The 56,627-nt window shown below is 42.1% G+C and carries 61 protein-coding genes, 2 tRNA genes, 1 rRNA gene, 3 pseudogenes and 1 riboswitch (2 of these 68 cut by a window edge); of the genes and pseudogenes, 38 read left to right on the top strand and 29 right to left on the bottom strand.

The genetic code is table 11. The features are described from left to right. On the top strand, positions 1 to 885 hold the 3' portion of the coding sequence (locus QA442_RS19645; RefSeq protein ID WP_095432063.1) for an aminotransferase-like domain-containing protein. It extends 564 nt beyond the left edge of the window; the window shows 885 of its 1,449 coding nt (coding positions 565–1,449); its start codon lies off the left edge, out of view; its stop codon occupies positions 883 to 885. Positions 886 to 1,002: 117 nt separating this feature from the next. Here QA442_RS19645 and QA442_RS19640 read toward each other — a convergent pair whose 3' ends face one another. Then, on the bottom strand, positions 1,003 to 1,626 hold the full coding sequence (locus QA442_RS19640) for a flavin reductase family protein (RefSeq protein ID WP_095432062.1): 624 nt from the start codon (positions 1,624 to 1,626) through the stop codon (positions 1,003 to 1,005). Positions 1,627 to 1,714: 88 nt separating this feature from the next. Here QA442_RS19640 and QA442_RS19635 point away from each other — a divergent pair, with 88 nt between their 5' ends. Then, positions 1,715 to 2,395, top strand: a complete 681-nt coding sequence (locus tag QA442_RS19635) for an ArsR/SmtB family transcription factor (protein WP_095432061.1) — start codon at positions 1,715 to 1,717, stop codon at positions 2,393 to 2,395. Between the two features lie 82 nt (positions 2,396 to 2,477). Here QA442_RS19635 and QA442_RS19630 read toward each other — a convergent pair whose 3' ends face one another. From QA442_RS19630 to QA442_RS19620, 3 genes are all read right to left on the bottom strand, one after another. Then, complete coding sequence (locus QA442_RS19630; RefSeq protein WP_069840375.1) at positions 2,478 to 2,921, bottom strand: carboxymuconolactone decarboxylase family protein; 444 nt, start codon at positions 2,919 to 2,921, stop codon at positions 2,478 to 2,480. 87 nt (positions 2,922 to 3,008) lie between these two features. After that, positions 3,009 to 3,185, bottom strand: a complete 177-nt coding sequence (locus tag QA442_RS19625) for a hypothetical protein (protein ID WP_080478167.1) — start codon at positions 3,183 to 3,185, stop codon at positions 3,009 to 3,011. Continuing rightward, positions 3,182 to 3,331, bottom strand: a complete 150-nt coding sequence (locus QA442_RS19620) for a hypothetical protein (protein ID WP_095432060.1) — start codon at positions 3,329 to 3,331, stop codon at positions 3,182 to 3,184. Before QA442_RS19620 ends, QA442_RS19625 begins: the two co-directional genes overlap by 4 nt. A gap of 189 nt (positions 3,332 to 3,520) precedes the next feature. Between QA442_RS19620 and ydfH the strand changes: the two genes are divergently transcribed. From ydfH to QA442_RS19605, 3 genes are all read left to right on the top strand, one after another. Continuing rightward, positions 3,521 to 4,744, top strand: a complete 1,224-nt coding sequence (gene ydfH / locus QA442_RS19615; protein ID WP_095432059.1) for a two-component system sensor histidine kinase YdfH — start codon at positions 3,521 to 3,523, stop codon at positions 4,742 to 4,744. Further along, positions 4,737 to 5,378 (top strand): two-component system response regulator YdfI, encoded by a 642-nt coding sequence (ydfI, locus tag QA442_RS19610; RefSeq protein ID WP_095432058.1) that lies wholly within the window; start codon positions 4,737 to 4,739, stop codon positions 5,376 to 5,378. The genes ydfH and ydfI overlap by 8 nt, the downstream gene beginning before the upstream one ends. A gap of 115 nt (positions 5,379 to 5,493) precedes the next feature. Continuing rightward, positions 5,494 to 7,665 (top strand): MMPL family transporter, encoded by a 2,172-nt coding sequence (locus QA442_RS19605; protein WP_095432057.1) that lies wholly within the window; start codon positions 5,494 to 5,496, stop codon positions 7,663 to 7,665. A gap of 473 nt (positions 7,666 to 8,138) precedes the next feature. On the opposite strand, the gene QA442_RS19600 is transcribed toward QA442_RS19605, so the two are convergent. The 3 genes and pseudogenes from QA442_RS19600 to QA442_RS19590 form a co-directional block, all read right to left on the bottom strand. Next, positions 8,139 to 9,029: a carboxylesterase gene (locus tag QA442_RS19600; RefSeq protein WP_095432056.1), complete on the bottom strand. Its 891-nt coding sequence runs from the start codon at positions 9,027 to 9,029 to the stop codon at positions 8,139 to 8,141. Between the two features lie 195 nt (positions 9,030 to 9,224). After that, positions 9,225 to 9,435 (bottom strand): annotated as a pseudogene (locus tag QA442_RS19595) (DUF554 family protein); the annotation flags it as partial. 271 nt (positions 9,436 to 9,706) lie between these two features. After that, the gene (locus QA442_RS19590) at positions 9,707 to 11,095 is read right to left on the bottom strand and encodes an aminotransferase-like domain-containing protein (RefSeq protein ID WP_095432055.1); all 1,389 of its coding nucleotides are present in this window, start codon (positions 11,093 to 11,095) and stop codon (positions 9,707 to 9,709) included. A 113-nt stretch (positions 11,096 to 11,208) separates the two neighbouring features. On the opposite strand from QA442_RS19590, the gene azlC reads away from it, so the two are divergent. The 4 genes from azlC (at position 11,209) to QA442_RS22265 (ending at position 14,305) form a co-directional block, all read left to right on the top strand. Beyond that, positions 11,209 to 11,970: an azaleucine resistance protein AzlC gene (gene azlC / locus QA442_RS19585; protein ID WP_095432054.1), complete on the top strand. Its 762-nt coding sequence runs from the start codon at positions 11,209 to 11,211 to the stop codon at positions 11,968 to 11,970. Continuing rightward, positions 11,967 to 12,299 carry a branched-chain amino acid transporter permease gene (locus QA442_RS19580; RefSeq protein WP_095432053.1) on the top strand — a complete coding sequence of 111 codons (333 nt, stop codon included), beginning with the start codon at positions 11,967 to 11,969 and terminating at the stop codon, positions 12,297 to 12,299. Before azlC ends, QA442_RS19580 begins: the two co-directional genes overlap by 4 nt. A 161-nt stretch (positions 12,300 to 12,460) precedes the next feature. Then, entirely contained in the window at positions 12,461 to 13,783 is a 1,323-nt protein-coding gene (gene brnQ, locus QA442_RS19575; RefSeq protein WP_095432052.1) for a branched-chain amino acid transport system II carrier protein, read from the top strand. Positions 13,784 to 13,930: 147 nt separating this feature from the next. Continuing rightward, entirely contained in the window at positions 13,931 to 14,305 is a 375-nt protein-coding gene (locus QA442_RS22265; protein WP_095432051.1) for a Rok-like winged helix domain-containing protein, read from the top strand. Between the two features lie 260 nt (positions 14,306 to 14,565). On the opposite strand, the gene QA442_RS19570 is transcribed toward QA442_RS22265, so the two are convergent. The 3 genes from QA442_RS19570 to mneP all read right to left on the bottom strand — a co-directional run bounded on the left by QA442_RS19570 (position 14,566) and on the right by mneP (position 17,172). Next, complete coding sequence (locus QA442_RS19570) at positions 14,566 to 15,255, bottom strand: DUF554 domain-containing protein (RefSeq protein ID WP_095432050.1); 690 nt, start codon at positions 15,253 to 15,255, stop codon at positions 14,566 to 14,568. A gap of 90 nt (positions 15,256 to 15,345) precedes the next feature. Further along, the gene (locus tag QA442_RS19565) at positions 15,346 to 16,164 is read right to left on the bottom strand and encodes a MerR family transcriptional regulator (RefSeq protein WP_095432049.1); all 819 of its coding nucleotides are present in this window, start codon (positions 16,162 to 16,164) and stop codon (positions 15,346 to 15,348) included. Between the two features lie 114 nt (positions 16,165 to 16,278). Further along, positions 16,279 to 17,172, bottom strand: coding sequence for a manganese transporter MneP (gene mneP, locus QA442_RS19560; RefSeq protein WP_095432048.1), 894 nt, complete (start codon positions 17,170 to 17,172; stop codon positions 16,279 to 16,281). Between the two features lie 453 nt (positions 17,173 to 17,625). Between mneP and QA442_RS19555 the strand changes: the two genes are divergently transcribed. From QA442_RS19555 to QA442_RS19535, 5 genes are all read left to right on the top strand, one after another. Next, positions 17,626 to 18,246, top strand: coding sequence for a nitroreductase family protein (locus QA442_RS19555; protein ID WP_095432047.1), 621 nt, complete (start codon positions 17,626 to 17,628; stop codon positions 18,244 to 18,246). Between the two features lie 15 nt (positions 18,247 to 18,261). After that, a complete protein-coding gene (locus QA442_RS19550) occupies positions 18,262 to 19,200 on the top strand; it encodes a ring-cleaving dioxygenase (protein WP_095432046.1) in 939 nt (312 codons plus the stop codon). 106 nt (positions 19,201 to 19,306) lie between these two features. Further along, positions 19,307 to 19,696 carry a DoxX family protein gene (locus QA442_RS19545; protein WP_014662965.1) on the top strand — a complete coding sequence of 130 codons (390 nt, stop codon included), beginning with the start codon at positions 19,307 to 19,309 and terminating at the stop codon, positions 19,694 to 19,696. A gap of 180 nt (positions 19,697 to 19,876) precedes the next feature. After that, positions 19,877 to 20,215, top strand: coding sequence for a thioredoxin family protein (locus QA442_RS19540; protein WP_095432045.1), 339 nt, complete (start codon positions 19,877 to 19,879; stop codon positions 20,213 to 20,215). Continuing rightward, on the top strand, positions 20,202 to 20,375 hold the full coding sequence (locus QA442_RS19535) for a hypothetical protein (RefSeq protein ID WP_279473376.1): 174 nt from the start codon (positions 20,202 to 20,204) through the stop codon (positions 20,373 to 20,375). Before QA442_RS19540 ends, QA442_RS19535 begins: the two co-directional genes overlap by 14 nt. Before the next feature lie 37 nt (positions 20,376 to 20,412). On the opposite strand, the gene QA442_RS19530 is transcribed toward QA442_RS19535, so the two are convergent. From QA442_RS19530 to QA442_RS19515, 4 genes are all read right to left on the bottom strand, one after another. Then, positions 20,413 to 20,649, bottom strand: a complete 237-nt coding sequence (locus tag QA442_RS19530; RefSeq protein ID WP_014662967.1) for a spore germination protein — start codon at positions 20,647 to 20,649, stop codon at positions 20,413 to 20,415. A 231-nt stretch (positions 20,650 to 20,880) separates the two neighbouring features. Further along, positions 20,881 to 21,174, bottom strand: coding sequence for a hypothetical protein (locus QA442_RS19525; RefSeq protein WP_176465950.1), 294 nt, complete (start codon positions 21,172 to 21,174; stop codon positions 20,881 to 20,883). Positions 21,175 to 21,207: 33 nt separating this feature from the next. Further along, positions 21,208 to 21,438, bottom strand: a complete 231-nt coding sequence (locus QA442_RS19520) for a spore germination protein (RefSeq protein ID WP_014662969.1) — start codon at positions 21,436 to 21,438, stop codon at positions 21,208 to 21,210. Between the two features lie 123 nt (positions 21,439 to 21,561). Then, entirely contained in the window at positions 21,562 to 22,143 is a 582-nt protein-coding gene (locus tag QA442_RS19515) for a DUF421 domain-containing protein (protein ID WP_176465949.1), read from the bottom strand. A gap of 207 nt (positions 22,144 to 22,350) precedes the next feature. Between QA442_RS19515 and QA442_RS19510 the strand changes: the two genes are divergently transcribed. Continuing rightward, positions 22,351 to 23,058: a DUF421 domain-containing protein gene (locus QA442_RS19510; protein ID WP_095432044.1), complete on the top strand. Its 708-nt coding sequence runs from the start codon at positions 22,351 to 22,353 to the stop codon at positions 23,056 to 23,058. 14 nt (positions 23,059 to 23,072) lie between these two features. On the opposite strand, the gene cotP is transcribed toward QA442_RS19510, so the two are convergent. The 3 genes from cotP to QA442_RS19495 are packed head-to-tail and all read right to left on the bottom strand — an operon-like array spanning position 23,073 to position 24,045. After that, the gene (cotP, locus tag QA442_RS19505; RefSeq protein ID WP_071582117.1) at positions 23,073 to 23,504 is read right to left on the bottom strand and encodes a spore coat protein CotP; all 432 of its coding nucleotides are present in this window, start codon (positions 23,502 to 23,504) and stop codon (positions 23,073 to 23,075) included. A gap of 12 nt (positions 23,505 to 23,516) precedes the next feature. Continuing rightward, positions 23,517 to 23,759 carry a spore germination protein gene (locus QA442_RS19500; RefSeq protein ID WP_014475957.1) on the bottom strand — a complete coding sequence of 81 codons (243 nt, stop codon included), beginning with the start codon at positions 23,757 to 23,759 and terminating at the stop codon, positions 23,517 to 23,519. A gap of 13 nt (positions 23,760 to 23,772) precedes the next feature. Continuing rightward, positions 23,773 to 24,045 carry a spore germination protein gene (locus tag QA442_RS19495; protein ID WP_021481644.1) on the bottom strand — a complete coding sequence of 91 codons (273 nt, stop codon included), beginning with the start codon at positions 24,043 to 24,045 and terminating at the stop codon, positions 23,773 to 23,775. 351 nt (positions 24,046 to 24,396) lie between these two features. Here QA442_RS19495 and QA442_RS19490 point away from each other — a divergent pair, with 351 nt between their 5' ends. The 3 genes from QA442_RS19490 to QA442_RS19480 all read left to right on the top strand — a co-directional run bounded on the left by QA442_RS19490 (position 24,397) and on the right by QA442_RS19480 (position 25,944). Further along, the gene (locus QA442_RS19490; protein ID WP_095432043.1) at positions 24,397 to 24,987 is read left to right on the top strand and encodes a TetR/AcrR family transcriptional regulator; all 591 of its coding nucleotides are present in this window, start codon (positions 24,397 to 24,399) and stop codon (positions 24,985 to 24,987) included. A gap of 6 nt (positions 24,988 to 24,993) precedes the next feature. After that, positions 24,994 to 25,329: a DoxX family protein gene (locus tag QA442_RS19485; RefSeq protein ID WP_071582119.1), complete on the top strand. Its 336-nt coding sequence runs from the start codon at positions 24,994 to 24,996 to the stop codon at positions 25,327 to 25,329. A 141-nt stretch (positions 25,330 to 25,470) separates the two neighbouring features. Beyond that, positions 25,471 to 25,944 (top strand): GNAT family N-acetyltransferase, encoded by a 474-nt coding sequence (locus QA442_RS19480; protein ID WP_071582120.1) that lies wholly within the window; start codon positions 25,471 to 25,473, stop codon positions 25,942 to 25,944. Between the two features lie 136 nt (positions 25,945 to 26,080). Here QA442_RS19480 and vmlR read toward each other — a convergent pair whose 3' ends face one another. The 3 genes from vmlR to dinB form a co-directional block, all read right to left on the bottom strand. After that, positions 26,081 to 27,724 carry an ABC-F type ribosomal protection protein VmlR gene (vmlR, locus tag QA442_RS19475; protein WP_095432042.1) on the bottom strand — a complete coding sequence of 548 codons (1,644 nt, stop codon included), beginning with the start codon at positions 27,722 to 27,724 and terminating at the stop codon, positions 26,081 to 26,083. A gap of 321 nt (positions 27,725 to 28,045) precedes the next feature. Then, positions 28,046 to 29,422, bottom strand: a complete 1,377-nt coding sequence (locus QA442_RS19470) for an amino acid permease (RefSeq protein ID WP_014475969.1) — start codon at positions 29,420 to 29,422, stop codon at positions 28,046 to 28,048. A gap of 171 nt (positions 29,423 to 29,593) precedes the next feature. Continuing rightward, positions 29,594 to 30,112: a damage-inducible protein DinB gene (dinB, locus tag QA442_RS19465; protein ID WP_095432041.1), complete on the bottom strand. Its 519-nt coding sequence runs from the start codon at positions 30,110 to 30,112 to the stop codon at positions 29,594 to 29,596. 163 nt (positions 30,113 to 30,275) lie between these two features. Between dinB and QA442_RS19460 the strand changes: the two genes are divergently transcribed. Next, positions 30,276 to 30,734, top strand: coding sequence for a MarR family transcriptional regulator (locus tag QA442_RS19460; RefSeq protein WP_040084379.1), 459 nt, complete (start codon positions 30,276 to 30,278; stop codon positions 30,732 to 30,734). Next, positions 30,731 to 33,388, top strand: coding sequence for an MMPL family transporter (locus QA442_RS19455; RefSeq protein WP_095432040.1), 2,658 nt, complete (start codon positions 30,731 to 30,733; stop codon positions 33,386 to 33,388). The genes QA442_RS19460 and QA442_RS19455 overlap by 4 nt, the downstream gene beginning before the upstream one ends. A gap of 160 nt (positions 33,389 to 33,548) precedes the next feature. Here QA442_RS19455 and QA442_RS19450 read toward each other — a convergent pair whose 3' ends face one another. Both QA442_RS19450 and QA442_RS19445 read right to left on the bottom strand, forming a co-directional pair. Next, positions 33,549 to 34,178, bottom strand: a complete 630-nt coding sequence (locus tag QA442_RS19450) for a nitroreductase family protein (protein WP_014662981.1) — start codon at positions 34,176 to 34,178, stop codon at positions 33,549 to 33,551. A 15-nt stretch (positions 34,179 to 34,193) separates the two neighbouring features. Continuing rightward, positions 34,194 to 34,687: pseudogene (locus tag QA442_RS19445) on the bottom strand (MarR family transcriptional regulator). A gap of 311 nt (positions 34,688 to 34,998) precedes the next feature. On the opposite strand from QA442_RS19445, the gene QA442_RS19440 reads away from it, so the two are divergent. After that, complete coding sequence (locus QA442_RS19440; RefSeq protein ID WP_069149050.1) at positions 34,999 to 36,207, top strand: MFS transporter; 1,209 nt, start codon at positions 34,999 to 35,001, stop codon at positions 36,205 to 36,207. A gap of 35 nt (positions 36,208 to 36,242) precedes the next feature. On the opposite strand, the gene QA442_RS19435 is transcribed toward QA442_RS19440, so the two are convergent. After that, positions 36,243 to 36,980: a sulfite exporter TauE/SafE family protein gene (locus QA442_RS19435; protein ID WP_069840397.1), complete on the bottom strand. Its 738-nt coding sequence runs from the start codon at positions 36,978 to 36,980 to the stop codon at positions 36,243 to 36,245. 247 nt (positions 36,981 to 37,227) lie between these two features. Between QA442_RS19435 and QA442_RS19430 the strand changes: the two genes are divergently transcribed. The 3 genes from QA442_RS19430 (at position 37,228) to QA442_RS19420 (ending at position 40,639) form a co-directional block, all read left to right on the top strand. Further along, positions 37,228 to 37,902, top strand: coding sequence for a GntR family transcriptional regulator (locus QA442_RS19430; RefSeq protein WP_003234129.1), 675 nt, complete (start codon positions 37,228 to 37,230; stop codon positions 37,900 to 37,902). A 125-nt stretch (positions 37,903 to 38,027) separates the two neighbouring features. Next, positions 38,028 to 39,290 carry a glycoside hydrolase family 18 protein gene (locus QA442_RS19425; RefSeq protein WP_095432039.1) on the top strand — a complete coding sequence of 421 codons (1,263 nt, stop codon included), beginning with the start codon at positions 38,028 to 38,030 and terminating at the stop codon, positions 39,288 to 39,290. 161 nt (positions 39,291 to 39,451) lie between these two features. Continuing rightward, positions 39,452 to 40,639: a macrolide family glycosyltransferase gene (locus QA442_RS19420; protein ID WP_095432038.1), complete on the top strand. Its 1,188-nt coding sequence runs from the start codon at positions 39,452 to 39,454 to the stop codon at positions 40,637 to 40,639. A 39-nt stretch (positions 40,640 to 40,678) separates the two neighbouring features. Here QA442_RS19420 and QA442_RS19415 read toward each other — a convergent pair whose 3' ends face one another. After that, complete coding sequence (locus QA442_RS19415; RefSeq protein ID WP_095432037.1) at positions 40,679 to 41,383, bottom strand: membrane lipoprotein lipid attachment site-containing protein; 705 nt, start codon at positions 41,381 to 41,383, stop codon at positions 40,679 to 40,681. Positions 41,384 to 41,448: 65 nt separating this feature from the next. Continuing rightward, positions 41,449 to 42,837 (bottom strand): alkaline phosphatase family protein, encoded by a 1,389-nt coding sequence (phoB, locus tag QA442_RS19410; RefSeq protein ID WP_095432036.1) that lies wholly within the window; start codon positions 42,835 to 42,837, stop codon positions 41,449 to 41,451. 327 nt (positions 42,838 to 43,164) lie between these two features. On the opposite strand from phoB, the gene fra reads away from it, so the two are divergent. After that, a complete protein-coding gene (gene fra, locus QA442_RS19405) occupies positions 43,165 to 43,536 on the top strand; it encodes an iron chaperone frataxin (RefSeq protein WP_095432035.1) in 372 nt (123 codons plus the stop codon). Positions 43,537 to 43,629: 93 nt separating this feature from the next. Here the strand turns inward: fra and QA442_RS19400 are convergent, their stop codons facing one another. Further along, complete coding sequence (locus QA442_RS19400; RefSeq protein WP_095432034.1) at positions 43,630 to 44,115, bottom strand: YdhH/YoaO family protein; 486 nt, start codon at positions 44,113 to 44,115, stop codon at positions 43,630 to 43,632. A 17-nt stretch (positions 44,116 to 44,132) separates the two neighbouring features. After that, the gene (locus tag QA442_RS19395; RefSeq protein WP_069149059.1) at positions 44,133 to 44,612 is read right to left on the bottom strand and encodes a GNAT family N-acetyltransferase; all 480 of its coding nucleotides are present in this window, start codon (positions 44,610 to 44,612) and stop codon (positions 44,133 to 44,135) included. Between the two features lie 81 nt (positions 44,613 to 44,693). On the opposite strand from QA442_RS19395, the gene QA442_RS19390 reads away from it, so the two are divergent. Then, positions 44,694 to 45,671, top strand: coding sequence for an HD domain-containing protein (locus QA442_RS19390; protein WP_071581907.1), 978 nt, complete (start codon positions 44,694 to 44,696; stop codon positions 45,669 to 45,671). Positions 45,672 to 45,815: 144 nt separating this feature from the next. Next, positions 45,816 to 46,427, top strand: coding sequence for a YdhK family protein (locus QA442_RS19385; protein ID WP_080488084.1), 612 nt, complete (start codon positions 45,816 to 45,818; stop codon positions 46,425 to 46,427). A gap of 14 nt (positions 46,428 to 46,441) precedes the next feature. On the opposite strand, the gene pbuE is transcribed toward QA442_RS19385, so the two are convergent. Then, positions 46,442 to 47,608, bottom strand: a complete 1,167-nt coding sequence (gene pbuE, locus QA442_RS19380; RefSeq protein WP_014662995.1) for a purine transporter PbuE — start codon at positions 47,606 to 47,608, stop codon at positions 46,442 to 46,444. A gap of 55 nt (positions 47,609 to 47,663) precedes the next feature. Further along, a riboswitch (purine riboswitch) is annotated at positions 47,664 to 47,763 on the bottom strand. A gap of 175 nt (positions 47,764 to 47,938) precedes the next feature. Here pbuE and QA442_RS19375 point away from each other — a divergent pair. From QA442_RS19375 to gmuG, 8 genes are all read left to right on the top strand, one after another. Beyond that, positions 47,939 to 48,250 (top strand): PTS sugar transporter subunit IIB, encoded by a 312-nt coding sequence (locus tag QA442_RS19375; RefSeq protein WP_014475989.1) that lies wholly within the window; start codon positions 47,939 to 47,941, stop codon positions 48,248 to 48,250. Further along, entirely contained in the window at positions 48,250 to 48,582 is a 333-nt protein-coding gene (locus QA442_RS19370; RefSeq protein ID WP_095432932.1) for a PTS sugar transporter subunit IIA, read from the top strand. The genes QA442_RS19375 and QA442_RS19370 overlap by 1 nt, the downstream gene beginning before the upstream one ends. Before the next feature lie 18 nt (positions 48,583 to 48,600). After that, a complete protein-coding gene (gene celB, locus QA442_RS19365) occupies positions 48,601 to 49,929 on the top strand; it encodes a PTS cellobiose transporter subunit IIC (RefSeq protein WP_015715334.1) in 1,329 nt (442 codons plus the stop codon). Between the two features lie 17 nt (positions 49,930 to 49,946). Next, positions 49,947 to 51,344, top strand: coding sequence for a 6-phospho-beta-glucosidase GmuD (gmuD, locus tag QA442_RS19360; RefSeq protein ID WP_095432933.1), 1,398 nt, complete (start codon positions 49,947 to 49,949; stop codon positions 51,342 to 51,344). A gap of 147 nt (positions 51,345 to 51,491) precedes the next feature. Next, positions 51,492 to 52,205: a transcriptional regulator GmuR gene (gmuR, locus tag QA442_RS19355; protein ID WP_014662999.1), complete on the top strand. Its 714-nt coding sequence runs from the start codon at positions 51,492 to 51,494 to the stop codon at positions 52,203 to 52,205. A gap of 28 nt (positions 52,206 to 52,233) precedes the next feature. After that, the gene (locus QA442_RS19350) at positions 52,234 to 53,133 is read left to right on the top strand and encodes an ROK family protein (protein ID WP_095432934.1); all 900 of its coding nucleotides are present in this window, start codon (positions 52,234 to 52,236) and stop codon (positions 53,131 to 53,133) included. Beyond that, positions 53,130 to 54,077, top strand: coding sequence for a mannose-6-phosphate isomerase, class I (manA, locus tag QA442_RS19345; RefSeq protein WP_095432935.1), 948 nt, complete (start codon positions 53,130 to 53,132; stop codon positions 54,075 to 54,077). Before QA442_RS19350 ends, manA begins: the two co-directional genes overlap by 4 nt. A gap of 18 nt (positions 54,078 to 54,095) precedes the next feature. Next, the gene (gene gmuG / locus QA442_RS19340; protein ID WP_095432936.1) at positions 54,096 to 55,184 is read left to right on the top strand and encodes a mannan endo-1,4-beta-mannosidase; all 1,089 of its coding nucleotides are present in this window, start codon (positions 54,096 to 54,098) and stop codon (positions 55,182 to 55,184) included. A gap of 90 nt (positions 55,185 to 55,274) precedes the next feature. On the opposite strand, the pseudogene QA442_RS19335 reads toward gmuG, so the two are convergent. Then, a pseudogene (locus tag QA442_RS19335) lies at positions 55,275 to 55,662 on the bottom strand (manganese catalase family protein); the annotation flags it as partial. 288 nt (positions 55,663 to 55,950) lie between these two features. Here QA442_RS19335 and QA442_RS19330 point away from each other — a divergent pair. From QA442_RS19330 to QA442_RS19320, 3 genes are all read left to right on the top strand, one after another. Continuing rightward, a tRNA-Arg gene (locus tag QA442_RS19330) sits at positions 55,951 to 56,027 on the top strand. A 14-nt stretch (positions 56,028 to 56,041) separates the two neighbouring features. Next, positions 56,042 to 56,115 (top strand) — tRNA-Gly (locus QA442_RS19325). Positions 56,116 to 56,211: 96 nt separating this feature from the next. Then, positions 56,212 to 56,627, top strand: a 16S ribosomal RNA gene (locus tag QA442_RS19320); it runs 1,134 nt beyond the window's last position.

The following is a 56,627-nucleotide window of genomic DNA, read 5'->3' as shown; positions in this document are numbered from 1 at the left end:
GGAGCGCTGCAAGCCTTGCAGCTAATATCAATGGGGCTGTTACAAAGAGGATCAACCGTATATCTTGATCAGCCCTCCTACCTTTATTCATTACACGTATTTCAATCAGCTGGTATGAAGCTGACTGGACTTCCTATGGATAATGAAGGACTTTTGCCTGAAAATGTTCATTTAACAAGAGGAGAGCGTGGAAGGGCTATCTTATATACAAATCCATGTTTTCACAATCCGACTGGTATTCTTATGTCTAAAAAGCGGCGGGAAGAAATCCTAGCAGTAAGTGAGAATACACAGCTTCCTATTATTGAAGATGACATTTATCGTGAGTTATGGATCGATGAAATCCCGCCATATCCTATTAAAACAATTGATAAAAATGGACATGTACTGTATATAGGAAGTTTATCGAAAACTTTAAGCCCAGGTTTGAGGATTGGATGGATCGTCGGACCGGAACCGGTGATTGAACGTTTATCTGACATTAAAATGCAAACAGATTACGGATCCAGTTCGCTATCCCAAAGAGTAGCGGCGGAGTGGTTTACTTCCGGCCAATACCAGCAGCATGTAGAAAAGGTTAGGCAGCAATTAAAGGTGAGAAGAAAATTGGCCTTGAGTGCTATAGAAACTCATTTGAAAGATGTGGCGACATGGAATATCCCAAAAGGAGGGTTTTTTGTCTGGATAAAAATATTGCCTTCCATATCAATGAAATTACTTTATACTAAAGCCTTATCAAAAGGGATTCTGCTCAATCTCGGCAGTATCTATGCTCAGGAAAAAGGGAATTATATTCGCTTATCATATGCTTATGCATCTCTTGAAGACCTTCAAAAGGGGATTTATGAGTTGGGTTTAATGATAAAAGAATTGGCAAGCAGGTAACTTTTATATCCTTAAATGGATGTTTCACTAAAAAAGAGATCAAGCCTAATGATCGCTTGATCTGATAATAACAAGGGTTACTAGAATAGACCAAATCATGGTTCGGTCTCAAAATAATCATGTCTCTGAACGAAAGGTCTTTCCGACTTCTCTTCCTAAGCCAAAATAATGTCTGAAATTATAGATAAGCGGGCTCCATTTGGAAGGGTTGATATGGTTTTCGTCCAGTATAATATTTTCATCGGCATGAAAGTGCAGTGCCTGCGTCTCTACAATGGCAAATGACTGATCATATTTTGGAATCCGAATATGCTTCACTTCGGCTTCGATGTGGATGGGGCATTCTTTAATTCGTGTTGGTGATACTGTTTTAGATTGTAAAGGCGTTAACCCTGCTGCCTCGTATTTTTCTTTTTTATATGTAAATCCGAGCTGCTTCTTTAAAGGCGGTATACTTTTTTTTCCGCTATAAGATGAAATTCTTTCAACGTTTTCCCATAAATCCGGGCCAGGCAAGTTTATGACACACTCTTTGTGTCTTTCCAAATTGTCGATGGCTTTTCCGCCCAGTCCTACTCCAAGGATTATATAATGTCCAAGAGCCCAAGAAGAAGACATAGGACTGATATTGGTGGTTCCATCCTCATTCAACGTGGTTAGAAGAAATGTCGAGGTTCCATAATACATAATCTTTGGCTTGATTTCTTTAAAACGAAGATTGTCTCGCTTTTTAATGTCCAACGCTATTCCTCCTTGTCATGCTTACATTTATATTGTAAAGGATTAACATTTCAACTATCATCGAAATATGAATGTAAGGAGGAAAATCATGAATCCTAATATTGCAAAAATCTCTTCGTTGCTATCAGATCCCTCGCGTTCTTCCATTCTTCTCAGTCTGATGGATGGAAGGATACACCCTGCGGGAGAGCTTGCATATCTCGCTAACATTAAACCTCAAACCGCAAGTTTTCACCTGAATAAATTGCTTGACGCGAAGCTGATTAGCGTAGAAAAGCATGGAAGACATCGTTATTACAGATTGTCTAACTCAGATGCTGCCAACTTGATCGAACAATTGCTTCATATTGCGCCTGAAGGTAAAGTCAAATCTTTAAAAGAGTCAAAAGAGAAAAAGGACTTGCATTTCGCCCGTACCTGTTATGATCATTTGGCAGGTTATGTGGGCGTGCAAATGGCACATTCATTAGTTGAGCAGGGGATGTTAAAAAAAGTTGATTTAAACTTTGAGGTGACTTCAGAGGGTGCTTTGTTCTTTTCGAAGTTAGGCATCAATGAAGAGCAACAACGGAATAAGAGGAGAGCCTTTGCCCGCTGCTGTTTGGATTGGAGTGAACGGCAGCATCATATTGCAGGAGCATTAGGAAACGCCCTATTGATGCGCATGTTAGAAGAAGAATGGATCGTTCGTATGCCTAAAACGAGAGCGATCAGGATTACACCAAGCGGGAAAATCGCGTTTGAAAAGCACCTAAACGTGAAGCTTTAGGATTTTGAAACGGAAACACATGATGATGCGGCACGATATCCAGGAGAAGGAGTAAGATTCGTTCTAATCTTACTCCTTCTTCTTATTTTGAAGCAGCTCGATTCCCCATTGCAATAGAGATGCGGTTCCAGCTGTTTATTTGATTAATGATGAGAACAAGGTCAACATATTGTTTTTCATCATAATGTTCCCGCACCCGATGATATAGCTCATCAGGAACCCTTTTAGATGGAATGAGCGTGATGTGTTCAGACAGTTCGAGAGCAACTTTCTCTTCAGGGGAGTAAAAATCACATTCATTCCAAGCATGTAAACAGTAAATTCGCTGTTCAGTTTCTCCCATTTTACGGGCATCGGAAGTATGCATATCTATACAGAAGGCACAGCCGTTTAGTTGAGAAACTCTGATTTTGATTAGTTCTCTCGTGGTTCGGTTAATTGAAGATTGTTTCGTGTATTTCTCCATATCCATCATGATTTTCATACCTTCAGGTGCAATCTCATAGTAGGACACTCTTTGACTCATCAGGCAAAACTCCTTTCCGTCGTATATCTAAATTGTATCTCGATATTGATATCTTTACCAATGTGCGAATTGTATGGCGTTATTTCACTATTTTTTGGCAAAAAGCTGCTTAGAATAAAAATAAGGGTAACCCAAAATGATGAGTGGAGCTGCTAAGGCAAGCAGGGTCCACGAGCCTGAGTGGCTGTCTCTAATGATTCCAATGAATACACAAGTACCGATGAGAAAATATAATAAAGCACCTAAAAACCAATACATGTTCATTCCTCTTTTTCCATGCATCTGATTTTTGGCTGCGTATTTTTATCTGTCATATGGCTTAATCGATCAGGATATTGATTTTTAAATACCTTCTCAGTCCGGATTCCTTTTCTTTTTAATGATAAAATTGTAAGATCAATTGATTTCAATGATGATCATTCCTTCAATGAATAGTATGTTCCTTTTGATTTTAAAGATAAATTTGAAAAGATAAAACGTACATAAAGGCAGAACGTTCATGTACGTTTGGGCAATGATCTTTTGTTTGAACCTCTAATGTTGGGTTCGATTCTCATGAATTTTGATTTGGTGAAACAGGTAAAGGAAGTGGATAAGGTTTGCTGATAAGGAATCGTTTCAAAGATAAATATTACTCACATGATAGGCGTGCATTAAACATGCTTGCGCTTAGAGTGCCTGGCCTGGCTTTTATTCTTATGATCTATATAGCCTCTATCGTGCTGCAATTTGTTTCTGGGAGCTGGTCTATTTTATTGTTTTATGCGTTTACCATATTGATCGGAATTTTTGCTTTGCTTCATTGGCACTCATATCGCTGGGTTAAGAAAAGAGTGATTCTGTATTTCGTGGTACAAGGTTTGATCACCTTTGCACTTGCTAATCTCATGACTGGCTTCTTTATACTTGTCATTATCGGCCTTTATGCATTTTTAATTGGGCAAATCATAGGAATGGCAGACAGAAGAAGGACTTTTCCCATTCTTTATCTATTGCTGCTGCTGGGCATAAATTCGGCGTATCACCTTAATAAAGGTGAAGTGCTGCATTTTATTGTTATTGCTGCGCCGATCATGATTGTCATCATCACTTATGCCGCAACATTTTTTGCCCAAGTTGATGAAAAAATTAAAGCTCAATTGACTCTTGAAAGGCTGGAGCTGGCTCATCAGCAGGTCGAACAGCTGACGCTGCAGAACGAAAGGCAGCGGATGGCCCGAGACTTACACGATACGCTTGCTCAAGGGCTGGTCAGTTTAAATATGCAGCTGGACGCGATTCATGTACATCTCTCCAAAGGCAACACAGAGAGAGCGAAGGAAATCATACAACAATCGATGAAAAGAGTGAAAAGCACATTAGCTGATGCACGTTCAGCAATTGATGATCTCCGCAGCAAATCAGAAGAAATCGGGGTTTTAAAAGAAAGAATTAACTCACTGATGGATCATTTTATAGAGTCGACAGGCATGGCTTGTTTATTAGATTACAGATTGCATCAGGTGCTGGATGTGCGTACAGCTGAAAACTGTTATTACATCATTGGAGAATGCATGACGAATGCGGCAAAGCATGCTGAAGCAAAAACAATCTGGATTTCCATTTGGGATGACGATAAGGGGAGGCTCCATTTAACAGTTAAGGATAACGGCAAAGGATTTGATGTTGAAAAAGGAAAGAAAAAGAGAGGGCATTATGGGCTTCTTGGCATACAAGAACGTGTCAGAGCCATGAATGGCCAATTCAATATAAAGAGTACAAAATTGAAAGGAACACAAATTGAGATCACTGTACCAATTCAGGGAGAGATGCAAGATGAATAAGGTTTTAATCGTTGATGACCACCTTGTCGTGAGGGAAGGTCTGAAGCTTTTAATTGAAACGAACGATCAATACACCATTATAGGAGAGGCGGAAAATGGCAGAGCAGCAGTCCGTCTAGCAGATGAATTGCAACCGGATATCATTCTTATGGATTTGTATATGCCGGAGATGAGCGGGTTAGAAGCCATTAAAAAAATAAAAGAAATACACGATATTCCCATCATTATTTTGACTACATATAATGAAGATCACCTAATGATTGAAGGGATTGAATTAGGAGCGAAAGGATATCTGTTAAAGGATACGAGTTCAGAAACCCTTTTTCACACAATGGATGCAGCGATAAGAGGAAATGTGCTATTGCAGCCTGATATCCTTAAACGCTTGCAAGAAATCCAATTTGAGCGGATGAAGAAGCAGAGCAGTGATACGCAGCTGACAGAAAAAGAAGTCATTGTTCTCAAAGCAATTGCTAAAGGGCTTAAAAGCAAAGCGATTGCCTTTGATTTGGGCGTCTCTGAGCGAACAGTAAAGGCCAGATTAACGTCCATTTACAATAAATTAGGCGCGAATTCAAGAACTGAAGCAGTAACGATTGCCATGCAAAAAGGTATTCTGACATTAGACAAATAAACTGCATATTTGAAAATTGCCCAAACGTACATGCCCGAATGTACGTTTTTTTTATTTCGTGGTCAACTACAATGAGAAAGAATGTGATTAAGCAATGTGTTGAAAGGAGATTATCATGTCAAAAATGTTATATACATTAGGAGGATGGGTTACTCGGCATCGCGTAAAAGTAATATGTGCATGGGTCGTTGTGTTACTTGCTTCGATTGGCCTTGCAATCACCTTAAAACCAAGTTTTTCTGAGGATATGTCCATACCTGACACACCTTCGGAAAAAGCGATGGATGTGATTGAAAAAGAATTTCCCCACGGTCCTGCTAAAGGGAGCATACGGGTGATTTTCGGTGCTGATGATGGGGAGAAACTGACTTCAAAGCCAGCGAAAAAAGCTATAGAAAAAACGTTCAAGGAAATCAGTAAAGATGATTCTGTTGACTCGATTGCAAGTCCTTTTGTGACAGGAACAATCGCGAAAGATGGCACAGTTGCCTATGCTGATATCAAGTATAAATCATCAGCAGATGATATAAAGGATTACTCTATCAAACACTTAAAAGACAGTTTGAAAATGGCTGATGATGAGGGATTGCAAACTGAGCTAAGCGGAGATGTACCGGGAGCCGAGATGGAGATAGGCGGTGTCTCTGAAATTGTCGGCATTATCTTGGCCTTTGTCGTTTTAGCTATTACATTCGGTTCTTTATTAATAGCAGGATTGCCGATTTTAAATGCGCTGCTTGGTTTAGGGGTAAGCATTGGACTGGTTTTGATTGGGACACAAGTATTCGATATTGCTTCCGTCAGTCTTTCATTAGCCGGAATGATTGGTCTTGCTGTTGGGATTGATTATGCTTTATTTATTTTTACGAAACACCGCCAGTTTTTAGGTGAAGGCATACAAAAGAATGACTCGATTGCAAGAGCCACCGGAACAGCTGGGAGTGCAGTCGTTTTTGCCGGACTTACTGTGATCGTCGCACTTTGCGGATTGACGGTTGTTAACATTCCTTTTATGTCTGCAATGGGGCTGACAGCAGGGCTTAGTGTACTGATGGCTGTTCTCGCTTCTATCACGCTGGTGCCTGCCGTCTTATCAATAGCAGGGAAACGGATGATTCCGAAAGCAAACAAGAAAAAAGGAAAACAAAGCTCTGCCACAAATGCATGGGGGCGTTTTGTCACAAAACATCCTATTCTGCTAAGTGTTTGCAGCATTCTCATTTTGATCGTCATTAGTATTCCATCTATGCAATTGGAACTGGGCTTGCCTGATGCGGGGATGAAAGCGAAGGATAATCCGGATCGGCGGGCATATGACTTGCTTGCCGAAGGTTTTGGAGCAGGATTTAATGGCCAATTAACCATCGTAGCGGATGCCGCAAGTGTCACAGGAAATAAAGCGGAAGCCTTCGCAGATGCAGTGAAAGAAATAAAGGGCTTAGACCATGTAGCAAGTGTCACCCCTGCAATGCCTAATAAAGAAGGGAACTTTGCCATCATTACGGTTGTTCCGGAAACAGGTCCAAATGATGTGGCAACGAAAGATTTGGTACACGATGTACGCAGTTTGTCAGATAAAAACGGAGTAGATTTGCTTGTTACTGGATCAACTGCAGTGAATATTGACATTTCAGATCGCCTGAATGATGCGATACCGGTGTTTGCTGTACTCATTGTCGGCTTTGCATTTGTATTGCTGACCATTGTTTTCCGTTCGCTGCTTGTGCCGCTTGTTGCTGTTGCAGGTTTCATTTTAACGATGACAGCCACTCTTGGGATCTGTGTATTTATCTTACAAGACGGCAATCTCATCGACTTTTTCAAAATACCTGAAAAAGGGCTGATACTCGCCTTCCTGCCGATTTTATCGATTGGGATTCTGTTCGGTTTAGCTATGGATTATCAAGTATTTCTTGTCAGCAGAATGCGTGAAGAATATGTAAAAACAAAGAATCCAGTACAAGCCATTCAGGCTGGATTAAAACACAGCGGTCCTGTTGTCACCGCGGCTGGTTTAATCATGATTTTCGTTTTCGCAGGATTTATCTTTGCCGGAGAAGCTACTGTGAAAGCCAACGGATTGGCCCTTTCCTTTGGTGTGCTCTTTGACGCATTTATTGTGCGAATGACACTGATTCCAAGTGTGATGAAACTGATGGGGAATGCAGCCTGGTATTTGCCGAAATGGCTGGACAAGATCATCCCAAATGTGGACATAGAAGGGCATCAGCTCACAAAGGAAATACAGCCAGAAATAGCTCATGAACAAAAGAAACAAATCATGTAATAGAAAAAGCAGATCTTTTATGATCTGCTTTTTTGCTTACTATTCCCGATCAAGCTGTAAACGATTTTATAGCCGAACATTGTGGTGGTATTTGGAAAGTGAAGGAGACACTTATGGCGCCATCACTCATTTTCGATATGTGGCAGAAGCTGCGTCATACTAGCAGGCATCCCAGGAGAAGTGATAAAGCACATCAAATGATTTTTTTGACTTTGCATTCACTCCTTGATGCCAAGGATCTTGAGAATCCTTTTTAAAAATAAAAGAAATTTAAAACTGATCTGTAAAAAATGCAAATGAAACAAGCACACAAAACCAGTTCTGGGTCTTTGTCCAATTGATCATGATATAAATGCAAAAAAGAAAATGATGTGTAAAAAATAGAGTCCCTATGAGAGACTCTATTTTTTAAATGCCCGGCTAGAAGCATATTGCAGTTCTTTATGAATGCGAATCACTATCTTAATAAGCACTTATTGTTCTGCATTAAAAAAACGCATTACACGTTCATTTACGTATGCGGGTTGCTCCATCGATAAAACATGTCCGGCATTTTTAATGACTTCCGCCTCAATATCAGGAACGAATGAAGAGGCTCGGTGCAGGGCTGAGTGGGGATCATAGATGACTTCATGTTCACCGAGTAATAATAGAATAGGGACTCTTGCTGATTGTAATTCCTCATCGGTAAATACATACGGAAATCCGTCGGCTTTAGGATTTGGATTTCTTGATCCATCCTGCCACATTACCCCCGCCTGAAACTGCTTCACAAAAATCGGGTGCAGCACACTGTGATCATTCATCATCCAATGTAAGAATGTTTCAACTCCATTTGGAGCTGTAAGGCCAAGAGCGTATTTGTAGAAATCGTGATGAAATGGCAAAAATGTTTCTGCCGGACTCAGTATAGCTGCGCTTTTTACTCTCTCAGGCATACGTAAAAGGAAATTCATCGTATGGAGACCGCCAAGCGAAAGTCCGATCATGTGGGACTTTTCGATCCCCAGATTGTCAAACACATCAAGAAGCCAATTGGCGTAATCCGTTCTCGTACCGCTTAGATTCTCAGGAATACTCTTGTTTTTATCACCTATGATATCAACTGCATAAGTTCTGTATTTGCTGCTCCAATCGGCGATGCTGGGATACCACATCGTGGAACTGAATAATGCTCCGTGGAGTAATACAAGCGGCGGGGCATCCTCTGGCCCGCTAGCAATCACATGTGTTTGACCAAAACGAGTAGATATGTAGAATGATTTGCAACGGACCGGCCAAAGACTAAGGCTTTCATTATAAGTTTGATAATAGCGGATACCGCTGTCACTTAATTCGGGAATACTAGATGAATGGTTTGACATACAAGTGCCCCTCTCAATTTTGTTTAAATGAATGTGCCGTTTCGTGATGGGGAGTCTGATTTTGATATAACAGAATTTATTTACAATATAATACAGAGGTTATTAGACGTCAAATCCAAGATAAAAAGGAAATAAAATGATTGGGACAGATTATTGAAAATCAATATAACAGAATATTAAACTCCTTTTTGGGAGCGCCGCAGCAATTCCAAAACCAAAAGTTGAAGCGAGCACAATGGAGGTGATCTCATCTAATATTCCGTTTGTCAGGAGGTATGATAATCTCCATGCAAAGCGGCTTCAACAGTGCTTAAAATTGAAAGCGAACCGATACAGAATAATAGGATCACAGTTGATAAACCCCCCGCTAAATTGCTTTGTTCACCAGCATGTTGAATCGTAATTCCTTCATTTTAACAACCTTTCTGTTCATATGATTTATACATTCACATTAAATAGTACAGTGAGTTCCAAAGGTAAAGTTTGCGGCATAATGAAAAAGCCCCTTTTAAAAAGCAGATCTTTTATGATCTGCTTTTTTGCTTCACGTTCATTGCCTGATCATGTTGTAGGCGATTCTATGGCCACTCAATGTGGCAGTATTTAGAAGGTGAAGCCGCCATTTTGTTTTTACGCAGGTAGAGGACATCAAGCGGTATAGGGTGTGTTTGATCAAGTTAGCCGAGATAATGTTTCAATCTCCCTAATCCTATTCTCAACTCGTCTAATGATTCTGTTGAAGAAAGCGCAACACGCAAATGCTTATGAGGAGTGGCAGAACCGCTCAAAAAGCGATCAGAATGAAATGCGCGGATTCCATGTTTCTTCAAATCCGTTTCCAGCTGTAACGCATCGGTATCATCATTGATGGAAAGCCATCGATAAAAGCTGAGAGGATGTCCATGCACCTCTGTTTCAGGAAAAAACTCTGCAAACATATCATTAGCCGACTGGGCAAGCTGTTTTTTTTGAGAAACAATATCATGCGCTTTTCCTGATAAAATCAGTTCTGTTATGACCTCTGCATCAAAAGAAGACGTTTTTACATTAATGTTGAACATCGCCTGATGGATTTTCTCGCCCAAGGCATCTCCATAGACCATATAGGCCACTCTTAATCCTGAACAGATTGATTTAGAGGTGCTGCAAATATATACGCTTTGTTCTGGGAGCAAGTTGAACATGGGCTCCTGATAATCAGAAATCAAGCCTGCGGTCATAAACGCATGAATATCGTCTTCGATCAATAATAAACGATGTTTTCGGATCACTGCCGCGATTTCTTTCTTTCTGGCATTCGACATCATAACAGTAGTTGGGTTACAGCAAGAAGGCATCAAAAAAATGCCATGAATGTTGAGTTGAGTACATTGCTTTTCTAGTTCGTCCGGCAGCATTCCATACTCATCTCCAGGAATCGGCACTAGCTGAATGTGGTGCATTTTTGCAAGTTCAATAAAGTTTGAGTACGTGTATAAGTCAGTGGCAATTCGATTCCCTGGCTCAAACAGCGCGGCCAATGAAATGGCCAGCGCATTTTGGGCACCGGAAACAATTGAGATATGGTCTTGGTCAGTTTGAATGCCAAACGATTTCATCCAGTTTAGCCCTGCTGTTTTTTGATGCGGAATGCCTGTTGGATCATTGTAATTGAGTAACTGTTTTACGTAATGTTTACTCGCAACCTGTTGAATCACCTCCGTTACAATTTGATTGGTTTCTTCAAAAGAGGCGATTAAACCAAGATCGATACAGTTGGTGATTTTATCTTTAGAAATCGTAATTGAACGAGCGGCGCTAGGAGAAACAAAGGTTCCCTTTCCGGTGACCGCATAGATCAGCCCCTTTACCTCACACACTTTATAGGCTCGGGTAATTGTAGTGAAGTTTAAGTCAAGAAAGTCAGCTAATTCTCGCTGGGGCGGGAGCTTTGTACCCGGTGCTAAAAAACCATTTTTGATATCGTGTTCAAGCAGTGCAGCAATTGATTTATAGAAAGGCCGCTTTAACGCCTCTCTTTCTGGCTTCCAAGACATTGGGTAATTGTCGAATGAATTGACCGGCATAATCCACCTCTATTGTTTCGTTTTCCATGAATGGTTTTTAAAAGGATGCAGCAAGTTTTCTCTATTATGATACAAAGGATAATTGTAATCCATACAATTATCTTGTTTGTTGTATGGATTTAATATGGTACTTTAAAATAAAAATGTTGCAAGGTGTGAATCTTATGACAAAAAGAAATCAAATAGGGGCTGCATTTCGTTCGGCCTTCCCGTATACGATTCCGATTTTTGCCGGTTTTTTATTTCTGGGAATTGCTTATGGAATCTTTATGCATTCTTTAGGGTTTAGTGCAATTTATCCGATCATCATGAGTTTTATTATATTTGCGGGATCAATGGAGTTTGTTGCCGCCCATTTCTTGCTGGGCGCGTTCAACCCGTTGAATGCCCTTTTTTTGACGTTGATGATCAATGCCCGACATTTGTTTTATGGAATTTCCATGTTGGATAAGTACAGGGGGACTGGAAAGAAAAAGCTTTATTTGATCTTCGGGATGTGCGATGAATCATTTTCTATCAATTATACCGCTAATGTTCCGGCGAATGTTGACAAGGGCTGGTTTATGTTTTTTGTGACATTGCTTAATCATTTATATTGGGTCGCGGGAGCAGCGATAGGCGGTATTTTTGGATCGTATGTGAAATTTAATACCGAAGGGCTTGAATTTGTGATGACCGCCCTCTTTATTGTGATCTTCATTGAGCAGTGGATGAAAGAGCAAAAACATCACAGTGCTCTCGCAGGCCTTGGGCTTTCAGCTGCCAGCCTTATCATTTTTGGCGGAAACCATTTCATTATTCCTGCTATGCTCGCCATTTTAGGGATACTCACTGTTCTGAGAAAACCATTAGAGAAAGCTGAGGTTTCTGTATGATGATGAGTATAACGCAGCAAATCATTACCGTTGCTATGGTCGTGCTTGGCACAATGCTGACACGGTTCCTTCCATTCATGATTTTCCCGTCTGGGAAACCGACGCCGAAATACATACAATTTTTGGGCAGGGTGCTGCCATCAGCGGTAATCGGGCTTCTGGTTATTTATTGTTTTAAAGACGTGAGTCTACTTTCTGGGAGTCACGGTATTCCTGAATTAATTGGAGCAGCTGCAGTTGCACTGCTTCACTTTTGGAAAAAAAATATGCTACTTTCTATAGCGGGGGGAACCGTTGTTTATATGGCTATGGTACAATTGGTTTTTTAACCGTATGGGGAACGATCAAGGATCAAACTTTTATTGAACTTTTTAAAAATTAATGAAATTGACACAATCTTATTTTGGACTCAGCACCGTGCCAATGTATATAGCATCTGTAGTGTTTCTTTGCCATTCAAGAGGTGTCTACTTTATTCGGAGGATTTATCATGTCAAAAAAAGTGTCTGCTTCCTATATCATCATTATAGGATTAATGCTATTTGCATTGTTTTTTGGGGCGGGAAATCTCATTTTCCCGCCTATGCTTGGGCAAATGGCTGGAAAAAATGTATGGATTGCCAATGCAGGTTTCTTGGTGACAGGAGTTGGCTTGCCGCTGCTGGCAATGACTGCATTTGTTTTTTCAGGTAAAGATAATTTACAATCGTTAGCCAGCCGTGTGCATCCGGTGTTTGGCATTGTGTTTACAACGATTCTCTATCTGGCCATCGGGCCTTTTTTCGCTATCCCAAGATCGGGGAACGTATCGTTTGAAATTGGAGTGAAACCTTTTTTATCAGATGATGCAGGCCCTGTTTCATTGATCATATTTACAATATTGTTTTTTACAGTTGCATGTCTGTTATCACTTAATCCCACAAAAATAGTGGATGTGGTCGGAAAAGTTTTAACACCAATTAAATTGACATTTATCGGTTTGCTTGTAGTGGTAGCTCTTGTTCATCCAATTGGAACCATTCAAGCGCCTTCAAAAGGGTATACATCGCATGTGTTTTTTAAAGGCTTTCAGGAGGGATACCTTACACTGGATGCCCTTGTAGCATTCGTTTTTGGAATCATTGTGGTGAATGCAATGAAAGAACAAGGGGCAGCCACCAAAAAACAGCTGATCATCATTTGTGCGAAAGCCACTGCGATTGCTGCGACACTTTTAGCCCTTATCTATACTTCCCTTTCATATATGGGGGCCTCCAGCGTTGAAAAGCTGGGGTTTTTAGAAAATGGGGCCGAGGTTTTGGCTAAGGTTTCATCCTATTATTTTGGATCCTATGGTTCTATCTTATTGGGTTTAATGATTACGGTAGCATGTTTGACGACAAGTGTCGGACTCATCACAGCGTGTTCTTCGTTTTTTCATGAATTATTTCCGAGCATTTCTTATAAAAAAATAGCTGTGATGTTAGCGGTGTTTAGCACACTTGTTGCAAATATAGGATTAACAGAGCTCATTAAGGTGTCCAAGCCTGTCTTAATGACGATGTATCCAATCGCGATTTCCTTAATATTTTTAACGTTTTTGCACTCTGTATTTAAAGGGAAGGCTGAAGTGTATCAGGGGAGCTTACTGTTCACGTTTATCATCAGCCTATTTGACGGTTTGAATGCAGCTGGGATAAAGATTGAAGTCGTGAATCGCGTTTTCACTCAGGTTCTTCCTATGTACAGCATAGGGCTTGGGTGGCTTATTCCAGCCATTGCAGGGGGTATAGGCGGCTATATACTGAGTATGTTCCGAGCAAAAAAATCATGATTTAGCGCTGTAGGGCCGATAGAACCACTCACCTTTATAGATGGTGATTTCCCTGATCCGTGTTCTAAAGAGTTGAACAATGACTCAGATCTGCAGGTGGAATAAAGCTCTTTTCCGCCTGCTTAATTGGGGGGAGAAGCTTTGTGTATGAGATTAGCACACATAGATAAACACGAAAGATCGATCCTTCGTGAGTTTCAGCTACAACAGTCAAAGGCGCGACCATCTCAAGTCTCGCTCATGGAGCAAGCTGCAAATGATGTAAAGACATATCGCGTAACATCAAAACCAATCCAAAAGAAAAAAAGAAGGCAGGGCAGAGCTGAATCAAAAGCCTCCCGTGAAGCAGCATTACACATATTAAAGCAGCAGAATAAGCCAATGAGCAGTATAAATTTGAAAAGAAGGATTGAAAAGGAAACCGACGTACACATTTCGAATATGACATCATTTATGAATACTTTGATGAAAACACACCCCGAGGTGAGAAAGCCTTATAGAGGGCAGTACATTGTGATTTGAATGCATGGTATCAAAGGCTCAGCATTACAAATGTAGATCAGAGACAGAAACACAAACACAGCGCATGTTCAGCATGATACCAAGGATCTTGACGACCTTGGTATTTTTGTTGTGAACTGCCGACCATCGATCGGTTTATGTACAAAGACGATCGCAAAGATTGTGATGAATGAATTGATGCCCATATGACCATTCTCCGTCTGTTCAAGTAATAAAACATGGCCGGCATTCATGATTTTCGCTTAATTGATGCCGATTTGTTAAAAATGTAATCCAAATGATTGAATCACAAAAATCACAACAGGAGGGATCAACAGGGAAGGCAGCAGATTCAGTGTTTTGAACTTCTTGATTCCAAGAATGCTTAGACCTGAACTGAGGATGAGTATGCCTCCCACAATAGTAATTTCGTTAATAAGGTCTGTATTGATTGCGCTCTCCATTACTTTAGCAAATAAATAGATGGAGCCCTGCCAAGCAAACAATACAATGGCAGCTGCTGCTATTCCAAAACCAAAAGTCGAGGCGAGTACAATGGAGGTGATCCCATCTAACATACCGTTTGTCAGAAGGTACGTATAATCTCCATGCAAAGCCGCTTCAACAGGACCCAATATTGACAGCGAGCCTATACAAAATAATAAGATCGCAGTTGATAACCCCTCCGCTAAATTGCTTTTAGAAAATTTGTTCACCAGCTTGTTGAATCGTAATTCCAGATTGATGATCTGGCCAAGCAAACCTCCAATGGCTAAACTCACGATGAAAAGAATGGGGTATTTACTATCAGGCAAATGCTGTGTAACGGCGTTGATTCCCAGCGCGACTGCAGCGAACCCCATTGCCTGCATCAAAATATCCTGGTATTCATCTTTAATGCCTTTTTTGAATATCCCCCCGATTATGCTTCCCGCAATGATCATCACTGTGTTAAAAATTGTTCCAAACATAAGCTTTCTCCTCCAATAATGATTCCTGCATAAAAAATAAACCCTCTAGTTAGTAGAGAGTCAAGGGAGATCAAAAACATATTCATGAGATTATTTGATGGGCAAGAGGATTTCAGTCACATAATTGTCTAGGTTATTCGTAATGCCATAATCAATGAGTGTGATTTCGATAGAATCTCCTGCTACCTCATAATGATGCTCTTCCATATACGCCAGTAATGTTTTGTAGTAGGGTTCGGCTTCTGGGTGTGACCCTCTAAACCTAATTTGCAGATATTCTCTTGAAGGGAAAATGATTTCTGATGAAGTTTTTTCATTTTCATCTTCATCTTCAAGAATCATAAATATACTGGAATATTTGTCAAACTGTTTTGCCTTCACATTTGCTGCTGAAATGGATAAACCGATTTTGCCTATAAATATATCTTCGTTCACATTCAGGTGGGTTCTCAATTCCGCTAACGAATGTTCGATATCATGGCCGAGAACATATTCATGCTGTAAATAAGCCACTCGAATTGCGGGAAGTTTGATTTTTGAAATGTGATGTAACGGCATGTTAACGGCATCTTCTATATGTGTGATGCGGCGGGAGATCTTTCGTTCAATGCGTTCTAATTCTTTCTTCTTGCGATCAATTTCAGCTTGCTGGCTTTTTAGTAGATGAAGAAGGGTATTTGTATTTTGAGAGTTATAAAAATCAAGCAGCTTATGGATTGGCAGACCTAAGGCCCTCAAATACTTGATGGTATCCAGCCGCTCAAACTGTTGGGTGGAATAATATCGATAGTTCGTTTTCTCGTCTTTATATTCCGGCTTCAAAAGACCGATTTCATCATAATACCTAAGAGCAGAGATTTTCACATTGAATAACTTTGACACTTCCCCAATCGAAAAAAATTCCTTCATTCTAACAACCTTTCTGTCCCTATGATTGATATACATCCATATTATATAGTACAGCGAGTTCTAAAGGGAAAGTTTAACAGCATAAAGCAAAAGCTCCTTTTCAAAAGGAGCTTTTCATTCTTCGAAATAAGGATTCACATGGATGAGCACTTCTTCAACATCGGAAAACTGTCTTTTGATTTCATTTCGAATTTCGCGGGCAATGTCGTGTCCCTGCTTAATTGTCAAATCATGATCCAAAGATAAACGGACATCAAGCAATTTATAGTGACCGTGTTCTCTCGCGCGGATTCTATCGATTCGTTTTACCTGATCACATTGAAAAATAACAGCTTTATATTCCTCGATCAGCTTGGGGTCAACGCTCTTTTCCATAAGCACATCAACAGACGGCCTGATTAATTCCATAGAAATCTTAAAAATGAGGTAAGCAACGATTGCACTGGCAATTGCATCGGCGTACAACAGATAGGACCAGCCGCGGGTGTTTCCGATGATAGCCAACAAGACGCCGATAAAAGCGGCAAGGGAGGCAACGATATCGCCTTTATGATCGTATGCAATCGCTATAATCGCTTTGCTGTTCCATTTTTCCCCTTGCTTGATAGAATAACGATATAAGATTTCCTTAGCCACGTACGAAATAAGACCCGCAAACAATGCGCTGTATTGGGGAACGCTTGGCCCTTTAACAAAGGACAGAATCGCTTCAATGAGGATATAAACGGATACGATCACTAAGATTATTCCTACAATCGCCTCACTAATGACTTCTGCTTTTCCATGCCCAAAAGGATGGTCTTGATCGGGCGGTTTATTGGAAATGCCGATCACTGCCAAGACCGCAATCGAAGCAACGACATCTGCCGCAGAATGGATTCCGTCTGCAAAAACGGCTTCACTATCGCCTATCAGTCCAAAAAAGACCTTTCCTGCCATTAGGATCAGATTGGCGATCAATGCAATCAAAGCAACTTTTCTGCTGATTTGTTCTCTTTCACTTGCCATTTTTTCCTCCTATAAAACTGCACAAAAAAATAGGAGTGCTCTTTAGACGCTCTCCGTATCCTTTTCTGTGTAATCACTTTGCTTATCATACCAATTCAATTTCGAGTGGGTCTATAGCAACGTTGTTTCCTGGTTACTAATAAATAAGGTAACAGAAAAAAAGTTGGAGCTGTGCTAAAAGCTTACACTGCAAACAAATGAGTTCTCATGTAACAAGGAGTGGCGATAATAATGCTGCCTTCAGCGGAAAAATTCCATCTGTTATAAAAAAACTATTGACATTAGATGATCTGTATTTTACTATTATCTCATATTCAAGATATTTTAATTCAAGATATTAAGTTAATAAGATCAACGATCAAGGTCCAATCGCAGTCAGTTCTTTTTTAAAAATTCAATGAGATTTTTTATAGAATAATATCTCGAATTCAAGATAAAAAGGAGTGTATCGTAATGGCTGAATTTACACAGTTAGTCAATGAAAGAAGATCTGCAAGCAATTTTCTTTCAGGTCATCCAATCACAAAAGAAGACCTCAATGAGATGTTTGAATTGGTTGCATTGGCACCATCGGCTTTTAATTTGCAGCATACAAAATATGTGACGGTTCTAGACCCGGATGTAAAAGAAAAGCTGAAACAGGCCGCAAACGGACAATATAAAGTGTTTAGCTCATCTGCGGTTCTTTTGGTATTAGGGGATAAACAGGCATATCAGCAAGCGGATGACATCTATGAAGGATTAAAGGTGTTAGGGGTATTAAATAAGCAAGAGTATGACCATATGGTTCAAGACACCGTTTCGTTTTATGAAAACAGGGGAGAACAATTTAAGAGAGATGAGGCGATAAGGAATGCTTCACTTTCTGCGATGATGTTTATGCTGAGTGCTAAAGAAAAAGGCTGGGACACCTGCCCGATGATCGGCTTTGATGCGGAAGCCGTAAAACAGATTTTGAACATAGATGATCAGTTTGAGGTTGTCATGATGATTACAATTGGGAAAGAAAAAACAGAGAGCAGAAGGCCGCGCGGCTACCGTAAGCCTGTGAATGAGTTTGTTGAGTATATGTAAAAGGAGCAGATAAAAATGGCTAAAAAAACAATGGGAATTCATCATATTACAGCGATTGTCGGCCATCCTCAAGAGAACACAGATTTCTATGCAGGAGTGCTTGGGCTTCGTTTGGTCAAGCAAACTGTCAATTTTGATGATCCAGGTACGTATCATCTTTATTTTGGAAATGAGGGCGGGGAGCCGGGAACCATCATCACTTTCTTTCCGTGGGCTGGAGCCCGCCAAGGCGTCATTGGAGACGGCCAAGTTGGCGTAACGTCATATGTCGTGCCTAAGGGGGCTATGGCATTTTGGGAAAAGAGACTAGAAAAGTTCAGCATTCCATACACCAAAATCGAGCGCTTTGGAGAACAATATATTGAGTTTGATGATCCTCATGGCCTGCACTTAGAAATCGTGGAAAGAGAAGAAGGAGCGGCTAACACGTGGACCTTCGGAGATGTAACGCCTGATCTTGCCATTAAAGGTTTTGGGGGCGCAACTTTATTATCAGCGCAGCCTGACAAAACCGCGGAGCTATTGGAAAACATTATGGGGCTGGAACGAGTCGGCAGGGAAGGAGACTTCATTCGTTATCGTTCTGCCGGTGATATCGGAAATGTGATTGACCTTAAGTTAACGCCTATTGGCCGCGGTCAAATGGGAGCCGGCACGGTGCACCACATTGCTTGGCGGGCTAGTGATGACCAAGATCAATTAGATTGGCAAAGACATATTGCTTCTCACGGATACGGTGTAACTCCTGTTCGGGATAGACATTATTTTAATGCCATTTACTTCAGGGAACATGGGGAAATCCTGTTTGAAATCGCAACTGATCCACCGGGCTTTGCCCATGATGAATCACACGAAACAATGGGCGGAAAATTGATGCTGCCTGTGCAATATGAACCGCATCGGGCACAAATTGAACAAGGGCTGCTGCCGTTTGAAGTAAGAGAATTAGATTGATTTGACACATAAAAAAATAAAGAAACATATATTCAATTGATGATTGCTGGATGGATGGTACCGTCAGCAAAGAATCAGATGAAATCAAAGATGAGGAGAGATAAAAATGGAAGATGCAGGACTGTTGCTTATTCGGATTATGATTGGTGTGGTGTTTCTGTTTTATGGCACACAAAAATTATTCGGCTGGTTTGGGGGATACGGAATTAAAGGGACCGGACAATGGTTCGAATCTATTGGGGTAAAACCAGGTAACGCTGCGGCCGCTCTGTCAGGCCTTGGGGAGTTAGTAAGCGGAATTCTATTTATTTTAGGTGTGTTCCTCCCGCTTGGAGCTGCTATCATCACAATCATTATGTTAGGTGCGATCGTAAAAGTTCATGGAGCGAAAGGCTTTGCGAATGGCGCCGGCGGTTTTGAATATAACGTGGTGCTCATTGCCGTCTCCATAGGGGTTGCACTCATCGGTTCAGGAGCTTACGCTTTGCATTTTTAATACGAAAGTAAATCAGAACAGTTACTGTCATGCAGTAACTGTTCTTTTGTATTTACATTTTCGGCAAGTTTGCAGGTAATCTGCAAAGCAAAAAAGCGGAAATACTAAATATAAATCTGTATAGTGAATGGTATATTTTAGCTTGGCCATAAAGGCAGACCTATTTGAAGGAGTAAATGGATGAAAGAAATGACAGCATTACATTCATTAGATTCTATAGATCATTTTATCAAACAGCACCAATTCAGTTTTATCTATATATCAAGGCCTGGCTGTACAGTATGTCACGCAGTTCTGCCGCAGCTTAGAATAGTATTGGATCAGTTTCCAAACATCAAATTGAGGCATGTCAATGCTGACGATGTAGCAGAGGTTGCCGGCAAATTTTCAGTCTTTACTGTTCCCGTGCTTCTTTTGTTCATAGATGGGACTGAGTATTTGAGAGAAGCCCGCTTTGTTCATTTTGAACAGCTTGAACAAAAGCTGGATAGGGTTTATCGATTATATGAAGGCGAATAAATGGTTTATCCATTTAGATCTTTTCGCTTCTTTATTGGTCGTCATGAACCCATCTGCATATGAATATTCCTCACTTTATCATATCCGCAGCACTCATCCTGTGGAACATCATTGGGCTTTTCAGAAAAGAAGCATCATATCAAACGAGACAAACGATTAAAAAAGAACTCATATGAGTTCTTTTTTTGAGCATCATGTTATTCTTCACTAGGTGAAGAAGGGTTATCATTCTGCCCTTGATCACTTGTATCATTATCACAACTTGCTGAAATAATAATGGAATTAGAAGGAGAGTAATCTCCTAATGTGAAATTGACACCGTAGTTTTTGCTGTTCGCAGTATGGCTGTTTTGCAAGTTTTGTCCGATATCTGTATTGGCGTTTTGTGTCATCCCATTTATCGTGAGATTTGAGATGTTGATTTGAGATCGCATGCTTCAAAAGCTCCTTTCATTCAGAAGTAGATGTCATAGAGGACGCTGGCAGTCTATTTACTTCTATGATATTTCGTTTTTATTTCATTGCATCAACATAATGGTAAAAATAATAGTGCCTCTTTAAGCGAGTCAATGAGCATCTCTTTTGAAGATGAACGTAACAGCATTCAAACCTATCAGCAGATTTAAAGCCGCCTGATAAAGAGGCGGCAGATCGTTATATGTCATCTATGAATTTGATGTATCGTTTTTCGTTTGCCTGAAGGATAAGATGGTCGTTTTTAATGATGAGTAGGAGCCTATAGCGGCGTAGCCATAAAACCAGCCCATAAACACGCCGGAAAAGAGGCTGTGTCGATGGCTTATGAAAACAGAAATGACAAGACCTATTATTAAAGTAACCGATGGCACAAAAGTTTTGGGGATTTTCAATAATATTTTGAGGATTTGGGTTATCACTATGATGATTGGAATGGCTATCACAGCATCCCAAAAGTTTGTATGAATAATTGGAAAAGCCATATGGCACCTCATGAAGTGTTTATTTCTTAATTTTTACGCTAAAAGCTTGGAAAGCAGCTCTTGGATCGCATATGTTACATTTTGGGCTTGATTGGCGGAGCTTGTTTGGCTTAAAGTATTGGATTCAAAAACCAAACCTGTATTACTCCCACCGGAACCTTCTGTTGTTTTAGACACAGAGAACGGGCTGATGGAAACTGCAAATCCGTTATTAAAAACGCTGTTCCCGGATATCGAATGAATATAAACTGGGCATTTCATCATTCATCTCTCCTCTCCGTTATGACTGTTTATACAATATGGTGTGTGAGCAGCAGTTGCTTAAACAAAACGGCAAAAACTTTCAGTAAGAGACAAAAACCTGCAAAATGCCACAAGCGCCTTTTGTTAATGCAGCTTTTTAGGGACGTTTTTTTTATTTTTTTTACCAACTTCATCAAAAATATTCTGATTGCCAGACTGGGCTTGTCCGTCCTTATTTATGAAATCCGGGTGAATGAGTTTTTTCAGATCCCTGACTGTTAAAGGCTTGGCGTCATCAGTCAATTCTATTCCTAATTGCCCGTTGGCCTCTAATGTCGCTATTTTAACATCTTGTATAGCCGTAACGCCGTGAAGCCGTAGCTGCATTTCAAGCTGATCAACTGTAAGTCTCATCTTCTTTAAGTTTTCGATATGAAGCTGTCCGTTTTCAATAACAACTTTTGCCTTTCCGGTCAACATCTTTTCTATGATGTTCGATTTCATTTGGATCCATTCCATAACGATGAGTGTGCTTGTGAAAATTGCCGCTGCAATTAATGTTTTGAAGAGGCTGTACTTGATGATTGGCTGCACGATAATAGTTCCGATTGAAATCATGACAACCGTTTGAGTTAAAGTCATTTGTGCGATTGATTTCATTCCTGAAATTCTCAGCAAAATGACTCCGGCTACAATGAGAACAAGAGATTCCCAAGTGAAATCCATGCTACCACCTGACCAATGAGGAATTAGATTTGTCTTGGGATTGGCTTTCCTTCCGGCCAATCGCAATTTAATATATCCGAAAGGCAGTTTTTCATTCTGTCCTAAACCGAACAATATTTTTGGTATAGATGGATATATTAAGCCAAACAATGATAGCAGCAGGAGTTTTTTGGCCGAAACAATCTGGGAAGCGGAGAGCGCCATAAGATGATTGAACTTGAAGTTGTCATTAGAACGGTTGCTAGCTTTGGCTTGCTGTTAATCGCAGAACGAATTTTAGGCAAACAGACAATCTCTCAAATGACGATTTTTGATTTTATTGCGGTAATCACACTAGGGGCGATTGCTGCCGGATTAGCTTACAATACTTCAATAAAACCGCACAATATGGCCATTTCGTTTAGTATTTTTGTGCTAACCATTTTTCTGATTTCGTTCCTGTTGATAAAGAACAGGAAGCTGAGGAAATTTTTTGCCGGAGATCCAACAGTGCTGATTCAAAACGGGAAGATACTTGAATCGAATATGAGGAAAATGCGTTACACACTTGATTATTTAAATCAGCAATTACGTGAAAAAGAAATATTTAATATCGAAGAAGTACTTTTTGCAATCCTTGAAACGAATGGTCAGCTGACTGTGTTAAGAAAACCGCAATTCCGGCATGTAACCAAACAGGATTTAATGATTGCGGTAAACCAAGAACACAGGCTTCCGATAGAGCTTATTATGGACGGAGAAATCATTGAGAATAATATAAAGCAGAATCGTTTGACGGAATCCTGGCTTTTGGAAGAATTGCGAAAAAGAGACATAAAGGTGAAAGAGAACGTGTACGCAGTGCTGCTGGGTAATGGGGATATTTATGTGGATCAGTATAAAGACCATATATCAGTCCCTATGGATAAGGAATGAAGGAACAATCAATCTTAAAGCCCCTTATTGAACGCAATGGTTTCAATTTGTCTTGGGTACGAAATGTGCAGAAGCCCGTTTAACAGCTGAATTTGTAATAAATGAGATTCAGTGGCTTCGGGAAGCTGAATGATTCGCTCAATTTCTCCGTAATACCGTTCACGCAGCACTTCCATTTCGGCTGGAAAAACAGGCGTGATCGTTCCTTTGATCAGCAGCTGGGTTTTAGATAGTAAGCGGATCGTTAATTCTTCCTCATACACACCGGGCATTTCCACAATGATAAAATTATCTTCTTCATCTTGATAAAAGTCGTAAACGAGCGTATAGGTGTTGGTATTAAAAAATTGTTCCGGGGCTTTATACTTGAGCACATTTGTCCAAAAGTCATTTTGCTTATATTCATTTGTAATCTCAAGCCACTTTTTCATTTTTTCGAGATCCATCTAGGATCCTCCTTAAATTTGGTTTGAAATCGGTGCAGAAGGGTTTCCAATTTGGTCTTGATCACTGATATCAGTATCGAGGTTCCCAGTATTTAAAAGAGAAGAAGAAGGCGAAAAATCCCCTAGAGAAAAGTTTGCCCCAAAGTATTTGCTGTTCGCTGTATGGCTGTTGTGTACGGTTGGGCCGACATCAATATTTCCGTTTTGTGTGACGCCGTTCACCTTAATATTTGCGATGTTAATTTGGTATGGCATAGCGAAACTCCTTTTAATCTAAAATTGGCGGTACTGGAAGCGGAGGAGCATTCATATTGGTAGTATCAGAGTTTCCGAGTTCTGTCTGATCGTTGACATCAGGATCATTTAAGAAGTTTTCCATGATTGATTCTGCAGGTGATGTATCACCGAAAGAGGAGTTGATCCCTTGAGATTTATTATTTGCGGTATGGCTGTTATGCGCGGCTTCACCTATTGTAATTGAACCATTGCCCGAAATACTGTTGATCTTCAAATAATATAGGTTGATTATTGTAGACGGCATCCCATCACACCCTTCCATCATTCTGTACAGTACATTATGCGCCGCTGCACCCAATTGTTCCTTGCATTTGCGGGCAAAACTCTATCTGGTCCCGGAGTGATGCTCGTTAGAAAAAAAGAATAAAGTTTGGCACGGCCTGAATGTAATCTATTCAGCAAATACTTATCAGTGAATGAAAAGCCATTGATATAGGAATCAATGAATTGATCCAGTTACTCGAAATACATAAGACCTTTAATATAGGAAGCTGGCAACAGGATCAGTTTGAAATCATTGACAAGGAAGCTAATGCCATGAAATAATACTCGTGAATAACATTACTTGTGAGTATTATTTTAGGGGTGGTCCTAGTTGAAAAGTAAAGGACGTAAAGGAGAAGAAAGCCGAAAACGATTACTCAAAGCTGCCGCTAATGAATTTTCGATTCGGGGATTCCATGACACGAAGATAAGTGAGATTGTAAAAAAAGCTGGGTTCACACAGCCCTCATTTTATCTGTACTTTCAAAGCAAAGAAGCCATCTTTGAGGAGTTAATCACCTATTTTCACTCCCGAGTAAGAAAGCTGACAGAGTCACTTCTTCTGGAAAACGGATTAAACACGGAGGATGTGTCAAAACGAGTGCTGTCTGCTGTGGAATCTGTTTTTCAATGTCTAGCTGAAGACAAGGATGTAACCAAGATCGGCTTTTTTCTCAACCCGGAAGCGAAACAAATGAAAAAAGACTTGGCGATGGTTTTGAATGAAAACCTAGAAGCAGAACAGCGGCTTGGCTATTTTCACTCCGAGCTGGACATGGAAACGGTCGCTGAATGTTTGATCGGCATGATTGAACATTTAACCGATTCATTTTTGTTAACCGGAATCAAAGATCCGGCAAGTCTCGCAGCAGAGGTTGTGAATCTTTTAATATACGGGATGCTTCCGAAAGAAAGGGAGTGACGTAAGATGATATCTATTATTTTGAAAGTCAGTTTGGCAGTTTTTATGCTTGTGGGGGGCATCATAAAGGTAAGCCGCGTTCCCTTTCAAGTTGAGCATTGGCGGCATTATCAATATCCATTATGGTTTCTGACTGTTACTGGCATTCTTGAAGTAGCCGGGGCACTTGCTATGACAGCGGGAATTTGGAATCGGTATGCAGCGTTAGGAGCAGGTGTGCTGTTTGTCGTTCTCATGGCGGGAGCAATTCATGCGCATATTTTTCGAGCGCGGCAATCGGTCCTTATGACGATACCTGCGATGATCTGTTTGATTGTGTCTATCATGATAATCATGGTGTAACAAACCTATATGCAGGAGATCTCCTTCTCTTATTGAATAATAGAAAGTCCCAGGTATTAACCGGGTAATTGAAATAGAGCTCCATTTCTGCGTTATTCGTCCGGCATCAGCTGGGCTTTTTTTATAAAGGAGGAGTACAGAATGACATTAACTTTAGAAGCCATGACTTTGAAAGAATTCGAAGCCTTTCGCGGGATGTCCGTGCAAAATTATGCGAAACAAAACATAACGTCGGGAACTTGGACGGAAAAAGAGGCGCTTGAGAAATCGGAGCAGGCATATGAGAACATGATTCCGAACGGGCTCGACAGCAGCAATCATTATTTTTGGAACATCACAAATGTACAAGGGGAAAGCATGGGCTGGCTCTGGCTGTATGCTGATCCGTTTCATCCGCAAAAGGAAGCGTTTATCTATTCCTTTGGATTGTATGAAGCCTTTCGCGGAAAAGGACTGGCTCAATTGGCGCTTCAAACGCTTGATGAAAGAGCAAGAGAGCTTGGTGCGGAAAGGCTGGCCCTTCATGTGTTTGCGCACAACGAGACAGCCGTCTATCTTTATCAGAAGATGGGCTATGCCATGACCAATATACGTATGCGGAAACAGCTAAGCTGAAAAGCCGCTACGTTACTCAAACACAGCATGCCTATCTGGAAGCGATGATAGGGGGTACTATAAGTCATCTTTTTGAAAATAAAAAGAAAAAGGACAACAGCTGTTGTCCTTTTCAATGCCGCTTGAACTTTGCCTCTCAGCCTTTTTTGTCTTGATGATCCAGCGCTTTGATTTGTTTCGTAAGCTCATGGAAAGCTTGATCAAGCTCCTTATACCCTTTATCATTTGGCGTCATAAAACTGAGCTTTCCCAGCACTTCTTGTCTTTCTGTCTCAAGCTTTAACCGAAGCTCCTCCCGCTCATTTCTTTCTGAAGGAGTGTCGTTTAACTGCTTTTCGATGCCGTTGTTTGAGATAACGAGTTTACTGTTTGTTGTTTTTTCGAGAAAGTAGCGGTCATGTGAAACCGCCAGCAATGTGCCGCTGTATTGGGACAGTGTTTCTTCCAGCTGTTCACGTGACGGCAGGTCGAGGTGGTTTGTCGGCTCATCTAAAATCAGCACATCTTTTTCCTCCAGAATATATGCCATCAGCTTGACCTTTACACGCTCCCCCATACTCATATGCTTGATCGGTTCAGTCCATTGGGCGGCTGTAAAGCCTAAGTGCCTCATCAGATTTTGAACGTGCCCCCTTGCTTTGAATGTTTCATTCTCAAATAACTCTTCCGGTGTTTGTTCTAAAGGCAAATCAAACACCTCCTGCGTTAAATAGCCGATGTTTGCGGACGGCGACGCCCATACACTTCCTTCTGCTGTTTCCTGTCCCAGAATGATGTTCAGTAATGTCGTTTTTCCGCTGCCGTTGGGGCCTAAGATGGCAACCTTTTCGCCATGCTGAATCGTAAAGTTAGCGTTTTTAAAGAGAGTCCTTTCTCCAAAAGCCTTCGTTACATTCTGAACTTCCAAAAAACGTTTTCCTGTTTTGTGGGTTGTATCGATTGAAAAGCTGACTTTATATTCTGGGGTAACGGGTTCCGCCTTTGCTTTTTCCAGCTCTTTTTCAAGCCGCTTCCGCTTGGATTTTATTTGGGCATCCGTACGCTTCGCTTTTACCCGGTGATATTCTTTAAACCCCTCCTTTTTCGTCGATTGGGCGTGGGCTTTTTCCGACCAAGAAGAGAGCTCATTCATTTGTCCTTCAATTCGTTCAACCATTTTTTGCTGCTTTTCATATTCGCGCTGCTGGGTGAGTCTTCTCTTCTCCCGGAACTTCATATACCCGGAGTAATTCCCTTTGAATTCAACCAGCGTCTGATCCTCAAGAGACCATATTTTTGTGGCGGCTTCGTCTAAAAAATATCGATCGTGAGAAACGAGAATCACAGTGCCGTTATAATGTTTCAGCTGTTGGATGAGAAATTGCAAGCTTTTTTCATCAAGGTGGTTTGTCGGTTCATCTAACAGCAGCAGATCTGCATCCTCTGAGAGTCCTTTCGCCAGCCGCGCTTTCAGTTTTTCACCGCCGCTTAACTGATGAAATTCACGAAGGGGCACATGCCATTTCTCCAGTAACTTCTTTTCGGCAGGTGTCTGATTGGCAAAGGAATACGCCGCAGTTTCCTGTTCGACCAAAGCCATTTTTATATCCGCCCGAAGGATTTGTCCTTGTGCAGGGGCCAAGTCGTTGTGAATAAGGTGCAGCAGCGTAGATTTTCCAGCGCCGTTTTTGCCGATAATCCCAATGATATCTCCTTGCTGAACACTGGCATTTACGTTTTTAAAAACAGACAGATCCTTCACTTCGTAGCTCACGTTTGTTAATGTTATCATCTCTTTCATCCATATCCCTCGCTTTAAAGGGAGAATAAAAAAATCCTCCCAAATGTGTTGGAAGGATTAGCCGTGCCTGTGCATGATCAAATAAGCTACTCTTTATAAATAGCGGTGTCGTTTATATAGAAAATGGGCAGACTAATCCTATTTTTTCTGATTTGAAATATTGATTTCAAACGGTAAAAATAAGATTAGTTAATCATTGTCCACCCATCATCCCTTCTTGTTTTGATTACAAACACTATAGCATACCTTCAAATTCAAAAGCAAAGGTCATTTTCATCAAAAAAACTCCTGCTCTCATTTCTGAGGCAGGAGTTTCGAGTCTTATTGATGCTTCGCTTTTCTCACTTTATAAATCACAATCAGCAAAATAAACCAAACCGGTGTGACAAATAAGGAAACACGAGTATCCTGTGCCAGTGCCAGCACAACCAGAACAAACGCCAGGAACGCAAGAATCAGGTAATTTGTAAACGGATAAAGCGGAAGCTTAAACTTGTTTGTTTTCGCTAATTCAGGTCTTGTTTTACGGTATTTCATATGGCAGATGACCGTAATTCCCCAAATATAGATAAAGCATACGGTTGAAATACTTGTGATCAGGGTGAATACGCCTTCTGGCATGATGTAGTTTAACGTAACACCGATTAAAATCACGATAGCTGAAAAGAATAAAGCATTTCTAGGCACTTTACGCTGAGTCAGTTTCGCCATTGACTCCGGCGCATTGTGATCTTTCGCCAGGGAATAGACCATACGGCTTGTACTGAATACAGCGCTGTTGCATGCTGAAGCAGCGGATGTCAACACAACAAAGTTGATAATACTTGCAGCCCCGACGATGCCAACCGCAACAAATACTTGTACGAATGGGCTTTCGCTGGGATTGATGACATCCCAAGGATAGATGCTCATAATCACAAGAAGAGCACCAATATAGAAAAGCAGCACCCGGACAGGGATATTGTTGATCGCTTTAGGAATTACTTTTTCAGGGTTTTCTGTTTCACCGGCTGTAAGTCCGACCAGCTCAATGCCGACAAAGGCAAACACAACCATCTGGAACGAGAGGATAAACCCGTGCATGCCATTTGGGAACAGGCCTCCATGACTCCAGAGATTTGTGAAGCTGGACACTCCTGAGCTTGTGGAAAAGCCTTTGAAAATCATCACAAGGCCAATGACGATCAGGGCCAAAATGGCGATGACTTTAATTAAAGCAAACCAAAATTCTAATTCTCCAAAAAGCTTGACGGTTGCCAGGTTCATAATCAGTAAAATAATCAGAGCGATTAAGCCGGGCACCCATTGCGGCACACCAGGGAGCCAATATTGAGTGTAAAGCCCGACGGCTGTCAGATCAGCCATCGCAATGGAAATCCAGCAGAACCAATAGGTCCAGCCGGTGATAAAGGCTGCCATATCGCCTAGGTAGTCTTGTACAAAATCCACAAAAGAGTGGTAGTTCAAATTTGATAACAGCAGTTCACCCAGCGATCTCATAATTAAAAAGCAAATGATTCCTGTGATCATATAAGCAAATAAAATCGACGGTCCGGCAAAATGAATCGATTTGCCTGAGCCGAGAAATAAACCTGTCCCAATAGCTCCGCCGATGGCGATAAGCTGGATATGCCTGTTTTTCAAGCCTCTCTGCAATGTTTGCTGATTTATATTGTCTTTCGTCATGTCGTCTGTCACTTTATGTGTTCCTCCATTAAAAATTGATTATTGAGTCAGCAATCTATTTTTAATGATTATTATAACACTAAAATTTCTATCTTTTTTACTATAAAGGGTATATGAAAGGAAATTTTAATGTGATTTGGACTATTTAGCGAAAGAAAGCAGCTCCATGTAGGAGCCGCTTTCCTATGCCTGTTCAGTTTTTTGCATATACAGATAGAGCCCATAATCTGTCGGTGCGGATGCGTATCCTGCCTGCCGCAGCATTGCCGTGATATTGCCGCGGTGGTACGTTCCGTGATTAACAACGTGGGGAATCAGTTCGGAAACAGTTGTTTTCATGATTCCGCCTGAGGGATTTTGAATCTGGAGGGGCTGATTGAGCTGTTCTTTTTGCTGTAAAAATAGTGTGTAGCGCTCGGATAACTTCAGAAACAGGTCTTCCATTTCCTCCATTTCTTTTGCCGCTGTCTGTTCTTTTAGCTGTTCAGCTAACGCCAAAGCATCGCTCATCGTTTTGCCGGAAAACACTTCAATCCAGCCGAGATCAGAAAGGTAAACATGAGACAATACATGGGATATCGACGGAAACACACTTTGAATGTCTTGATGGTATACCTCTTTTGGAAGCTCTTTTAATCGGTTGAAGATTTGTTGATTGGCCCAGATGTTATATTGATACAATTTCAGTGCAAAATCTGACATGTCAATTTTCCCCTTTCGCGGTTATAACTCCTATTATACACGAACGAGTGTTCTTGGTGTGTTCATAAATAAAATATGTTGACAGATATAGTTTAGAGGAATAAACTAAATAACATTAATCATAAAGTTTAGCAGGGTAAACTACAATGAGGAGGGGAAGATGTTGAATGAACAAAAGCTATGTCAGGCGATAAACCTGTTTGTGGAAGTCCTGCTTGAAGGGACAGAGTTTGTGCATCGTGAAATCAATCAGGATGTCTTCAAGCATATCTCCAGAGAACAGGCAGACCTGTTAAAAATTTTAAAGGTCAAGGGCCCAACCTCTCCCGGCAGTCTGGCCATGTATCAAAATGTACATAAGAGCGCGATCTCTAACAGGCTGAAAAAGCTGCTCGATAAAGGATGGGTTGAATGGGATGACTGTCCGGCAAAAAGTGATAAGCGCTCTAAGCTTATTAACATCACAACCAGCGGTGAAAAAATTCTCGAAGAATTAGATTCCGCCATCTTTAACGCGCTCAAAGAGCTGATCGATGATATAGATGAGGAACACGTAAATTCCATCATAGAGATATTCACCATTTTAAAAAGCAAATTTAAAGGAGGAGATTCTGCCGAATGAGAGCCATCATCAAATTCAAGTGGGCAATTGCAGCCATTATATTAGCGCTTACCGTCGTATTGAGTTTATTTTCTCCGAACTTAACGGAGCTGGCCAATCAAAAGGGGCAGGCCCAGCTTCCCGCTGATGCTGTTTCAGAAAGGGCAAATGCCATTTTAAAACAAGCGGGAGAAGACAATCATTCGATCAGTGTTGTCTTTACATTAGACCACGCTTTAAAGAAAGAAACAGAGAATCAGCTCCGGACAATGATCGATAAAATCAAAAAGATCGACGGTGTAGAAGAGGTAACATCTCCTCTGTCAGCGGAAAAAGAAGTCAAAGACCAGTTGATGTCGAAAGACAAGAAAACCGTTCTCATTCCTGTCACGATTACAGGTTCTGATAAAAAGGCGGAAAAAATCGCGGACGAGATTTATCAAATCGTTCCCGATGATTTGACGGCATATATTACGGGAGCTTCCCTTATTAATCAGGATTTCGCTCACAGCTCAGAGGAAGGGCTTAAGAAAACGGAAGTGATCACAGTCTGCCTGATCATCGGTTTACTGCTGATCGTGTTCCGATCTGTTGTGACGCCTTTTATACCGATTGTAGCAGTGGGTTTTTCTTATCTGATCAGTCAATCCATACTTGGCATCCTTGTATACTATGTTGATTTTCCTATCTCGACGTTTACGCAAACCTTCTTAGTCGCGATTCTGTTCGGCATTGGAACAGATTACTGCATTCTGCTTCTTACACGATTCCGGGAAGAATTGGCAAACGGGCATGACAAAAAAGAAGCGGCGCTTATCGCTTACCGCACAGGGGGAAAAACCTTATTCATCAGCGGATTCGCGGTATTAATCGGATTTTCCGCGTTAGGATTTGCGAAGTTTGCGATTTTCCAATCCGCCGTAGGAGTAGCGGTCGGTGTGGGAATCTTAATGATCATTCTCTATACACTGCTGCCATTATTTATGGTGACACTGGGTGAAAAATTATTCTGGCCATCAAAGAAAGTGCTGTCGCACAGTGACAACAAATTATGGGCGTTTCTTGGCAGACACTCCGTTGCGCGTCCGTTTCTGTTCATTGCCATCACGGTGGTGATTACGCTTCCGTTCATCTTGACCTATGATGACCAGATATCATTCGATTCAACTGCGGAAATCAGCAGTGATTATCAATCAATCAAAGCTCTCGAGGCCATCAAGGACGGATTCGGGGAAGGAAAAGCGTTCCCGATCAACGTTGTCGTAAAAGGAGACAAAGATCTCACAACAGCTGATACAATCCCTTATCTCGGAAATATCAGCAAAGCGATCGAGAAAGTTGATCATGTTGACTCTGTCATGACAATCACGCAGCCGACTGGTGAAAAAATCAAAGATTTATATATTGATAACCAGCTAGGATCGGTTTCAGACGGGCTGGATAAGACGGTAAAAGGGATTGCCGATGTCCAAAACGGATTAACAGATATAGAAAACGGCCTGAATCAAATGGCAGGGCAAACCGGCTCGGCCTCAAATAGCGGCTCTGGCGGTTCACTGGGCGATGCCGCAGATGGTTTGGGCAAAATCAATCAGCAGCTGCAGCTCGTGAGCAAACAGATTTCCCAAACTGGAAATACCGCACAGACCGTGCAGCAGCTTACAGCAATCAGCGGACAGCTTGGCCAGATTCAAACCGGCCTTGAACAAGCGAACCAGCAGCTCTCAGGCCAGCAGGCACAAGCCGGAACATTGACAGAAAGCCTGAAGAAGCTGTCAGAAGGCGTGAAGAGCGCAAATGAAGGCCTGACGAAAGTCTCTGACGGCATTACAGCTTCCAGTGATATGTTAGAGGACATGAGCAAAAGTCCAACTGTAAGAGATACAGGCATATTCATTCCTGGTCAAGTAATGAAGGACAAAGACTTTAAGAAGTCAATTGACCAATATTCCTTTGCAGACGGCAAAGGTGTTCAATTAAGCGTCGTTCTGGATTCAAATCCGTACTCAGAACAAGCCATTACGACAATAAACCAAATCAAAAAAGCTGTCGCAAACGAAGTTGACGGCACTCCTCTGGAGGATGCCCAGATCGTGTACGGCGGAGTCACGAGTATGAATGCGGACTTAAAAGAGCTGTCCACAACGGACTTCTCCAGAACGATGGTGATTATGATTATAGGCCTGTTTATCGTGTTAACCATTTTGTTCCGCTCCATGATCATGCCGATTTATATGATCGCGTCACTGCTGCTGACGTACTATACGTCCATATCTATCACAGAATTGATTTTTGTAAACGGCTTAGGAAACGCCGGCGTCAGCTGGGCAGTACCATTTTTCAGCTTTGTTATCTTAATCGCGTTAGGGGTAGATTATTCGATCTTCTTGCTGGACCGATTTAAGGAAGAGGTGCACCTTGGCATTCAGCAAGGCGTTGTCAGGTCAATGAGCAAAATGGGATCTGTCATTATTACAGCTGCCATTATACTGGCTGGTACGTTCGCGGCGATGATGCCTTCAGGCGTCAATACGCTGATGCAGGTGGCAAGTGTTATCATTATCGGGCTCTTGCTATATGGCCTTGTCATTCTTCCGCTCTTTATTCCGGCAATCATTGCGACCTTCGGAGAAGGAAACTGGTGGCCGTTCGGCAGGAAGAAAATAAAAGAATAATAGAAGAAGAGTGATGAGTGGTCATCACTCTTTTTTCATAAATAAACGACAAAATCAAATCAAGGGTTAACTTCAGACATGTTAACCAAAAGGTCAGACGATCGAACGGCGGCTATACTTAAAATTAAAGAGCCCGGAAAACATTCCTGGGCTCTTTGTTTTATTTCCATTCTGCAATTGTATCAATCGGCAGGCGGTAGGAAGCATAGCCTTCGTCTGCTGCTTTTCCGATAGAAAGCAGCATGACCGGTACATAACGTTCTTTATCCAATCCGAAGGTTTCCGCGATGTTTTCTTTATCGTATCCGCCGATCGGGTTTGTATCGTAGCCGTGTGCGCGTGCAGTCAGCATCAGCTGCATGGAAACGAGGCCTCCGTCAATCAGGATCGTTTCGCGGTTCACCTGTGCCGGAAGCTTTTCAAAATGAGCGGTCAGCGCGGCGATTTGTCTGTCTTTGACCTCCTGCGGCATATAACCGAGTTCAACGGCTTTAGAATAGATTTCTTCTAAGTAGTCATCATTGTTCATGTCTGCAAATACAGCGATGACAGCAGATGATGTTGTGACTTGTGTTTGGTTAAAGCTTGCGAGCGGTGCGAGCTTTTCTTTTCCTTCCGGGCTGTCAATGACAAGAAAACGCCATGGCTGCGCGTTAACAGAAGATGGCGCAGTTGTTGCTTCCTCTAAGATTTCAGTCATCTCTTCTTTGCTGATTTTCACTGTCGGATCATAGTTGCGAATCGAACGGCGGCCTTTCATAATTTCCATAAAATCGTTTGTTTTGATCATGTTGATACACTCCTCTTATGCTTCAATATTGTTTATGTTGTTCCGCATGCGCCCCAGCACATCAATGAGCAGGCGGCGCTCTTCTGCGCTTACATTTGCGAGCATTTCCTTCATGAAACGCTCCTTTTCTTTCTTAGAAGACTCGATTCGCTCTCTTCCCTGATCTGTAAGCCGAACAAGGGTGATGCGATTGTCCTCAGGCTTGCGCCGTCTTGACACCATGCCTTTGGCTTCCAGCTGTTTCAGATGTCTGGTAACGGCTGCGCTATCGATATTTACTTTCTTTTGAAGGTCGCTTTGACTGATCTCATCTGCATGATAAAGCAATGTCAGCAATTCCAAACGAGATTGGCTGATGCCCGTGCATGCCTCGAACTTCACGCCAATCACCTTGTTCACGCCTTGCAGCTGATATAAAATCTCGGCTTCCTCTGAACAAAATGACGCCAAAACCCATCCCTTCTTCCTGTCAAAATTATTAATTGATATATCAATGATTGACACATCAATTAATATACAACGATTGATTTCATCTTGCAAGTCATTTGCGTTTTTTTTAAAAATTTCCAGTATATAAAACTCGCTAGGCTAGAGCTTAGCAAAAAAAGCTGGCCGTTTCTTCAAATGGCGCTGATCACGATGATTCCCCGGCCCATTCCCTTTTGAGGTGTTTGGAATATCGCTTTGCCGAGCCAGTACTCAAGCGGCTTTCATAGGTTGAAAGTTATGATACAATATACAAATGTTTCACAGCTTCAATCCATTATTGGAGCTGACATCCATTATATAAGGGATTTGGTTGAAGGGAAGGTTTGATAACATGCAGCACAATCCAACTGGAAAAGAACGCTTGGCACTGGCGTTTCTGCTCGGCATGCTTGCTATATTGGGCCCGCTTAATATAGATATGTATTTGCCAAGTTTTCCTGAAATCGCGGAAGATTTATCAGCGAGTGCTTCACTTGTTCAGTTAAGTTTAACAGCCTGTCTGGTCGGACTTACGATCGGCCAGCTGATTGTCGGGCCGGTCAGTGATGCGCAGGGAAGGCGAAAACCGCTATTAATCTGTATTTTTTTATTTGCGTTATCCTCTCTGTTTTGTGCACTGTCGCCCAATATTACAACTTTAGTGGCTGCGCGTTTTTTACAGGGATTCACTGCTTCCGCAGGGCTTGTCCTGTCTCGCGCAATCGTCCGCGATGTGTTTACCGGAAGAGAGCTTTCTAAATTTTTCTCGCTGCTCATGGTGATTACCGCCGTGGCGCCGATGGTTGCGCCTATGACAGGCGGTGCCATTTTGCTTTTGCCGTTCGCAACGTGGCATACAATTTTTCATGTACTAACAATCATCGGATTTTTACTGGTTCTTCTGATTGCATTGAGGTTAAAAGAAACGCTTCCGCCGGAAAAACGGATTCCAAGCTCAATCGGAACATCCGTCAAAACGATGGGCAGCCTGCTGAAGGATCGGTCCTTTATGGGGTACGCGTTAACTGTCGGGTTTATTCACGGAGGAAGCTTTGCATATGTGTCCGGTACGCCTTTTGTATACCAGGATATCTACGGGGTATCTCCGCAGGTATTTAGTATCCTTTTCGGCATTAACGGCCTGGCCATTATATCAGGCAGCTTTATCATCGGGCGCTTCGGCGGAATCATTCACGAAAAAAGCCTGCTTCGCATGGCGGTCATTACGGCTATGATTGCGACGGCTGTGCTATTAACCATGACCATCATTCACGGTCCTCTTGCCACATTAGTCATATCCATTTTCATTTACATGATTACGATCGGCATGGTTCTGACCAGCACGTTCACGCTGGCCATGGAAAAGCAGGGGCACCGCGCCGGAAGTGCAAGTGCACTGCTTGGAATGCTTCCGCTGCTCCTCGGTTCAATCGTGTCGCCGCTTGTAGGCATTAATGAGACAACAGCCGTTCCGATGGGAGCGATTATGTTTGTGACAGCTGTCATCGGCTCACTGGCGTTTTTTGGATTGACGAAAGAACGAGTAGGGCAGAATTCATAAAAAAACCTGACATGACGTCAGGTTTTTTGTTTTATTTAGAATAACAACAGCAGACCCGCAATCGCCGGAGTCAAAAAGATGGCTGATTTCAAAACCACCTTTGGCATGAGGTTGGTGAATTTCGCGCCTACATAGGCACCGCACATTGTCCCGACTAGAACTTTGACAAGCAAAACGTAATCAACAAAACCTTCTGTAATGTATCCGATGCCTCCACCTACAGCCAGAGGGATGATCACAAGCATCGTCGTTCCCACAGAATGGCGAATGGACAGATTCAGCATAATCATTAACCCGATTTGAATAAAAGGTGCCGACCCGATGCCGAATGTGCCGGAAAGTACACCTGCTGCAATTCCTAAGATAACCGCTCTCGTATACGTTGAAAGAGTGCTTTGATTCATTTGAGCCTTCTCTTTTAAAATAAATAATCTGATTAAAATAAGAATCGCTGATAAAAATAACATTCCAGCCGTCAAATAATGAAGCAAATCAGCCGGAATAAAAGATGTCAGCTTGGCGCCGAAAAATGAGCCAACCGCAGCAAAGCCTCCGACTATTAAGCCGATTTTCATTTGGATGTTGCCCTCGCGATAGTGGCTGTATGCCCCTGATAAGCTGGTGAAAGCCATGCCGGCGAGAGAAGTGCCTAAAGCCGTATGGATCGGGATATGAAAAAGCAGCGTTAAAAGAGCAATGACAAAGCCCGCTCCACCGGCGCCAATAAAGCCTAAAATAATTCCGAGAAGAAACATAACAAGAATAATGAGCATATTTTTTCCTCCATTGAAAAGATGTAAAAATGTAATCGTGCGCTATTCTGGCGGAGGTATCGTGTCCTATTGACGAAAAAAACACGTCGGTTTTTCAGTTGTCAGTAGTCCGTCGACCGTCGTTTAGCAAACATATCGTACCTCAAATTCTGGGATCTGACAAGGCAGTTTGTTGCTTCCCATTACCATCTGTTATATGATTTTGATGAAGAAAAGCCCTTGAATATATTCAAAAGAGGTATTATATATGGACGATTTTAAATTAGATAAGCCGACTCCCTACTACCTGCAATTTTATAACCAGCTGAAAAAAATGATCTTTAACGGGACTTTTAAGCCTGGGGAACGGATAAACGAAACACAGCTGGCCAAAAGCTTTGGCGTCAGCCGCTCGCCGATAAGGGAAGCCATGCGATTGCTTGAGAAAGATGGTTTGTTAAAAGCGGATGACCGAAATGGCTTTTCGATCACGTCATTAACGGCAAAAGATGTAGATGAGATTTATAAAATCAGAATTCCGCTCGAGCAGCTGGCAGTCGAATTGGTCATAGACGAAGCGGACGAAGAAGAGCTGACCATACTTGAAAAGCAGCTTGAAGAAACAGAGAAAGCGATTCACAACGGCACGGAAGATACGGAAATCATTCGTTTAAACCAAAAATTTCATGAGCTGCTTGTTGATTTCAGCCATAACCGGCATTTGAAAAATTTGCTTGAGCATGTAAATGATCTGATTCACTTTTGCAGAATCCTTAATTATACCGGCGACCATCGTGCAGAAACGATACTACGTGAGCACCGCAGGATATTTGAAGAAGTGAAAAAGAAAAACAAAGAAGCAGCCAAACAGCATGTGCTGGCTCATTTCAATCATGACTGTGAGCATTTGAAGCATGTGCTTGAAGAAGGAAAAGAGAATTGATTGTATGATCCGGTACCAAGGGGAAGCAGAACCCTTGGTATTTTTTTATGCATTCACCACATATTTAAGCGGCCCCGTTAATAAGATTTTATGATGGTTTGACTAACGAATAATGGGGGTTAAACATGTTTATCCATATCGTCGGGCCTGGTGATTCTTTGTTTTCGATAGGCAGAAGATACGGTGCTTCTGTTGATCAAATACGGGGTGTGAATGGTTTAGATGAAACGAATATCGTGCCGGGGCAGGCTCTGCTTATCCCTCTTTATGTATATACAGTCCAGCCGGGAGACACGCTTACAACCATTGCGGCAAAAGCGCTTGTTCCATTAGAGCGCCTGCGGGCAGCCAATCCGGGCATCACCCCAAATGCTTTACAAGCGGGATCAAAAATAACGATTCCTTCGATCTCAAATTACATTGCGGGAACATTAAGTTTTTACGTGCTCCGAAATCCTGACCTTGATCGGGAGCTAATCAATGATTATGCGCCATACTCGTCTTCAATTTCGATTTTTGAATATCGTATTGCACCTAACGGCGATATTGCAAACCAATTAAATGATGCGGCTGCTATCGAGACAACTTGGCAAAGGCGAGTCACGCCGCTGGCAACAATAACGAACCTTACATCAGGAGGCTTCAGTACGGAAATTGTTCACCAAGTGCTGAACAATCCGACAGCAAGAACCAATCTGGTCAACAACATTTATAACTTAGTTTCTACAAGGGGATATGGGGGTGTCACAATCGATTTTGAACAGGTGAGCGCCGCGGACCGCGATCTTTTCACTGGCTTTTTGCGCCAGCTGAGAGATCGCCTTCAGGCGGGAGGGTATGTGCTGACGATAGCTGTTCCGGCAAAAACAAACGATAATATTCCATGGCTGAGAGGCTACGATTACGGGGGGATAGGATCGGTTGTCGATTATATGTTTATCATGGCTTATGATTGGCATCATGCGGGAAGTGAGCCGGGCCCTGTAGCGCCGATTACTGAAATAAGGAGAACCATTGAGTTTACGATTGCACAGGTGCCGAGCAGAAAAATCATTATCGGAGTCCCGCTCTACGGGTACGACTGGATCATCCCGTACCAGCCGGGTACAGTTGCTTCAGCGATTTCAAATCAAAACGCAATCGAAAGAGCGATGAGGTACCAAGCTCCGATACAATATTCTACCGAATATCAATCACCATTTTTCCGGTACAGTGATCAGCAGGGGCGCACGCATGAGGTATGGTTTGAGGATGTCAGAAGCATGAGCCGGAAGATGCAGATCGTCCGCGAATACAGACTGCAGGCTATTGGCGCTTGGCAGTTAACGCTGGGCTTTACACCGGGCCCATGGCTTCTGCGGAAATTTTTTACGATCAGAAAAGTATAAAAAAAAAGACACCACAGCTGGGGTGTCTTTTTTTGATTACGTCCAGAGCAGCAGAATAGTTCATTCATTTGTCCCTTGCATGAGTTGTGTTCCCATCTTACGATTAGTAGTAGTCTGATCAAACAAAGATTCAGAATACGATTTGAGAGGGAGTTGTCTACATGAAGACAGTATTGATTTTGAATTTTCCTGCGGAAGGCCATGTGAATCCTACCTTAGGCATTACAAAAGCGTTTTCCGATAAGGGATATGATGTCCATTATATCTCCACTGAAAAATATAAAAAACGTTTAGAAGCAGCGGGAGCAACTGTCCATCTTCACAGGGATCTGCTGAGAACAACACCTATTCATGTCGGTTCGCCCAATGGCATTCTTGAATTCGTCAAAATCCATATTAAAACGTCATTGGACATTTTACAGATTGTTAAAGACTTATCTAAAAGCATTCAATTTGATTTTATTTATTATGATAAATTCGGCGCGGGGGAATTGGTGAGGGATTACTTAGATATTCCAGGAGTCTCTTCATCGGCGTCTTTCCTGTTTGGAGAGGAGCATCTGAAAATCCTGCCGCTGCATCCGGAGTCTGGAGCGCCGCTTGAATTGGATCAAGAGTGCGAAGACCTTTTGGAAAAAATGAAAGAAACGTACGGTGTTGCCCCGAAAAACCTGGTTCAATTCATGAACAATAAAGGGGAATTGAACGTAGTGTATACAAGCCGTTATTTTCAGCCGGAAAGTGATCGTTTCGGGGACGAGTGTCTGTTTATCGGCCCGAGCTTTCCAAAGAGAGCGGAAAAAACAGATTTCCCGATTGAACAGCTAAAAGATGAAAAAGTCATTTATATTTCAATGGGGACTGTACTGGATCATACAGAGGAATTCTTCAACCTTTGTATCGATGCATTTTCCGCCTTTAACGGAAAAGTCGTCATCGCTGCTGGAGAAAAAGCAGACTTGACCAAATTAAAGCAGGCCCCAGAAAACTTTATCATTGCTCCGTATGTCCCTCAGCTGGAAGTGCTGGAGCAATCGGATGTTTTCATTACACACGGCGGAATGAACAGCGTAAACGAAGGGATTCATTTCAGCGTGCCACTGGTTGTCATGCCTCATGACAAGGACCAGCCGATGGTGGCGCAGCGTCTCTCTGAACTGCAAGCAGGCTATGTCATCTCTAAAGATGAAGTCAATGTCCAACTATTAAAACAGGCTGTAGATGAGGTTTTACACAACGATCAGTATACGGCGGGCATTAAAAAAATCAATCAAAGCTTCAAAGAGTGCATGGAGATGGAAGAAGTGATGGAGCGGATTGAGGAATTGATTCGCCAAAAAAACAGATAAGAAAAAGAACTCCCGTACCCTTGTACGGGAGTTCTTCATTTAAAACTTGATTTTGATCTTTTGAGCATCACTGATTTTATGATGGTTATGGTCAAAGACGTCACTTGTCGTGATTTCGATCCACTTGATCTCTGCTTTCTTCTGATCTGCTTCTTTATCATGAGCATGGCCGCTTGATGCGTTCACAATAAAGCCGAGATTACCGGACTTTTCGGCGCCGCCTTCCAATTCGCCGTTTAACTCTTCAAGATAAATATCTTTGTTCCAATCAAAGGTTTCGCCTGTATTTGTTTTCATCAAGGCAATCGGCGCAACATTTACTTTTTTTGAAGAGGTGTTCTTAATATCAACGAAAACCTTAACGAAATCGAACTCTTCATCGTGTGTTAACTCATGAAAATAATCAATCATGCTGTAGTCCGGGCGCAAGTGGATCAGCTTCATCTCTTTTACCGTTAACTCCACGTCGCCAATCTTATAGGTTTTGTTCACTTGTTTGATATCTTTTAAGACAGCTTTTCCCTTATCATCCGAAAACGTTTGGCCGACCTTAAGCAATGACCGGTCATCAGTTACCTGGGAATTAGGCTGATAATCATCTGTACTGTCCTTCTGGGATAAAGTGCTTTGCGGCTCGGCCTTTACTGTTTTCTCCCCGCCTGCATACTGTTTTTCAGTACTGGCGTTTGATGAGCAGCCCGCAAGCATGATGGCAAAAACCAAAATTGAAAGAATTCTTCTCATGATGATTCCTCCATTAAAAAGAGATCCCGTTACTTCATACAAGCAACGGGACACCTTGTATTCTTTTACTTATCGTTAATCTTAATGTTGTATTGTAAAGCCTTGAAGACATTTTTGGCGATTTCTGTATTATCGATTTGGCCGGCAAATGTCTCACTAGACGGACCGTACGCATAGACGGGAACATCTTCACCGGTATGGCCCCCTGTTGTCCATCCAGTGTGAGAGCGTTTATTGAAAATGTTTTCGATGGCGTTATCGATATCCAGCACTTCCTTCGATTTGGCCGCTTCTTCAACCGATTGAATTTCGGATTTTGTTAAAGCCAATTTCTTTTGATCGATATATGTTTTTAACGTTTTTTCAACATTCGCGCCGTCAGCGATCTTTTCTGCCATAAAGTCAGGTGTGCGCTTTGCGGCTTTAATGGGTTCACTGAACCAATTGTAGATGCCGTCCGCACCGATGGAATATCCGCCGGTTGAGTGGTCAGCCGTTGCCACAACCAATGTGTGCTTGTCTTTTTTGGCGAAATCAATAGCCGCCTTATAAGCTTGTTCGAAGTCTTCCATCTCGCTCATGGCGCCGACGATATCATTGTCATGGCCCGCCCAGTCAATTTGGCTGCCTTCCACCATGAGGAAGAATCCGTCTTTATCCTTGTTTAACTTTTTAATCGCTGTGTTTGTCATATCTTTAAGTGAAGGAATATCCTTCGTCCGGTCAATCTTTTTAGGCAGGCCGCCGTCAGCGAATAGGCCGAGAACTTGGCTGTCTTTATTTTTCAGCATGTCTTTCCGGTTATCCACATAGCTGTATCCCGCTTTTTTGAATTCCTTGATCAAATTACGGTCCTTACGGTCAAAATTGCTCTTTCCTCCGCCTAGAAGAACATCAATTTTGTGCTTGCCGTTGACCATTTCATCAAAATAATCATCTGCAATTGAATTCATATTTTTTCGGCTGTGGTCGTGTGACCCGAAAGAGGCCGGAGTGGCGTGTGTAATTTCTGAAGTAGCCACAAGTCCTGTTGCTTTTCCTTTTTCTTTCGCAGCTTCAAGCACCGTTTTGGCCTCTGACCCGTCATTATCCACGGCTATGGCATTATTGTATGTTTTAATTCCCGCAGACATAGCCGTTGCCGCCGCTGCAGAATCCGTTACATTTTGTTCTGGATCATCGGGGTAAGTTGTTTGCTGGCCGACAAGATACTGATCAAAAGCAGTAGGCTCCACAGCTTTTGTCTTTTTATTATCCTTTAAGTATCGATAAGCAGACGTATAAGACACACCCATACCATCACCAATCAGAACAATAACATTCTTAATTTCGTCTTGGTTCCCCTTTTTCTTTTCCTGGGCGCTGGCTTCAGGCACACTGCCGCCGGCTAAGCTGCTGAACGCAATAGATGATAAAACCGCGATAGGCAGTAATTTCTTCGGGAATTTTTTCAACTGGATAACCTCCTAAAATAGATAAATCTCAATGACAACCCAATTATATTTTTAAACTGTTAAGCTGGTATTAATCGATTTTAAAGATTGGATTTACAAGAATAATAAACTGAGGCCCTTAAATAATGATTATTCTTTTATGAGAAGTTTTAGAAGGAGAGAGCGATAGTACTAAAGAAATAAATTGAAGGTATGGATACTGGTCGTGAGTAGGAGGACTGATAACTGATATCGTCCCATATAAACAACCCGCTTACATCTTGAACTATCAGGATTCTTTTAACGAACTTCTCTTTTACGGCATCATTTAATTTAGGAGGGAACAACATGGATGTTTTTTCTGAGTATTTAGCGGGGATTGATGACCCGTTCCACCGCGATAGAACCGATGAGGTGTTGACTTGGATAAAAAATAAATATCCAAATTTACATACAGAAATAAAATGGAACCAACCGATGTTTACGGATCACGGTACATTTATTATTGGTTTTAGTGTTTCTAAAAAGCATTTAGCTGTCGCTCCTGAAAAAGTAACGATAGCGCACGTAAAGGATGATATTGTGAAGGCCGGATATGACCACACCGAGCAGCTAATACGTATCCCCTGGAACGGTCCAGTTGATTACACGCTACTTGAGAAAATGATTGAGTTTAATATTCTGGATAAGGCGGACTGCTCCACTTTTTGGCGGAAATGAAAAAAGTAGAAAAGGCATAACATATTAGCTGTTTAAAATATGCTACGCCTTTTCATTTGTCTTTTTTTTAATTTTGATCATCTATTGCTGCTTTTACTCAAACAAGGTCTTTTCATGGAGCGTAAGCTGACTCGCAGAATAATGATCACCTTGCTTCCATTTCACTTCAATGGTTATATCATGGCCTTCAAGCTCATGTTCATCTAACCGCTCTAAAAAAGAAACAGACTTTTCTTTTGCGCTTCCATCACGAAAAGTGCCACCGGAATAGTCACGCATTGGAATTTCTGTGTTAGAATTCAGCAGAACCTCATTATCCTTTTTTACAATCAGTGATTCCAAATAAGTGTCGGCTGTTTCATTTGTATCGCCGATCCAATAAAGTTCGCCGCTGTATTCATTCGGTGCATCTTCATTTTTTTTGAAAACAGCTTCCCAATTCTGATCTTTGCTTTCTCCCTGCCAATTCGGATACTCCAAACGAACATGATGAATCAGGCGATAGGAAAAAAAGATTAGGCAGAAAGCGATGAATAGGAATGCCGTGAAAATGAGAGGGTATTTATAATGACTGGACATAAAAGACTCCTTTTCGTTTAATCAATTACCTTCAAAAAAAGAATTTCATCCCGAATCAAAATGCCGTTTTCAGCTATCACGGGAATCGCCGGCTTGAGCCTCCGCGCTTTTTCAACTGCGTTTGGAAACACTGCCGCGAATTGATAGCCTCTCTTTTGATAAAACGCCATCGCATGTACATTATCATTCGTTGTGATAAGCTTTATTCGCTGACAATGTGCATGCTTAGCTGTCGCTTCAACCTGCTGAAGTAAAGCGGTGCCGATTCCTTTATTTTCAATCATACTATCTAATGAAATAATTTCACAGTCTTTCCCATCTATTGTGTATGTAATGCAGCCAATGATTTCGCCGCTCTCATTTACGGCGGCAAATCCATCTATTTCATCACACCGAAAAATGCCGCTGGAAATCGCCATCTCGGGTGTACCCCAATGCTTGGCAAAAAAATCGGTCAACATCTGTTTCGCTATCTCATTGTTTGGGATGATGATCATCGTAACACTCCTCTATTGAAAGTATACGATCAATATATACAATAAAATGAACACTAAGAAAATAGATGTTGAGGTGACGGCATGGAAATCAACGATGTTATTTACGGACAGCACCATATAGACGGAGTGCTGGAAGAGCTTATCAAAAGCGCTCCGATGCAAAGATTAAAAGGAATCTATCAAGGCGGAGCAAGCTTTTTAGTCAATCGAAAGTGGAATGTGACCAGGTATGAGCACTCCATCGGCGTGATGCTCCTCATCAAAAAGCTCGGAGGAACGATAGAAGAGCAGATTGCAGGCCTGCTCCATGATGTATCACACACGGCTTTTTCACATGTGGCCGACATTGTTTTTGAAAATCATGCCGAGGACTATCATGAAAACATCTATCAACAAGTCATTGTTCACTCTGAAATCCCGGACATTTTACAAAAATACGGCTATCAAAGCGAAGAACTTTTATTTGACGATTCAAAATGGACGTTGCTCGAACAGCCTGCACCGGAGCTGTGTGCTGATCGGATAGACTATACGCTGCGTGATATGTACCGATATGGGCACATTAGTCTGCACGAAGCGCAAACCTTTTTGGATCATCTTATTGTGAGAAACGGAAGGATGTTTCCGGACGGTATCGAAGCCGCCGAATGGTTTGTCGGTGTGTATTACAAAGAAGTGATTGATTTCTTTTTAGATCCCGTGAATGTATATGGATATGAATATTTAGCGCGAGCGTTGAAGGCAGCGCTGCGGCATCATGTCATATCCGCAAAGGATCTGCTGAAAACGGATCAAGAGGTACTGAACATCCTGTGGTCATCAAAAAATGAAGAAGTTCTGAGCTTGCTTACATCCATTCATCCCGGCATACAAGTAATAGAAGATGACATCCAGTACGATTTTCATCAAAAGAAGAAAATGCGTCTTATCGACCCATCTATTTTTCACGATGACAAATGGATCAAATCCTCAGATGCTTCTGAACAGGTGAGGAAAATGGGTGAGGCAGCCTATCAAAAAGCAAAAAAAGGTGTGTATATCAAAATCTTAAATCAGTAATTGCCGCCTGACAGCGGCTTTTTCATGTTTGGCTTTACAAGTTGAGGGGAATAGGACAAACTGCGGGAACGTTTTATGAGAACATCAGCGCATTTACATACCATTCGGGGGTATAGTATTATCGAGAGGGCATGTTATTTTTCATTGTCTGCGGGCAAAAGTTACAGTAAAAAAATGAAGCAAAGGAGAATGAACATGAAAATCTCTAAAAATGCACTGGGAATTCTGATGTTATCTCTTGTTTTTGTTTTATCAGCGTGCGGCAACAATAACAGTACGAAACAAAGCACACATGACAATTCCTCAACACATGAAGAGATGGACCATTCCGGATCAGCTGACGTTCCAGAGGGATTACAGGAATCTAAAAATCCAAAATACAAAGTAGGCAGCCAGGTAATCATCAAGGCTTCCCATATGAAAGGCATGAAAGGTGCCGAAGCCACAGTGACAGGCGCCTACGATACAACGGCGTATGTTGTCTCTTATACTCCGACAAACGGAGGACAGCGCGTGGATCATCACAAATGGGTCATCCAAGAAGAAATCAAAGATGCCGGAGATAAAACGTTACAACCCGGAGATCAGGCGATTTTAGAGGCTTCTCATATGAAAGGCATGAAAGGAGCAACAGCTGAGATCGACTCCGCGGAAAAAACAACTGTATACATGGTTGACTATACATCGACAACAAGCGGCGAAAAAGTGAAAAACCACAAATGGGTCACCGAAGATGAGCTTTCAGCTAAATCATAAAAAAAATCCTCCTTTTACAAGGAGGATTTTTTTGCTGTCTGAACAGGTCTGGTCAAAGAAATGAAAGCAAACAGGACAGCGATGATCACAATCGATCCGCCGCACCATGCCGTTGACACCACAGTACCCGTCTGATCCAAAACAACACCGCCAATGGCTGAGCCAAGGGCAATTCCGACTTGGAGGGCCGATGTGTTAAAGCTTTGCTGAATGTCAGAGGAATCTGGTGCAATTTCAATTAAATAGCTTTGCTGAGCGGGGGCGAGGCTCCAGCTCAGAAGACCCCAAATGACCATGACAGGCAAAAAGAAAATCATAGACGATGTAGACAGCGGCAGTAAGAACATAATGATGGCAAAGGAACCGGTTACCAGCAAAATGCTCTTAAAAGAACCAAGCCGGTCTGAAAGCGCTCCTCCGAAAGGGCCTCCGCATACAGCGGATATCCCGAAAAGGAAATAACAAATGCTGACCCAGAAAGAACTCAGGTGAAGAGTTTCTTCTAAAAACGGAGCAAAGTAGGCATACAGTGTATAATGCCCAGCCAATGTAAACATCGTGACGAGATGTGAACTCGCAATTTTCAGATTGCCAACCGTCTTGAGTTGTTCCCGGAAAGGAATCATTTTCTCTGCTGGTATTCTTTCAAAGAAGATTGAAATAATCAGCATGGAGACCAGCGCCAACAGGCCGATGCCAAGGAACAAAATCCGCCATCCGAAAGAATCGCTGATTAAGATACCGAGCGGCACGCCCAATGCGATCGCGGAGCTGAATCCCATAAAAATAATTCCGATTGCGCGGGCTCTGTATTCAGGCGCTACAATTTTCGGGGCAATCGTTAAAGAAAGTACAACAATCAGCCCTGTACTCATCGCCGCCAATACCCTGGATACCATCAGTGTTGCAAAATTAGGGCTGAAGTAGGCGACAAGATTGCTAAGGAAGAAAACAAATAAAGCAATTAAATATAAGCGCTTCCGCTCAACCTTCGCAGTCAATGCTAAAAGCAAAGGCCCAGATACTGCATATCCCAGCGCAAATACACTGATCAGCTGTCCGGCTGAAACAATGGAAATGTCTAAATCATTTGCGATCTGAGGAAGAATCCCTCCCACAATTAACTCAACCAATCCGACTGCAATCGTAGAAGCTGCAAGCAGGAAAACTTTGAAATTCATAACAAACTCCTTTACTTAAATGTTTTGATAAATAAAAAAAATCCTGATTACAAAAAATGTCATAAACAAATTTTGTAATCAGGATTTTACGGTTCCTGGTAGACACCCTCAAACCATATTATTGAGGTTATACAAGTGATAATAGCTATTTAATTGATTCGTTTCCGTTGATGAGTGTAACACATTATGAATGAATCTTCCATAGAAAAATTTACAAAACGATGAACCGGACAAAAATATGATTATATTTATTTTATAAAAGTATAGACATTTAAAATTAAATGACTATAATAATACATGTAAGCGTTTCAATAACAGGGGGGATAGCAGTTGAAAAAAATATTACTTGCGTGCAGTTCAGGAATGTCTACCAGTTTATTGGTGACAAAAATGAAGGAATACGCACAGTCTATCGGTGAGGAAGCAGAGATTTGGGCTGTTGGCCAAGATAAGGCAAAAGAAGACATGAGAAAAGCGGATGCCGTTTTGATTGGTCCGCAAATGAGCTTTCTGAAAAGCGAACTCCAAAAAGAGGCGGATCAATACAACATTCGAGTTGAAGTCATTGACATGATGGCCTACGGAATGGCGGATGGGAAAAAAGCGTATGAGCAGGCATTGTCCTTAATGGTGAATCAATAATGGAACAGATGAAAATCACGAATTTAACAGACGAGCAAATCAGTTTTCAGCTAATCCTGCACAGTGGAAATGCCCGCAGCTGCATCATACAATCACTGCGCGCCTATAAAGAAGGGAACAAGGACGAGGCGGATGTCCTCATTGCCAAGGCGGAGCAGGATTTATCCGCGGCCCATGACATTCACTTTCAAATGATACAGAAGGAATCCGGCGGAGAAGCAGCTGCTTTCTCATTGCTGCTTATGCATGCGGAGGATCACCTGATGTCAACATTATCCATGAAAGAATTAGTGAAAGAGATGCTTGATCTCTTTAAAACCAAGAATCTATAAATAATCGGGGTGGATAGGGTGTTCGAGAAAATCAGCCAATTCCTTGTTCCAATTGCAGGGAGGTTAAACAATAACCGCTATTTGCAAGTGCTGCGTGATGCATTTATGCTGGCTTTCCCGCTGACGATATTCGGGTCCATTTTTGTCGTGTTAACGAATTTGCCGTTTCTAAACAAAATCATGAACGCCTCAATGCTTACATCGTTTCAGTCTCATTTCGGCATTGCCTCCACGGCGACTATGGGCATTATGTCTGTCTTTGTTGTGTTCGGGATAGGCTATTACCTGTCAAAAAGCTATCAGGTCGAAGCTGTATTTGGCGGAGCGATCGCTTTGGTTTCCTTTTTGCTCTTAACGCCATTTATCGTTCAGCCGGAAACAGGAGATGCCATTACAGGGGTTATCCCGGTCGACCGTCTCGGTGCAAAAGGGATGTTTCTTGGCATGATTACGGCATTTCTTTCTGGTGAAATCTACAGAAGAATCGTTCAGAAAAACCTGACAATCAAAATGCCAGCCGGTGTTCCGCCTGCTGTAGCAAAATCATTTGCCGCACTTATTCCGGCTTTTATCACATTGACCGTATTTTTGCTGATTAACGTAATGGTGACTCTGTTTTTCAAAACAAATATGCACGACGTCATTTATCACGCGATTCAGGCTCCGCTTGTCGGACTTGGAAGCGGTATCATTCCGACGCTGATTGCCGTGTTTTTCATTCAAATTCTTTGGTTTTTCGGACTGCATGGACAGATCATTATCAACTCCGTAATGGACCCGATTTGGAATACATTGCAGGTAGAAAACCTTTCTGCTTACACGGCGGGAAAAGAAATTCCTCATATTATTTCAAAACCGTTTATGGAGATTTATACAGTAGGGATGGGCGGAACGGGGATGACGCTTGCGATTGTATTTACCATTCTCATCTTCATGAAAAGCAGGCAGATGAAGCAAGTATCAAAACTTGGCCTCGCTCCCGGTATTTTTAACGTAAACGAACCGATTATCTTCGGGCTTCCTATTGTCATGAATCCGATCATTATTGTGCCTTGGGTGCTGGCGCCGATGGTTGTTACGCTCGTCACCTATCTGGCCATGTCAGCGGGGCTCGTTCCGCCTCCGACTGGTGTGACGGTGCCGTGGACGGTTCCATTATTCATTAATGGCATCATGGCGACGAACTCGATCATGGGGGGCGTGATGCAGCTTATCAATCTGCTGATTGTCTTCGTGATTTGGTTTCCGTTCCTAAAAGCAATGGATAAATTAAATCTGGCAAAAGAAAAAGAACAGGCTGTGCAGGAAACAGCTGCTCAGCAAAATGATAACAGCATTAAAATGTGACATAAGGGGAGAGAGACTTGGCACAAACAGAACAATATCGTTTTCCGAAAGATTTTTGGTGGGGATCATCCGCTTCAGCAACACAAACGGAGGGTGCTGCCGACAGAGACGGAAAAGGGCAGAATATATGGGATTATTGGTTTGAGAAAGAACCGCATCGTTTTTTTGACCATGTCGGACCCGCAGCCACATCCCAATTTTACGACAATTATAAAGAAGATATCAGGCTGATGAAGGAGCTTGGCCACAACTCGTTCCGGATGTCGATTTCCTGGTCGCGTTTCATACCAGACGGAACAGGCGAGATCAACGATAAAGCCGTAAATTTCTATAATAATGTCATTGATGAGTTGATCGCTAACGGAATTGAACCTTTTGTCAATTTGTTTCATTTCGATATGCCGATGGCGCTTCAAAAAATCGGCGGCTGGGTAAACAGAGAGACGGTTGACGCTTATGAAAACTATGCAAGAACGTGTTTCCGTTTGTTTGGCGGCAGAGTGAAAAAATGGTTCACGCATAATGAACCAATCGTTCCCGTAGAAGGCGGCTACTTATATGATTTTCATTATCCAAACAAGGTCGACTTTAAAGAGGCTGTCCAGGTCGGATTTCATACGATGCTGTCAAGTGCCCGCGCGATTCAGGCTTACAGGGAGATGGAACAGGACGGAAAAATCGGCATCATTTTAAATTTGACCCCATCATACCCGAGAAGCAGCCATCCGGCGGATGTGAAAGCCGGAAAAATCGCAGACGCGTTTTTTAACAGATCCTTTTTAGACCCATCTGTCAAAGGCGAGTTTCCGAAAGAGCTGGTTGACATTTTGAAGAATGAAGGCTTTATGCCTGATTACAACCCTGAAGATCTTGACATCATCAAAAAGAACACGGTTGACCTGTTGGGAGTGAATTATTACCAGCCGAGACGTGTGAAAGCAAAAGAACATCTTCCGAATCCCGACGCTCCTTTTTTGCCGGACAGGTATTTTGATCCTTACGTCATGCCGGGCCGCAAAATGAATCCGCATCGGGGCTGGGAGATCTATGAAAAAGGCATTTATGATATTTTGGTCAATTTAAAAGAAAACTACGGGAACATCGAGTGTTTTATCTCTGAAAACGGCATGGGAGTTGAAGGCGAAGAGCGCTTCAGGGATGAACAAGGCATGATTCAGGATGATTACCGGATTGAATTTATAAAAGAGCACCTTAAATGGATTCACCGCGCCATGCAGGAAGGATCGAACGTAAAGGGCTATCACTTATGGACGTTCATGGACAACTGGTCTTGGACAAATGCCTACAAAAACCGATACGGGTTTGTATCAGTCAATCTCGAGAAAGAAGGAGAAAGAACCGTCAAAAAGAGCGGAAAATGGTTCAAAACGGTTGCTGAGCAAAACGGTTTCTAGATTTTCTTAAGGTCAAGATCTTCCGGCAATCATCATGATGAATAGAGATGACGAACAGCCGCAACATTGATGAAATAGGGAAAAGAACTTATGATATCCGTAAAAGCTTATGTGATATCAGACTCTAACAGCTGCCGGAGGATACCAATGAATAAATACGAAATCATTGCAAATGAAATGAGAAAAAGAATTAAAAATAACGTATATCCGATCGATCAGCCCATTCCTGATGAAGTATCTCTTGCAAAAGAATTTAACTCAAGCCGTATGACGATGAAGAGAGCCTTGGATAATTTAGTTGCCGAGGGTCTGCTGTTCAGAAAACGCGGCCATGGCACGTTTATTATTCAATCTGCAATACAGGATGACCATGTCCATGTAGTCAGCAATGAGATTCTGGGATTGACCAACTTGCTGAAAGATAAAAAAATCAAAAGCAAGGTCATTCAGTTTGAAGTGCAATTTCCCACTGAGGAAGTGGCCGCCCATTTGTCTATTGATCAGAAAACACCGGTTTATTATGTCGTTCGGCTGCGGATTGTAGAAGGTGAACCCTATGTACTGGAAAAAACATATATGCCGACGCATTTAATCCCGGGCATTAATGACGATGTCCTTCATGATTCGATCTACAATCATATTACAAATGTGCTGCAGCTCAAAATCGCCGGAACACACCGGAAAATCAGAGCCTGCAAATCCGATCATATTGACCAGCAGCATCTGGGCTGCAAACAGGATGATCCAATTCTTGAAGTTGAACATGTGGGCTTCTTAGATACCGGGATTCCATTTGAATATTCCTTTTCACGTCATCGGCATGACAAGTTTGTTGTGACTTCTGTAAACATACGGCGCTGATTGCGGAGACAACAAGGAGGCCATCTGCATGCTTGGCGGTATTGAAGCAGGCGGCACAAAGTTTGTTTGTGCTGTCGGCAGAGAAGATGGAACGATCATTGACAGGAGAGAATTCCCCACAAAGATGCCGGATGAAACGATAGAGAAAGTGATTCAATATTTTCGCCAATTTTCATTACAGGCAATCGGCATCGGCTCCTTTGGTCCTGTTGATAACGATAAAGCCAGTCAAACATACGGTACCATTACGGCCACGCCGAAAGCGGGCTGGAGACACTATCCCTTTTTGCAAACCGTTAAGAACGAAATGAAAATCCCAGTCGGATTTAGTACGGATGTTAACGCTGCAGCGCTGGGTGAATTCCTTTTCGGTGAAGCGAAGGGGCTCGACAGCTGCCTGTATATAACGATTGGCACTGGCATAGGCGCGGGGGCTATTGTAGAGGGGAGGCTCCTTCAGGGGCTGTCACACCCAGAGATGGGCCATATTTATATCCGGAGGCACCCGGATGACGTATACCAAGGGAAGTGCCCTTATCATGGAGATTGCTTTGAAGGCTTAGCTTCAGGCCCCGCTATTGAAGCCCGCTGGGGAAAAAAAGCTGCTGATTTATCAGATCTAACCCAAGTCTGGGAACTGGAAGGGTACTATATTGCCCAAGCGCTGGCTCAGTATATTTTGATCCTTGCACCTAAAAAAATCATTCTTGGCGGCGGCGTCATGCAACAGAAACAAGTGTTTCCTTATATCTATCAATATGTACCGAAGATCATGAACAGCTACTTTAATTTTTCTGAATTATCGGAAAATATAAGTGATTATATAGTACCTCCACATTTAGGCAGTAATGCAGGAATCATCGGCACGCTGGTTTTAGCGCAACAGGCCTTGCAAGTAGAGTCAGCATCCGGGGAGGTGCGATCATGAAGCACCCTATATTTTTGGAGCCTGTTTTTAAAGAAAGAATATGGGGGGGAACAAAGCTTTACGATGCTTTCGGCTACACAATACCCTCAGAAAAAACAGGTGAATGCTGGGCCGTTTCTGCACATGCTCATGGTCCGTCGGTTGTAAAAAGCGGTCCGCTGGCAGGAAAGACACTTGATCAAGTATGGCAAGATCATCCGGAGTTCTTCGGGTTTCCGGATGGTAAGGTGTTTCCGCTTTTGGTAAAGCTGCTTGATGCAAATATGGATCTCTCCGTGCAAGTCCATCCTGATGATGATTATGCAAAACTGCACGAAAACGGTGATCTTGGTAAAACAGAGTGCTGGTATATAATAGATTGCAAAGATGACGCCGAACTGATTTTAGGACATCACGCAAGCACAAGGGAAGAGTTCAAACAGCGAATTGAAAGCGGTGATTGGAACGGGCTGCTGAGGAGAATCAAAATTAAGCCGGGAGATTTCTTTTATGTGCCAAGCGGTACACTCCATGCTTTATGTGAAGGAACCTTCGTCCTTGAAATCCAGCAAAACTCTGATACCACGTATCGCGTATACGATTATGACCGCTGTAATGACCACGGTGAAAAAAGATCTCTTCATATAGAAAAAGCCATGGAAGTCATAACGATACCGCATATTGATAAAGCGCATACACCTGAAGTGAAAGAAGCTGGTAACGCGGAGATCACTGTTTATGTGCAATCAGATTATTTCTCAGTGTACAAATGGAAGATTAGCGGCCGAGCTTCTTTTCCTTCTCATCAAACCTATTTGCTGGGCAGTGTGCTGAGCGGATCAGGACGAATCATCAATAATGGTATTCAGTATAAATGCACTGCAGGCTCACACTTTATTCTGCCTGCGCATTTTGGCGAATTTTCAATAGAAGGAAACTGTGAATTCATGATATCTCACCCTTAATGAATGGAGGAGTTGGATGTGGTTAAGAAATATATGATCTCTTTGCTCATTTTATTTTTACTTGCGTCTGCTGTTTTAGCAAAACCAATTGAAGCGCATACTGTGTCTCCTGTAAATCCTAATGCACAGCAGACAACAAAAGCAGTGATGAATTGGCTTGCTCATCTGCCGAACCGAACGGAAAACAGAGTTCTTTCTGGCGCGTTCGGAGGTTACAGTCATGACACATTTTCTATGGCTGAGGCTGATAGAATCCGAAGCGCCGCCGGGCAATCGCCTGCTATTTACGGCTGTGATTATGCCAGAGGGTGGCTTGAAACAGCAAATATTGAAGATTCAATAGATGTAAGCTGCAACAGCGATTTAATTTCGTATTGGAAAAATGGCGGAATTCCGCAAATCAGTTTGCACCTGGCGAACCCTGCTTTTCAGTCAGGGCATTTTAAAACACCGATTACAAATGATCAGTATAAAAAAATACTAGACTCTTCAACAGTAGAAGGGAAGCGGCTAAATGCCATGCTCAGTAAAGTTGCTGACGGACTTCAAGAGCTGGAGAACCAAGGTGTGCCAGTTCTATTCAGGCCGCTGCATGAAATGAACGGTGAATGGTTTTGGTGGGGACTTACATCATATAATCAAAAGGATAATGAAAGAATCTCTCTATATAAACAGCTCTACAAGAAAATCTATCATTATATGACCGACACAAGAGGACTTGATCATTTGCTTTGGGTTTACTCCCCCGACGCCAATCGAGATTTCAAAACCGATTTTTACCCTGGTGCGTCTTACGTGGATATTGTCGGACTAGATGCGTATTTCCAAGACGCCTATTCGATAAAAGGATATGATCAGCTAACGGCGCTTAATAAACCATTTGCTTTTACAGAAGTGGGCCCGCAAACAGCAAACGGCAGCTTCGATTACAGCCTGTTCATCAATGCCATAAAACAAAAATATCCTAAAACCATTTACTTTCTCGCATGGAATGATGAATGGAGCCCAGCAGTAAACAAAGGTGCTTCAGCTTTATATCATGACAGCTGGACGCTCAATAAGGGAGAAATATGGAATGGCGATTCTTTAACGCCAATCGTTGAATGAATGATTTTCACAAATTAGAAGGTGCTCAAGAAGTTTCATTGAGCACCTTCCCGCCTTGATTAGGCATTCATATCGCCTAACCCCGGACTACCCTGCCGAAGGGTCTATGACTTGTAACTCTCCGCCATTTCGGCTGGAGATTTCCCTTGATAGATTTCGCCGATTCTCGTTTCATCGAACCTGAAGGTAAACTGTGCATCATGGTAGCCTAATTCAACATACTCTTTGCACTGTTAATATCATAATTTGGAACAGGGGAGAGCTTCGCCAACTCAACGCCCAATGTCTCGAGCGATTTCGCAAATGCATTCTGGTGAGCATTGTCGCGTACAATCAAAAAAGCAAGTGTTTCCCGAAACGTCTGATTAGAGCTCATTTCATAAATCCTTGTTTTTGGCAGTACGCCTGTCGACTCAAGAAGCAAGTTATCCAACAGGTCAGTAATTAAGTTTCCGTTGTTATACACCCATCTAATATTGTTTGTAAGATGAGATAAAATATATACAAAACAAAGGCGTAAAAGAAGAAAATAAAAAATACAGGAAAAGTATTGACCAAATAAAACAGGCATGATATATTATTAAACGTCGCTGATGAACAGCGTGAAACAAAGCGAAAAACAAAAAAGTTTTTCTAAGGTGTTTACAAGAATTTTAAAATGTGTATAATAAGAAAAGTCGAATTGAAAAAGATTCGAAAAACATTTTTAAAAAAACTTCTTGACTTCAACGACGAATGATAGTATGATAGTTAAGTCGCTTGATAAGCGCCCGTAGCTCAATTGGATAGAGCGTTTGACTACGGATCAAAAGGTTAGGGGTTCGACTCCTCTCGGGCGCGCCAATATAAGATATCACGCGGGTGTAGTTTAGTGGTAAAACCTCAGCCTTCCAAGCTGATGTCGTGAGTTCGATTCTCATCACCCGCTCCATTATTGAATGATCTTTGAAAACTAAACAAGACAAAACGTACCTGTTAATTCATTTTTATAAATCGCACAGCGATGTGCGTAGTCAGTCAAACTACTTTATCGGAGAGTTTGATCCTGGCTCAGGACGAACGCTGGCGGCGTGCCTAATACATGCAAGTCGAGCGGACAGATGGGAGCTTGCTCCCTGATGTTAGCGGCGGACGGGTGAGTAACACGTGGGTAACCTGCCTGTAAGACTGGGATAACTCCGGGAAACCGGGGCTAATACCGGATGCTTGTTTGAACCGCATGGTTCAAACATAAAAGGTGGCTTCGGCTACCACTTACAGATGGACCCGCGGCGCATTAGCTAGTTGGTGAGGTAATGGCTCACCAAGGCGACGATGCGTAGCCGACCTGAGAGGGTGATCGGCCACACTGGGACTGAGACACGGCCCAGACTCCTACGGGAGGCAGCAGTAGGGAATCTTCCGCAATGGACGAAAGTCTGACGGAGCAACGCCGCGTGAGTG

The organism is Bacillus stercoris, assembly GCF_029772985.1.
In the GTDB taxonomy this organism is placed as follows: domain Bacteria; phylum Bacillota; class Bacilli; order Bacillales; family Bacillaceae; genus Bacillus; species Bacillus stercoris.
The sequence above is the reverse complement of the archived record's forward strand: the minus strand, read 5'-3'. Positions and strand labels throughout refer to the sequence as shown.

Coding starts and splice junctions, on each gene's coding strand:
- QA442_RS19400 (WP_095432034.1), bottom strand. CDS start 44,115: ATGTCCAGTCATTATAAATACCCTCTCATTTTCACGGCATTCCTATTC.
- gmuR (WP_014662999.1), top strand. CDS start 51,492: ATGAATAAATACGAAATCATTGCAAATGAAATGAGAAAAAGAATTAAA.
- QA442_RS19495 (WP_021481644.1), bottom strand. CDS start 24,045: ATGCCGTCTACAATAATCAACCTATATTATTTGAAGATCAACAGTATT.
- QA442_RS19605 (WP_095432057.1), top strand. CDS start 5,494: ATGTCAAAAATGTTATATACATTAGGAGGATGGGTTACTCGGCATCGC.
- QA442_RS19565 (WP_095432049.1), bottom strand. CDS start 16,164: ATGAAGGAATTTTTTTCGATTGGGGAAGTGTCAAAGTTATTCAATGTG.
- QA442_RS19425 (WP_095432039.1), top strand. CDS start 38,028: ATGTTTATCCATATCGTCGGGCCTGGTGATTCTTTGTTTTCGATAGGC.
- QA442_RS19450 (WP_014662981.1), bottom strand. CDS start 34,178: ATGATCAAAACAAACGATTTTATGGAAATTATGAAAGGCCGCCGTTCG.
- mneP (WP_095432048.1), bottom strand. CDS start 17,172: ATGGCAAGTGAAAGAGAACAAATCAGCAGAAAAGTTGCTTTGATTGCA.
- pbuE (WP_014662995.1), bottom strand. CDS start 47,608: ATGAATTTCAAAGTTTTCCTGCTTGCAGCTTCTACGATTGCAGTCGGA.
- QA442_RS19630 (WP_069840375.1), bottom strand. CDS start 2,921: ATGAGTCAAAGAGTGTCCTACTATGAGATTGCACCTGAAGGTATGAAA.
- QA442_RS19625 (WP_080478167.1), bottom strand. CDS start 3,185: ATGAACATGTATTGGTTTTTAGGTGCTTTATTATATTTTCTCATCGGT.
- QA442_RS19435 (WP_069840397.1), bottom strand. CDS start 36,980: ATGCTCATTATTCTTGTTATGTTTCTTCTCGGAATTATTTTAGGCTTT.
- QA442_RS19545 (WP_014662965.1), top strand. CDS start 19,307: ATGGAAGATGCAGGACTGTTGCTTATTCGGATTATGATTGGTGTGGTG.
- QA442_RS19420 (WP_095432038.1), top strand. CDS start 39,452: ATGAAGACAGTATTGATTTTGAATTTTCCTGCGGAAGGCCATGTGAAT.
- QA442_RS19600 (WP_095432056.1), bottom strand. CDS start 9,029: ATGTCAAACCATTCATCTAGTATTCCCGAATTAAGTGACAGCGGTATC.
- QA442_RS19520 (WP_014662969.1), bottom strand. CDS start 21,438: ATGATGAAATGCCCAGTTTATATTCATTCGATATCCGGGAACAGCGTT.
- QA442_RS19540 (WP_095432045.1), top strand. CDS start 19,877: ATGAAAGAAATGACAGCATTACATTCATTAGATTCTATAGATCATTTT.
- QA442_RS19370 (WP_095432932.1), top strand. CDS start 48,250: ATGGAACAGATGAAAATCACGAATTTAACAGACGAGCAAATCAGTTTT.
- QA442_RS19525 (WP_176465950.1), bottom strand. CDS start 21,174: ATGGCTTTTCCAATTATTCATACAAACTTTTGGGATGCTGTGATAGCC.
- QA442_RS19555 (WP_095432047.1), top strand. CDS start 17,626: ATGGCTGAATTTACACAGTTAGTCAATGAAAGAAGATCTGCAAGCAAT.
- QA442_RS19590 (WP_095432055.1), bottom strand. CDS start 11,095: ATGCCGGTCAATTCATTCGACAATTACCCAATGTCTTGGAAGCCAGAA.
- QA442_RS19515 (WP_176465949.1), bottom strand. CDS start 22,143: ATGGATTTCACTTGGGAATCTCTTGTTCTCATTGTAGCCGGAGTCATT.
- QA442_RS19635 (WP_095432061.1), top strand. CDS start 1,715: ATGAATCCTAATATTGCAAAAATCTCTTCGTTGCTATCAGATCCCTCG.
- QA442_RS19480 (WP_071582120.1), top strand. CDS start 25,471: ATGACATTAACTTTAGAAGCCATGACTTTGAAAGAATTCGAAGCCTTT.
- QA442_RS19510 (WP_095432044.1), top strand. CDS start 22,351: ATGATTGAACTTGAAGTTGTCATTAGAACGGTTGCTAGCTTTGGCTTG.
- dinB (WP_095432041.1), bottom strand. CDS start 30,112: ATGTCAGATTTTGCACTGAAATTGTATCAATATAACATCTGGGCCAAT.
- manA (WP_095432935.1), top strand. CDS start 53,130: ATGAAGCACCCTATATTTTTGGAGCCTGTTTTTAAAGAAAGAATATGG.
- QA442_RS19500 (WP_014475957.1), bottom strand. CDS start 23,759: ATGCCATACCAAATTAACATCGCAAATATTAAGGTGAACGGCGTCACA.
- QA442_RS19485 (WP_071582119.1), top strand. CDS start 24,994: ATGATATCTATTATTTTGAAAGTCAGTTTGGCAGTTTTTATGCTTGTG.
- cotP (WP_071582117.1), bottom strand. CDS start 23,504: ATGGATCTCGAAAAAATGAAAAAGTGGCTTGAGATTACAAATGAATAT.
- QA442_RS19550 (WP_095432046.1), top strand. CDS start 18,262: ATGGCTAAAAAAACAATGGGAATTCATCATATTACAGCGATTGTCGGC.
- QA442_RS19350 (WP_095432934.1), top strand. CDS start 52,234: ATGCTTGGCGGTATTGAAGCAGGCGGCACAAAGTTTGTTTGTGCTGTC.
- QA442_RS19570 (WP_095432050.1), bottom strand. CDS start 15,255: ATGTTTGGAACAATTTTTAACACAGTGATGATCATTGCGGGAAGCATA.
- vmlR (WP_095432042.1), bottom strand. CDS start 27,724: ATGAAAGAGATGATAACATTAACAAACGTGAGCTACGAAGTGAAGGAT.
- QA442_RS22265 (WP_095432051.1), top strand. CDS start 13,931: ATGAGATTAGCACACATAGATAAACACGAAAGATCGATCCTTCGTGAG.
- QA442_RS19440 (WP_069149050.1), top strand. CDS start 34,999: ATGCAGCACAATCCAACTGGAAAAGAACGCTTGGCACTGGCGTTTCTG.
- QA442_RS19430 (WP_003234129.1), top strand. CDS start 37,228: ATGGACGATTTTAAATTAGATAAGCCGACTCCCTACTACCTGCAATTT.
- QA442_RS19455 (WP_095432040.1), top strand. CDS start 30,731: ATGAGAGCCATCATCAAATTCAAGTGGGCAATTGCAGCCATTATATTA.
- QA442_RS19530 (WP_014662967.1), bottom strand. CDS start 20,649: ATGCGATCTCAAATCAACATCTCAAATCTCACGATAAATGGGATGACA.
- QA442_RS19390 (WP_071581907.1), top strand. CDS start 44,694: ATGGAAATCAACGATGTTATTTACGGACAGCACCATATAGACGGAGTG.
- QA442_RS19395 (WP_069149059.1), bottom strand. CDS start 44,612: ATGATCATCATCCCAAACAATGAGATAGCGAAACAGATGTTGACCGAT.
- fra (WP_095432035.1), top strand. CDS start 43,165: ATGGATGTTTTTTCTGAGTATTTAGCGGGGATTGATGACCCGTTCCAC.
- QA442_RS19415 (WP_095432037.1), bottom strand. CDS start 41,383: ATGAGAAGAATTCTTTCAATTTTGGTTTTTGCCATCATGCTTGCGGGC.
- azlC (WP_095432054.1), top strand. CDS start 11,209: ATGGATTTAATATGGTACTTTAAAATAAAAATGTTGCAAGGTGTGAAT.
- QA442_RS19535 (WP_279473376.1), top strand. CDS start 20,202: ATGAAGGCGAATAAATGGTTTATCCATTTAGATCTTTTCGCTTCTTTA.
- ydfI (WP_095432058.1), top strand. CDS start 4,737: ATGAATAAGGTTTTAATCGTTGATGACCACCTTGTCGTGAGGGAAGGT.
- QA442_RS19580 (WP_095432053.1), top strand. CDS start 11,967: ATGATGATGAGTATAACGCAGCAAATCATTACCGTTGCTATGGTCGTG.
- brnQ (WP_095432052.1), top strand. CDS start 12,461: ATGTCAAAAAAAGTGTCTGCTTCCTATATCATCATTATAGGATTAATG.